Annotated in this window: 47 protein-coding genes and 1 pseudogene (2 of these 48 only partly in view); 21 read left to right on the forward strand and 27 right to left on the reverse strand. The window is 71.5% G+C overall.

Features of this window, described 5'->3' with window-relative positions:
• Positions 1-907 carry the 5' portion of an alpha/beta hydrolase family protein gene (locus SSP29_RS43195; protein WP_245883523.1) on the reverse strand. Its footprint begins 362 nt before the window's first position, so the window shows 907 of its 1,269 coding nt (coding positions 1-907); it begins with the start codon at positions 905-907; its stop codon lies off the left edge, out of view.
• Between the two features lie 315 nt (positions 908-1,222).
• Between SSP29_RS43195 and SSP29_RS43200 the strand changes: the two genes are divergently transcribed.
• Positions 1,223-1,405 (forward strand): tail-anchor membrane protein, encoded by a 183-nt coding sequence (locus tag SSP29_RS43200; RefSeq protein ID WP_089106542.1) that lies wholly within the window; start codon positions 1,223-1,225, stop codon positions 1,403-1,405.
• A 60-nt stretch (positions 1,406-1,465) separates the two neighbouring features.
• Here the strand turns inward: SSP29_RS43200 and SSP29_RS43205 are convergent, their stop codons facing one another.
• From SSP29_RS43205 to SSP29_RS43220, 4 genes and pseudogenes are all read right to left on the reverse strand, one after another.
• Positions 1,466-2,305: a hypothetical protein gene (locus tag SSP29_RS43205; protein WP_089106435.1), complete on the reverse strand. Its 840-nt coding sequence runs from the start codon at positions 2,303-2,305 to the stop codon at positions 1,466-1,468.
• A gap of 160 nt (positions 2,306-2,465) precedes the next feature.
• Positions 2,466-2,771, reverse strand: a complete 306-nt coding sequence (locus SSP29_RS43210) for a hypothetical protein (RefSeq protein WP_089106436.1) — start codon at positions 2,769-2,771, stop codon at positions 2,466-2,468.
• Positions 2,772-2,875: 104 nt separating this feature from the next.
• Positions 2,876-2,998 (reverse strand): annotated as a pseudogene (locus tag SSP29_RS57570) (PadR family transcriptional regulator); the annotation flags it as partial.
• 69 nt (positions 2,999-3,067) lie between these two features.
• Positions 3,068-3,676 carry a class I SAM-dependent methyltransferase gene (locus SSP29_RS43220; RefSeq protein ID WP_150136056.1) on the reverse strand — a complete coding sequence of 203 codons (609 nt, stop codon included), beginning with the start codon at positions 3,674-3,676 and terminating at the stop codon, positions 3,068-3,070.
• 141 nt (positions 3,677-3,817) lie between these two features.
• Between SSP29_RS43220 and SSP29_RS43225 the strand changes: the two genes are divergently transcribed.
• From SSP29_RS43225 to SSP29_RS43245, 5 genes are all read left to right on the forward strand, one after another.
• Complete coding sequence (locus SSP29_RS43225; RefSeq protein WP_089106438.1) at positions 3,818-4,591, forward strand: MHYT domain-containing protein; 774 nt, start codon at positions 3,818-3,820, stop codon at positions 4,589-4,591.
• A gap of 36 nt (positions 4,592-4,627) precedes the next feature.
• Positions 4,628-7,132, forward strand: a complete 2,505-nt coding sequence (locus tag SSP29_RS43230; RefSeq protein WP_089106439.1) for a sensor histidine kinase — start codon at positions 4,628-4,630, stop codon at positions 7,130-7,132.
• Complete coding sequence (locus SSP29_RS43235) at positions 7,129-7,566, forward strand: roadblock/LC7 domain-containing protein (RefSeq protein ID WP_089106440.1); 438 nt, start codon at positions 7,129-7,131, stop codon at positions 7,564-7,566. Before SSP29_RS43230 ends, SSP29_RS43235 begins: the two co-directional genes overlap by 4 nt.
• An 18-nt stretch (positions 7,567-7,584) precedes the next feature.
• The gene (locus SSP29_RS43240; protein WP_089106441.1) at positions 7,585-7,998 is read left to right on the forward strand and encodes a DUF742 domain-containing protein; all 414 of its coding nucleotides are present in this window, start codon (positions 7,585-7,587) and stop codon (positions 7,996-7,998) included.
• Between the two features lie 188 nt (positions 7,999-8,186).
• Positions 8,187-8,792, forward strand: coding sequence for a GTP-binding protein (locus SSP29_RS43245; RefSeq protein WP_089106543.1), 606 nt, complete (start codon positions 8,187-8,189; stop codon positions 8,790-8,792).
• A 3-nt stretch (positions 8,793-8,795) separates the two neighbouring features.
• Here the strand turns inward: SSP29_RS43245 and SSP29_RS43250 are convergent, their stop codons facing one another.
• Positions 8,796-9,224, reverse strand: a complete 429-nt coding sequence (locus SSP29_RS43250; RefSeq protein WP_089106442.1) for a PPOX class F420-dependent oxidoreductase — start codon at positions 9,222-9,224, stop codon at positions 8,796-8,798.
• A 95-nt stretch (positions 9,225-9,319) separates the two neighbouring features.
• Here SSP29_RS43250 and SSP29_RS43255 point away from each other — a divergent pair, with 95 nt between their 5' ends.
• Entirely contained in the window at positions 9,320-9,733 is a 414-nt protein-coding gene (locus SSP29_RS43255; protein ID WP_089106443.1) for a roadblock/LC7 domain-containing protein, read from the forward strand.
• A 127-nt stretch (positions 9,734-9,860) separates the two neighbouring features.
• Positions 9,861-10,730 carry a DUF6397 family protein gene (locus SSP29_RS43260; RefSeq protein ID WP_089106444.1) on the forward strand — a complete coding sequence of 290 codons (870 nt, stop codon included), beginning with the start codon at positions 9,861-9,863 and terminating at the stop codon, positions 10,728-10,730.
• Positions 10,731-10,769: 39 nt separating this feature from the next.
• Here SSP29_RS43260 and SSP29_RS43265 read toward each other — a convergent pair whose 3' ends face one another.
• Positions 10,770-11,636 carry an acyl-CoA thioesterase gene (locus tag SSP29_RS43265; RefSeq protein WP_089106445.1) on the reverse strand — a complete coding sequence of 289 codons (867 nt, stop codon included), beginning with the start codon at positions 11,634-11,636 and terminating at the stop codon, positions 10,770-10,772.
• 55 nt (positions 11,637-11,691) lie between these two features.
• Positions 11,692-14,205, reverse strand: a complete 2,514-nt coding sequence (locus SSP29_RS43270; RefSeq protein ID WP_089106446.1) for a DEAD/DEAH box helicase — start codon at positions 14,203-14,205, stop codon at positions 11,692-11,694.
• Positions 14,206-14,350: 145 nt separating this feature from the next.
• Between SSP29_RS43270 and SSP29_RS43275 the strand changes: the two genes are divergently transcribed.
• Complete coding sequence (locus SSP29_RS43275; protein ID WP_089106447.1) at positions 14,351-15,145, forward strand: metal-dependent hydrolase; 795 nt, start codon at positions 14,351-14,353, stop codon at positions 15,143-15,145.
• 41 nt (positions 15,146-15,186) lie between these two features.
• On the opposite strand, the gene SSP29_RS43280 is transcribed toward SSP29_RS43275, so the two are convergent.
• The 4 genes from SSP29_RS43280 to SSP29_RS43295 all read right to left on the reverse strand — a co-directional run bounded on the left by SSP29_RS43280 (position 15,187) and on the right by SSP29_RS43295 (position 19,799).
• Entirely contained in the window at positions 15,187-15,447 is a 261-nt protein-coding gene (locus tag SSP29_RS43280) for a type B 50S ribosomal protein L31 (RefSeq protein WP_089106448.1), read from the reverse strand.
• A 45-nt stretch (positions 15,448-15,492) separates the two neighbouring features.
• Positions 15,493-15,963, reverse strand: a complete 471-nt coding sequence (locus tag SSP29_RS43285) for a DUF5709 domain-containing protein (protein ID WP_089106449.1) — start codon at positions 15,961-15,963, stop codon at positions 15,493-15,495.
• A 204-nt stretch (positions 15,964-16,167) separates the two neighbouring features.
• Entirely contained in the window at positions 16,168-17,949 is a 1,782-nt protein-coding gene (locus SSP29_RS43290) for an ABC transporter ATP-binding protein (RefSeq protein WP_089106450.1), read from the reverse strand.
• Positions 17,946-19,799: an ABC transporter ATP-binding protein gene (locus SSP29_RS43295; protein ID WP_089106451.1), complete on the reverse strand. Its 1,854-nt coding sequence runs from the start codon at positions 19,797-19,799 to the stop codon at positions 17,946-17,948. The genes SSP29_RS43290 and SSP29_RS43295 overlap by 4 nt, the downstream gene beginning before the upstream one ends.
• Positions 19,800-19,994: 195 nt before the next feature.
• Here SSP29_RS43295 and SSP29_RS43300 point away from each other — a divergent pair, with 195 nt between their 5' ends.
• A complete protein-coding gene (locus SSP29_RS43300; RefSeq protein WP_089106452.1) occupies positions 19,995-20,783 on the forward strand; it encodes a L,D-transpeptidase family protein in 789 nt (262 codons plus the stop codon).
• Positions 20,784-20,807: 24 nt separating this feature from the next.
• Here the strand turns inward: SSP29_RS43300 and SSP29_RS43305 are convergent, their stop codons facing one another.
• Together SSP29_RS43305 and SSP29_RS43310 are read right to left on the reverse strand one after the other, a co-directional pair.
• Positions 20,808-22,799: an N-acetylmuramoyl-L-alanine amidase gene (locus SSP29_RS43305; protein WP_150136060.1), complete on the reverse strand. Its 1,992-nt coding sequence runs from the start codon at positions 22,797-22,799 to the stop codon at positions 20,808-20,810.
• A 214-nt stretch (positions 22,800-23,013) separates the two neighbouring features.
• Complete coding sequence (locus SSP29_RS43310; RefSeq protein WP_245883524.1) at positions 23,014-24,528, reverse strand: M1 family metallopeptidase; 1,515 nt, start codon at positions 24,526-24,528, stop codon at positions 23,014-23,016.
• 141 nt (positions 24,529-24,669) lie between these two features.
• Here SSP29_RS43310 and SSP29_RS43315 point away from each other — a divergent pair, with 141 nt between their 5' ends.
• Both SSP29_RS43315 and SSP29_RS43320 read left to right on the forward strand, forming a co-directional pair.
• Complete coding sequence (locus tag SSP29_RS43315) at positions 24,670-26,280, forward strand: peptide-N4-asparagine amidase (protein WP_150136062.1); 1,611 nt, start codon at positions 24,670-24,672, stop codon at positions 26,278-26,280.
• Positions 26,281-26,461: 181 nt separating this feature from the next.
• The gene (locus SSP29_RS43320) at positions 26,462-27,820 is read left to right on the forward strand and encodes a cation:dicarboxylate symporter family transporter (protein WP_089106454.1); all 1,359 of its coding nucleotides are present in this window, start codon (positions 26,462-26,464) and stop codon (positions 27,818-27,820) included.
• A 61-nt stretch (positions 27,821-27,881) separates the two neighbouring features.
• Here SSP29_RS43320 and SSP29_RS43325 read toward each other — a convergent pair whose 3' ends face one another.
• Entirely contained in the window at positions 27,882-28,334 is a 453-nt protein-coding gene (locus tag SSP29_RS43325; RefSeq protein WP_089106455.1) for a MarR family winged helix-turn-helix transcriptional regulator, read from the reverse strand.
• Between the two features lie 94 nt (positions 28,335-28,428).
• On the opposite strand from SSP29_RS43325, the gene SSP29_RS43330 reads away from it, so the two are divergent.
• Both SSP29_RS43330 and mltG read left to right on the forward strand, forming a co-directional pair.
• The gene (locus tag SSP29_RS43330) at positions 28,429-30,357 is read left to right on the forward strand and encodes an ABC transporter ATP-binding protein (protein WP_245883525.1); all 1,929 of its coding nucleotides are present in this window, start codon (positions 28,429-28,431) and stop codon (positions 30,355-30,357) included.
• A gap of 361 nt (positions 30,358-30,718) precedes the next feature.
• Positions 30,719-31,642, forward strand: coding sequence for an endolytic transglycosylase MltG (mltG, locus tag SSP29_RS43335; RefSeq protein ID WP_150136065.1), 924 nt, complete (start codon positions 30,719-30,721; stop codon positions 31,640-31,642).
• 12 nt (positions 31,643-31,654) lie between these two features.
• Here mltG and SSP29_RS43340 read toward each other — a convergent pair whose 3' ends face one another.
• A complete protein-coding gene (locus tag SSP29_RS43340) occupies positions 31,655-32,731 on the reverse strand; it encodes an NAD(P)-binding domain-containing protein (RefSeq protein ID WP_089106456.1) in 1,077 nt (358 codons plus the stop codon).
• Between the two features lie 85 nt (positions 32,732-32,816).
• On the opposite strand from SSP29_RS43340, the gene SSP29_RS43345 reads away from it, so the two are divergent.
• Positions 32,817-33,245, forward strand: a complete 429-nt coding sequence (locus SSP29_RS43345; protein ID WP_089106457.1) for a secondary thiamine-phosphate synthase enzyme YjbQ — start codon at positions 32,817-32,819, stop codon at positions 33,243-33,245.
• Between the two features lie 47 nt (positions 33,246-33,292).
• Here the strand turns inward: SSP29_RS43345 and SSP29_RS43350 are convergent, their stop codons facing one another.
• Genes SSP29_RS43350 through SSP29_RS43360 form a run of 3 tightly spaced genes read right to left on the reverse strand, consistent with a single transcriptional unit; the run spans position 33,293 to position 39,195 of the window.
• A complete protein-coding gene (locus SSP29_RS43350; protein ID WP_089106458.1) occupies positions 33,293-34,504 on the reverse strand; it encodes a hypothetical protein in 1,212 nt (403 codons plus the stop codon).
• The gene (locus SSP29_RS43355) at positions 34,501-37,509 is read right to left on the reverse strand and encodes a DEAD/DEAH box helicase (RefSeq protein WP_089106459.1); all 3,009 of its coding nucleotides are present in this window, start codon (positions 37,507-37,509) and stop codon (positions 34,501-34,503) included. The genes SSP29_RS43350 and SSP29_RS43355 overlap by 4 nt, the downstream gene beginning before the upstream one ends.
• Positions 37,510-37,521: 12 nt before the next feature.
• Entirely contained in the window at positions 37,522-39,195 is a 1,674-nt protein-coding gene (locus tag SSP29_RS43360; protein WP_167450144.1) for a phosphorylase family protein, read from the reverse strand.
• Between the two features lie 1,115 nt (positions 39,196-40,310).
• Between SSP29_RS43360 and SSP29_RS43365 the strand changes: the two genes are divergently transcribed.
• Positions 40,311-41,306 (forward strand): hypothetical protein, encoded by a 996-nt coding sequence (locus SSP29_RS43365; protein WP_089106461.1) that lies wholly within the window; start codon positions 40,311-40,313, stop codon positions 41,304-41,306.
• Positions 41,307-41,577: 271 nt separating this feature from the next.
• On the opposite strand, the gene SSP29_RS43370 is transcribed toward SSP29_RS43365, so the two are convergent.
• The 5 genes from SSP29_RS43370 to SSP29_RS43390 all read right to left on the reverse strand — a co-directional run bounded on the left by SSP29_RS43370 (position 41,578) and on the right by SSP29_RS43390 (position 47,836).
• Complete coding sequence (locus SSP29_RS43370) at positions 41,578-43,359, reverse strand: ABC transporter permease (RefSeq protein ID WP_089106462.1); 1,782 nt, start codon at positions 43,357-43,359, stop codon at positions 41,578-41,580.
• A 5-nt stretch (positions 43,360-43,364) separates the two neighbouring features.
• Positions 43,365-44,102, reverse strand: a complete 738-nt coding sequence (locus SSP29_RS43375) for an ABC transporter ATP-binding protein (RefSeq protein ID WP_089106463.1) — start codon at positions 44,100-44,102, stop codon at positions 43,365-43,367.
• The gene (locus SSP29_RS43380) at positions 44,099-44,623 is read right to left on the reverse strand and encodes a PadR family transcriptional regulator (protein ID WP_089106464.1); all 525 of its coding nucleotides are present in this window, start codon (positions 44,621-44,623) and stop codon (positions 44,099-44,101) included. The genes SSP29_RS43375 and SSP29_RS43380 overlap by 4 nt, the downstream gene beginning before the upstream one ends.
• A gap of 103 nt (positions 44,624-44,726) precedes the next feature.
• Positions 44,727-46,214 carry a glycoside hydrolase family 76 protein gene (locus SSP29_RS43385; protein WP_089106465.1) on the reverse strand — a complete coding sequence of 496 codons (1,488 nt, stop codon included), beginning with the start codon at positions 46,212-46,214 and terminating at the stop codon, positions 44,727-44,729.
• Between the two features lie 110 nt (positions 46,215-46,324).
• Entirely contained in the window at positions 46,325-47,836 is a 1,512-nt protein-coding gene (locus SSP29_RS43390) for a glycoside hydrolase family 3 protein (protein ID WP_089106466.1), read from the reverse strand.
• Positions 47,837-48,116: 280 nt separating this feature from the next.
• On the opposite strand from SSP29_RS43390, the gene SSP29_RS43395 reads away from it, so the two are divergent.
• From SSP29_RS43395 to SSP29_RS43415, 5 genes are read left to right on the forward strand one after another with little or no spacing between them, the layout of a single operon-like run.
• The gene (locus SSP29_RS43395) at positions 48,117-49,190 is read left to right on the forward strand and encodes a phytanoyl-CoA dioxygenase family protein (RefSeq protein WP_089106467.1); all 1,074 of its coding nucleotides are present in this window, start codon (positions 48,117-48,119) and stop codon (positions 49,188-49,190) included.
• Complete coding sequence (locus SSP29_RS43400) at positions 49,172-50,491, forward strand: DUF6271 family protein (protein WP_089106468.1); 1,320 nt, start codon at positions 49,172-49,174, stop codon at positions 50,489-50,491. The genes SSP29_RS43395 and SSP29_RS43400 overlap by 19 nt, the downstream gene beginning before the upstream one ends.
• A gap of 17 nt (positions 50,492-50,508) precedes the next feature.
• Positions 50,509-51,687 (forward strand): type III PLP-dependent enzyme, encoded by a 1,179-nt coding sequence (locus SSP29_RS43405; protein WP_150136067.1) that lies wholly within the window; start codon positions 50,509-50,511, stop codon positions 51,685-51,687.
• 59 nt (positions 51,688-51,746) lie between these two features.
• On the forward strand, positions 51,747-52,229 hold the full coding sequence (locus SSP29_RS43410) for a GNAT family N-acetyltransferase (RefSeq protein WP_089106548.1): 483 nt from the start codon (positions 51,747-51,749) through the stop codon (positions 52,227-52,229).
• Complete coding sequence (locus SSP29_RS43415) at positions 52,207-53,370, forward strand: MFS transporter (protein ID WP_150136069.1); 1,164 nt, start codon at positions 52,207-52,209, stop codon at positions 53,368-53,370. Before SSP29_RS43410 ends, SSP29_RS43415 begins: the two co-directional genes overlap by 23 nt.
• A 58-nt stretch (positions 53,371-53,428) precedes the next feature.
• On the opposite strand, the gene SSP29_RS43420 is transcribed toward SSP29_RS43415, so the two are convergent.
• From SSP29_RS43420 to SSP29_RS43430, 3 genes are all read right to left on the reverse strand, one after another.
• Positions 53,429-54,169 (reverse strand): class I SAM-dependent DNA methyltransferase, encoded by a 741-nt coding sequence (locus tag SSP29_RS43420; protein WP_089106549.1) that lies wholly within the window; start codon positions 54,167-54,169, stop codon positions 53,429-53,431.
• Positions 54,156-55,034, reverse strand: coding sequence for a helix-turn-helix transcriptional regulator (locus tag SSP29_RS43425; RefSeq protein ID WP_089106470.1), 879 nt, complete (start codon positions 55,032-55,034; stop codon positions 54,156-54,158). Before SSP29_RS43425 ends, SSP29_RS43420 begins: the two co-directional genes overlap by 14 nt.
• A gap of 155 nt (positions 55,035-55,189) precedes the next feature.
• Positions 55,190-56,854: the 3' portion of a hypothetical protein gene (locus SSP29_RS43430; protein ID WP_089106471.1), read on the reverse strand. It continues 234 nt past the right edge of the window; the window shows 1,665 of its 1,899 coding nt (coding positions 235-1,899); the start codon falls outside the window, past its right edge; it ends in the stop codon at positions 55,190-55,192.

A 56,854-nucleotide genomic window follows, 5' to 3' on the forward strand; every position in this document is an offset into this window, starting at 1 on the left:
CCAGCAGGCCTTCGATCGTCCGGTCGTACGGCGCCCGGAACACCTGGGCCGGTGTGTCGTACAGGTGGTGCAGGCGGTTGAAGGCGACCAGGAACAGCGCCGTGTAGATCACACTCGCCTTCGGGTCCGCCCGTCCGGCCAGCAGCGCCGGCAGCGCCGCGTCCCGGAACGCGTAGGCGCCGCTGACGGGTGCCACCGCGCGGAGCCGGAACCAGCCGTCGGCCCCCTCCTGCAGCGACCGGGCCAGCCCCAGGGCCGCCGAGGCACCCTGGGAGAAGCCGGTGGCCAGCACCCCACGGCGCAACTCCCGGCCCTTCCGCGCCGCGACGGTGCGGGACGCGCGCAGCATGTCCAGAGCGGCCGTCGTCTCCGAGGGCACGTCCATCCAGGGGTGGGGGCCGGGGCCCAGGCCCAGTCCGAGGTAGTCGGGGAGCACCGCGGCGAACCCGGCGGACGCATAGGTCAGGGCGGGTGCCTGGTCCCAGACCTCGGCAGAGACGGAGGCGACGTCGCCCTTGAACAGTTCGGTGCCGTGCGTGAACGACACCGCCTGCAACCGCCGTTCACCATCGCGCGGCAGGGCCAGCAGCCCGCTGGCCGTGGTGGGCCGGCCGTACGGATCCACCGTGCGGTACACGATCCGGAAGGTGTCCAGGCCGTAGCGCACGGCGCCGGTGTCCCAGGAGCCCTCCTCGTCCCCCGTCAGCTCGGCCGCGACCTGCCGGGCGGTCAGCGTCCGCAGGCGCTCCACGGACACCACCGTGCCCCGCGACACCTGTGTCCCCGCCGGGGCGACGACGGCAGCCGCCGGTGCGTCCGATCCCTGCGCGACCACGGCCGTCGCGCTGCTCGCCGTCAGTGCCGCCGACACCGCCGAGATCACCAGTATCCTGCTCATTCGCTTCATGCCGTGACCGTACGAATCCCCGCAGTCATCGGCCATCCGGCCAACCGGCCTGTGCGGGTGGGGTTTTCCGCAAGGCTCTTCGAAGGGTTTGCCGGAGGGCCGAGTCGCCCCGGAACGTCCGGCGCTGCAACCGGCCCGGAGTGGTTACGCTGAGAGCGGGACTGCTTCACAATCTGTTCGACTCGGCACTCGTCGCTCAGGGCCCAGTAGGGGTCGCTCGTCAGGGATGTCTCAGGGTCGCGGTCCGGAACCGCGGGCAGCGCGGGCCCGTTTTCAGATCAGAGAGCGGCAATGGCCGCGAAGGAGGCGACGCTGATGTCGAAGAACGCGAAGATCGCCGCAGGGGGTGTGGCGGTCGGGCTCATCCTGCTGATATGGCTGCCCTGGTGGGTGACGTTCCTGATCGTGGTGGGCGTCCCGGTGGCCGCGTACCTCGCCCTCGACCCCTCGCAGCGGCGCAGGCTGCGCCGGGTCACGCGCAAGGAGATCGGCCGCTGAGCCGCCCGCCCGGGGCCGCATGACCCGCCGTACCTGCGGCGGGATGCGGACCGGGAGGGCTCACAGGGGTCGTACGGCCATCTTGTCGAGGGCTTCCAGGAGGCCGGGGAGCTCGGGGCCCCGGCCGACCGGCAGGACCTCGCCGGGTTCCTCGTCGAGGAGCACGAAGGCGATGTCGTCGGTGCGGGCCACCAGCGACCAGCCGGGCCCGTCGGCGCGCAGCGTCCGGGCGTCGCCCGGGGCGAACGACGAGCGGACCCGACCCAGCGGCGGAGGCGTGTCCACGTAGGCCCACGCCTCGGCCAGGACACGCCGGATCCCGAGGTGGCCCTTCGGGGCCTCCTCGGCGTCCTCAGCGGCCTCCTCGGAGGCGTCTGAGGGACCGGCCGCCGGTGCCGGGAAGTGGTCGTCGCTGATCTGCTCCCGCCAGATCGCCCACTGGAGGGCGATCTCGTCCGCGCCCAGCCGCCGCTGTGCCGGACCCCAGATGCTGGTGTCCGGCGGGGTCAGCGGGGCCTGGTCCGCCACCTCCGGGCCGGGGTCGTGCGGCGAGGGCACGTTGGGAGCCGCCACGGCGACCGCCAGCGGCCAGCCGGGCAGGGCGGCGACCACCGTGCGTTCGTCCGGCGACAGGTCGTACTCCATGCCGCAGTCCCAGGACGCGATGGCGACAGCGACCAGCGAGACGTCGTCGATGACGACCGTCCAGCGCGCCCCTTCGCCGTCCTGGCCGAGTACCAGGCCGTACCCGTCGGCGCGCGGTGCCAGCGCCAGCGCCGCGCATGCCTCCGGATAGTCGTCGCCCAGCACACTCGGAAACTTCGCCGGCGTCAGCAGCACCGCCGTGAGCACGTACAGTGCCTCGTCCGCGGCGACGGCCTCCTCGTCGGTCCCGGCCATCCCTGCCTCCCCAGTGGTTCGTCCAACGGCGCGCACCCTAGTGCGACGGGAAGGCCGTTGTCACGACCGGTCTCCACACGCGAGCTGCAGTTTTCCACCGGGATCGGACGAAACCACCTCGGCGCCACAGAAGAGCGATGATCCAAGCGGTACCGAAGGGTCAGGCCACGGGCAGCCCGAGAAGATCGCGAGCCACCGTCGCCGGCGACTCGTCGCGCTCCCGGGCCAGAGCGACCACGGCCCGGCACGCCAGCTCGCTCACCCCGAAGGACAGCGCCTCCGGCGGCACCCAGCCCGCCGCCTCCTCCATCCGCTCCTGGTCGTCCACCGCCCGGGCCGCGACATAGACGGCCGCGGCCTCGAACAAGTTGTGCGCCCGCCGCTCACGGCTCGCCCGCCGCTCCGGCACCTCCGTGCCCTCGGCGCCTCGAAATCTGCCTGCGTACCTGCGGATCCGGTCGAACACGCGGGCTCCTTCCCCCTGTCGGCTGTCGCCTCCGAACATGTGCCTTCCCCTGTCGAAACTAGAGATGAAGCTCCGGCGACAGAAGAGGGCGCCGCCCCGGTGACTCAGCCGGCCTCGGCTTCGAGCGAGGCGCTGGTGGCGCGCAGCCAGGCGAGTTCGGCGCGGCTCGTGGCGCGCGCGACGGTCAGGACGCCGCGGCGGAACGGGTCGTCCACCTCCCACCGGCGACCGGACCCGGTCTCGCGGCCGGTGCTCACCGAGGCGAACCTCGACGCCTTCGCCGCGGCGGTCACCGGCTAGCGTCCGCGGACCGCCAGCGCCAGGAACCGGGCGTCCTCGTCCACGTACGACGTCAGGCGCCAGCCCGAACCGGTCAGCAGCGGGCCGAGGTTGCCCTCCGCACGCAGGTCCTCCGGCGTGATCTGCCGGCCCTGCCGGGCCGCCAGGGCGGACCGGCCGATGGGGTGGAACAGGGCCAGGGAGCCACCGGGGCGGACCACGCGCGCCAACTCCCGCAGGTTCTCCGCCGGACGGGGCAGATGGGCGATCAGGCCCGCGGCGAACACGGCGTCGAGGGACTCCGACCGCATCGGCAGCGCGGCGACGTCGGCGAGCAGCAACCGCCCGGCACGGTCCCGGCCGGCCCGTCTGGCGGCCTGGAGCATCGCCGGGGTGAGATCCATCCCGAGGACCGCTCCGGTGGGTCCCACGGCCCGGCGGAGCGGCGGCAGGGCGCGCCCGGTGCCGCACCCCGCGTCGAGCACCCGGTCGCCCGCGCGCAGCCTCAGATCGGCGACCGCGGCCGCGTACGCGGGACCGTCGTCGGGGAACCTGCTGTCCCAGTCGGCCGCCCGCGCGGTGAAGAACTCCCGGACATGTGTGTGGTCATCGCTCATGGTCCGCATGATCCCTCACCGTCACGGAGGACGACCCAGCGCGCACGTTCGAGCTGGACGCGATCGTTCCGGCACATCTCTGAGTCATATTGCAACACCTTTCGAAATGCGCCCCCTTTGTGCGCCCGTGCCCCCTAGCGTCCCTGAGCCATGGGACATCTGGACCACGCCACCTTCGGCTGGCTGACCCCCGTGCTGTCGTACGCCATGGCCTGCATAGGCGCCGCACTGGGGCTGCGCTGCACCGTCCGCGCGCTCGGCAGCACCGGCCGCTCGCGCCGCAACTGGCTGCTCACCGCGGCCTCCGCGATCGGCACCGGCATCTGGACCATGCACTTCGTGGCCATGCTCGGTTTCAGCGTCAGCGGCACCGACATCCGCTACGACGTACCGCTGACCATCCTCAGCCTGCTCGTCGCCGTGGTCGTCGTCAGCGCCGGCGTCTTCGCCGTCGGCTACAGCCGGGACCACAACCGGGCGCTCCTGCTGGGCGGACTCACCACCGGGCTGGGCGTCGCCAGCATGCACTACCTCGGCATGGCGGCCGTCCGGCTGCACGGCGCCGTGCGCTACGACCCGATGCTCGTCGCGCTCTCCGTCCTCATCGCCGTGGTCGCCGCGACCGCGGCCCTGTGGGCGGCCCTCAACATCAGGTCGCCCGTCGCGGTCACCGCCGCCTCCCTGGTCATGGGAGCGGCCGTCAGCAGCATGCACTACACCGGGATGTTCGCGGTCAGCGTGCGCGTCACGCCCTCCGGCAGCCCCCTGCCCGGGGCCACGGCGATGCAGTTCATCTTCCCCCTCGCCGTCGGCCTCGGGTCCTACCTGTTCCTCACCTCGGCCTTCGTCGCGCTCTCGCCCACGGCCGGGGAGCGCGAGGCGTCCGCCTCGGCCCAGCGGCCCGTCACGGGCGCCGCACGCTGACCCGGCGCCGACCCACCTTTCCTGAGCGAGGAGGCCATGCGTACATCCCGTAGGACCCCCACAGCAGGCCCGGAGACACCGTCAGCGCGGCCGCCGCGCGGCCGCCGCGCGCACGCCGGACCACCCGCCGAAGAACCGGTCGACGACCTCGTCGGCATCGCGGCGGACAACGCGCCCACGCGACCCGCAGGCTGGCGGCTGCGCCCACGGACCGTGCGGGCCAAGGTGGTCTGCCTGCTCATGGTGCCGGTCATGTCCCTGCTCGCCCTGTGGGCGTACGCCACGGTCACCACGGCACAGGACGTCTCCCGGCTGCGCCAGTCCCAGCGCGTCGACGCCGCGCTGCGCACCCCGGTCGCCGCCGCCGTCGCCGCGCTCCAGGCCGAGCGGGCCGCCGCGGTCCGGTACGCGACCGACCCCGCCGCAGAACAGACCGCCGACCTCAGGAGGCTCGGCGCCCTCACCGATCAGGCCGTGGCCGCGCTACGGCTCGGCAAGGACAGCACCGTCGCCGACAGCGAGGAACTGCCCTCCGGTGTCGCCCAGCGCCTGAAGGCCTTCGTCACCGGCGCCGAACAACTGCGCACCCTGCGGCGGGCGGTGCAGAACCGCGGCACCGGCTGGGACGCGGCCTACGGGCAGTACACGCAGGCCATTGACTCGGCCTTCGCCGTGGACGGCGCCCTCACCGGCATCCAGGCCGACGACATGGGCTCCGACGCGCGCGTGCTGCTCGAACTCTCCCGCGCGGGAGAGGCGCTGGCCCAAGAGGACGCGGTCCTCGGCGGTGCCCGGCTGGCCGGTGGCCTCGACGGCGAGCGACTGAGGCTGTTCACCGGTTCCGTCGACACCCGCCGCGTCCTCACCGACGCGGCCGTCCCCGATCTGCCCGGGGCCCAGCGCACCGCGTGGCACCGGCTCGCCGACGGCGACGACTACACCGCGCTGAGCGCCGCCGAGGACAGGATCCTCGCGAGCTCACCCGGAGCCAAGGCGGCCGACGCGGTCCCGGAAGCCACCTGGAACACCGCGCACACGGGCGTGCAGGACGGCATGCGGAACGTCCAGGCCGGCACGGCACACGCGGTGGCGGGCCGGGCCGATCCGTTCGCCCGCGGGCTGCTCACCCCGGCAGGCGCCGCCGTCCTGTTCGGTCTGCTCGCCGTGGTCGCCTCGCTCGTGATCTCCGTTCGCATCGGTCGCGGCCTCGTCGTCGAGCTGGTGAGCCTGCGCAACAGCGCCCTGGAGATCGCCCGCCGCAAACTCCCCGAGGCGATGCGCAGACTGCGGGCCGGCGAGGAGATCGACGTGCGCGCGGAGGCGCCCCCGGGACCGCCCGCGGAGGACGAGACCGGACAGGTCGCCGAGGCCCTCGGCACCGTGCACCGTGCCGCCCTGCGCGCCGCCGTGGAGCGCGCCGAACTCGCCAGCGGCATCTCGGGAGTCTTCGTCAACCTCGCCCGCCGCAGCCAGATCCTGGTCCACCGCCAGCTGAGCCTGCTGGACAGCATGGAACGCCGCTCCGACGACCCCGGCGAACTGAGCGACCTCTTCCGCCTCGACCACCTCACCACACGGATGCGCCGCCACGCGGAGAGCCTGATCATCCTGTCCGGAGCCGCCCCCGGCCGGGCCTGGCGGATGCCCGTGTCCCTCACCAACGTCGTACGGGCGGCCGTGTCCGAAGTCGAGGACTACGCGCGCGTGGAGGTACGACAGCTCCCCGAGGCGGCCGTCATCGGCGCGGCCGTCGCCGACCTCACACACCTGCTCGCCGAGGTCGTGGAGAACGCCGCCCAGTTCTCGCCGCCGCACACACGCGTGCGCATCATCGGAGAGCCTGTCGGCAACGGCTACGCCCTGGAGGTCGAGGACCGCGGGCTCGGCATGGGCCCGGAGACCCTCGCCGAGGCCAACCGGCGCATCGAGCAGTCCGAGGCACTCGACCTGTTCGACAGCGACCGGCTCGGCCTCTTCGTGGTCAGCAGGCTCGCGGCCCGCCACGGCATCAAGGTGCATCTGCGCACGTCCCCGTACGGCGGCACCACCGCGGTGGTCCTCTTGCCGAAGGCCCTGCTGCACGGCGGCTCGGCGGAACGTCCGATCCGCCCGGCGGCCGACACCGAACAGGCACCGGCACGCGCCTACGCGCGCGTGCCCGGCGCCGCTCTCCCGGAGCCCGCCCCCGCCGGCCGGCCCGCCCTCGCCGCCACCCACACCTCACCGCGCCCCGCGCCCGAACCCCCGCCCCCCGGAGTCACCACCTTGAGGCCGCACCGCCCACCGCACGACTCCGAGCCCTCCGACGACGACCTGCCACGCCGGGTACGGCAGGCGAGCCTCGCCCCCCAACTGCGCGACCCCCGCACCGAGGAGCCGGCGCCCGCCCGCGGCGGGGACGAGCGCACCCCCGAACTCGTCCGCGACCGGATGGCCGCCTACCGCGACGGCTGGGTGCGCGGCGGGGGCAGACAACCCGGCCGCGGAGCCGCCCCGCGAGCCGAAGACGGCACCGACAGCACCGAAGGAGACCGCCCATGATCCAGGACCCGAGCACGAGGGCAGACCGGCGCTCCGGCGAACTCGACTGGCTGCTGGACGACCTGGTACTGCGCGTCACCGAGGTACGGCACGCCGTGGTGCTGTCCAACGACGGCCTCGCCGTCGGTGCCTCGACCGGCCTCAAACGCGAGGACGCCGAGCACCTCGCCGCCGTGGCCTCCGGCTTCAACAGCCTCGCCAAGGGCGCCGGGCGGCACTTCGGGGCGGGCGGGGTGCGCCAGACCATGGTCGAGATGGACGACGCCTTCCTCTTCGTGGCCGCCGCGGGCGACGGCTCCTGCCTCGCCCTGCTCACCGACGTGACCGCCGACATCGGCCTGGTCGCCTACGAGATGGCCCGCCTGGTCAAACGCGTGGGCGAGCACCTCTACACCGCGCCGCGCGTATCCGCCCGGCCGCCCGCCGCCGGCTGAGCCGGAAGACCGCCACCGATGACCGAGTACACGACCGACGCCCCGCGCGAGCCGGGCAGCCAGTGGTACGACAGCGAGGCCGGGCCTCTGGTCCGCCCCTACGCCATGACCGGGGGCCGCACCAAACCCGGCCCCACCGGCGTCAAGTTCGACCTGATCGCCCTGGTCACGCTCGACCCGGGCGCGGTCGGCACCGACGACGACGCCGCGCTCGGCCCCGAACACCGGGCGCTGGTCGACCTGTGCCGGCTGGAGACGCAGTCCGTCGCCGAACTCGCCGCCGGCGCCGACCTCCCCGTGGGCGTGGTCCGGGTGCTCCTGGGCGACCTGCTGGAACTGGGCCGGGTCACGGTGAGCCGCCCGGTGCCCCCGGCCCAGCTGCCTGACGAACGGATTCTGCGCGAGGTCATCGAGGGATTGCGGGCACTGTAGATGAGCATCCGGAACCAACCGGGCGCGAGCCGGTCAGAACAGACGCGTTCCGGTCCAACCGTCCGCGACGGGGCGGCAGTTGTCATGATGCTGGCTTCGCACCATCCCGTGCCGCTTCGCGGCTGTCCCGACGTCTGCCGCAGCAGGTTCTCCAAGCCCTCCCGAGAGCCCTCCCGAGAGAAGTGATCATGGTCTCCGAGCACTCCGAGTCCACCGCCGACGACGCATCGGCCATGGCGCTCAAGATATTGGTCGCCGGCGGCTTCGGCGTCGGGAAGACGACCCTGGTCGGCGCCGTCAGCGAGATCCGGCCGCTGCGCACCGAGGAAATGCTCAGCGAAGCGGGCCAGCTGGTGGACGACACGGACGGCGTGGACCAGAAGGTCACCACCACCGTCGCCATGGACTTCGGCCGCATCACCATCCGCTCCGGCCTCTCCCTGTACCTCTTCGGCACCCCGGGCCAGGACCGCTTCTGGTTCCTCTGGGACGAGCTCTCGCAAGGAGCACTCGGCGCCGTCGTCCTCGCCGACACCCGGCGCCTCGAGGACTGCTTCCCGGCGGTCGACTACTTCGAGCACCGGCACATCCCGTTCGTCGTCGCCGTCAACTGCTTCACCGGCGCCCGCACTTACGGCGCCGCTGACGTCTGCCGCGCCCTCGACCTGGACCAGGGCACGCCCGTGGTCCTGTGCGACGCCCGGGACCGGGACTCCGGCAAGGAGGTGCTGATCCGGCTCGTCGAGTACGCCGGACGGATGCACACCGCCCGGCTCCTCGACTCGGTGGGCTGAGCCTCAGCCCGTGAGGTCCTTGAGCGCCACCACCTTCTCCACGGTGACCCGGACCAGCAGCTCGCCGGGGACGCCGTTGCGGGCGCCGAACTCCTCCGCACGCTCCGCCCCCATGTAGCGAGCAGAGATCCGGGTGGCCGAATCACGGAGTTCGCCCAGGTCCTCCGACAGCCGGGCGCGCCCGTTCAGCACCACGAAGTGGAAGGGGGGCCGGTCGTCGTCCACACAGAGGGCGACACGCCCGTCACGGGCGAGATTGCGCCCTTTCACGGTGTCCTTGCCGGTGTTGAAGACCAGCTCGTCCCCGTCCAGCAGAAACCAGATGGGGGCCACATGCGGGCTGCCATCGGCGTTGACGGTGGACAGTTTGCCGGTGCGGGTGCCGTGCGAGACGAACGCCCGCCATTCCTCGTCGGTCATCTTCTCTGCCATGTCCCCATCCTCCTTGCCCGGACGCCGGTGGTGGGGAAGGCTGGCGGAGAGATCCTCCAGCCAGGGGGAGACGCTACACGGGGAGACGCTACGACATGGCGCAGAACCAGGGACTCGGCTGGCTGCTCGACGACCTGACCGAGCGCGTGGAGCACGTACGGCACGCGCTGGTCCTGTCGAACGACGGACTGGTCACAGGAGCGAGCACAGGACTACGCAGGGAGGACGCGGAGCATCTGGCGGCCGTCGCCTCCGGGCTGCACAGCCTCGCCAAGGGCTCCGGACGCCACTTCGGCGCGGGCCAGGTCCGCCAGACGATGATCGAGTACGACGAGGCGGTCCTGTTCGTCACCGCGGCCGGAGCCGGCAGCTGCCTGTGCGTGCTCAGCGGCGCGGAGGCCGACATCGGCCAGATCGCCTATGAGATGACCCTGCTGGTCAACCGCGTCGGAGAACACCTCGGAGTGGACGCCCGGCAACCGGAGCGTTCCTCCGTCGTAGACCTCTGACCTGCTGATTCATCCCCGGCGGTGGAGTTATCCACAGGCCCGCCACGAGTCTCGCCGAAACGGCTACGGTCTTTTCCACGGCGAGCGCACCGGGCGCGAGCCACCCACTCCACGGGGGAGTACGACCATGTCCGGCACCACCCTCACCCAGTCCCGCCCGCTCACCTGCCCGCCGAGCCGCGCCGCCCGAGAACTGGGCCTCAAGCGGGGCGAGTTCGATCTCGCGGTACACCTCGGACGGATCCGCACCGTACCCGACGAGGGAGGCGGCGGAGGCCGCCGCGTCCCACGGACCGAGATCGACCGGCTCCAGGGCCGGGCCGAAGCCCTCCGCGAGAGCGTGCAGGCCGTGGGGACGACCGAGGGAGCGGCCCTGATGGGGATCCCTGCGGGCAGGTTCACCCGCGTGGCGAAACTCGGCCTGGTGACTCCGGTGAAGTGGTACCCGAACCGCTACCGGGCCGTGGTCTGGCTCTACCTGGCGGAGGAGCTACGGCTGTTCGCGGCCGACGAGAAGAACACGCGGCTGCTCACCGGCCGTACGCCCGCGGAGCTGAGCGACCGGCTGAGGGCGGGCGCGGACCAGCGGGCCCGCAACTGGCGCGGACGCCACTGCGGTTTCCTGCTGAGGCAGGCGGACGGGCCGTGGGAGCGGGCCGGGGTGGTGGCCGGCTTCCTGGACGCCGGTGAGATCGACGACGTGCTCACGGACCCTTACGAACGCGCCCATGTCACGGCCTCGCGGCCGGCACCGCCCGCCCACGGCGCACCGGGCTCGCCGGCCGCGCAGCTCGCCGAGGAGCTCATGACGGCGGCCGATCCGGACGAGATCGACTGGTTCAGGCACGACCTGGCCAGGGAAGTGGCGCAAGCCCGCACGCACCGGTTGGCGCCCCGCCCCGCCGCACCGTCCCGGCACCCCGCGCCCGGCAGGCCGAAACCCTTCCCGGGCCTGCGCGGCTGGCTGCTGCGCAGAAACCCGCGGCCCGCCCACTGACCGGCGGCCCGGACTGACCGGCGGCCCCGACCGAGTCCGCTACAGCGCGCGGAACAGCCCCTCCTGGACGACCGACACCAGCAGCCGCCCGTCGAGGTCGTAGACCCGCCCGCGGGCCAGGCCCAGCCCGCCCGTGGCGATGGGGGACTCCTGCTCGTACAGGAACCACTCGTCCGCGCGGAACGGCCGGTGGAACCACATGGCGTGGTCGAGTGAGGCGATGTCGAAGTTCCGCTGCCCCCACAGCGGCTCGACGGGGACACGGACCGCGTCCAGGAGGGTCATGTCGCTGGCGTAGGTCAGCGCGCAGGTGTGCACCAGAGGATCGTCGCCCAGCGGGCCGACCGCGCGCATCCACACCGCGCTGCGCGGCTCGGCGCCCGCTATCTCCTCGGGGTGCCAGCGCAGCCGGTCGACGTAGCGGATGTCGAAGGGCTGGCGGCGCGCCATCCGCTCCAGCTGCTCGGGCAGCTCGCCCAGATGCTTGCGGATCTCCTCGGCGAGCGTCGGCAGCGTCTCCGGGTGCGGCACATCGCGGAAGGGCGGCAGCTGGTGCTCGAAAGCTCCCACCTCAGGCTTGTGGAAGGAGGCGGTCAGATTGAAGATCGTGCGGCCCTGCTGCACGGCGGTGACCCGGCGTGTCGTGAACGACCGCCCGTCCCGGACCCGTTCGACCTGGTACACGATCGGCACGCCCGGCCGGCCCGGGCGCAGGAAGTACGCGTGCAGCGAGTGCACCGGCCGGTCGCCCTCCGTGGTGCGGCTGGCGGCGACCAGCGCCTGGCCTGCCACCTGGCCGCCGAAGACCCGCTGGAGGGATTCCTGGGGGCTGCGGCCACGGAAGATGTTGACCTCGATCTGCTCCAGGTCGAGCAGGTCGACCAGTCTCTCGGCCGGGTTGGTCATGGGTTGGATTCTCCTGTGCCGGTGCCTGTACTCGAACCTGTTCCGGGGCCTGTGCTCAGAGCTGGCCGACATCGGTGACGCGCACGACCGCGCGGCCCTCTGCGTCGGAGGCCGTCAGGTCGATCTCCGCGCTGATGCCCCAGTCGTGGTCGTCGTTCGGGTCGTCGAAGATCTGGCGGACGCGCCACAGCGCGTTCTGCGGCTCCTCCTGGATCACGAGCAGCTTGGGGCCGCGCGCGTCGGGGCCGGTGCCCAGGTCCTCGTACTCGTCCCAGTACTTGTCCATCGCCTCGCCCCAGGCCTCGGCGTCCCAGCCGGACTCCGCGTCCATATCGCCCAGTTCGTCGACCTGGTCGAGGGCGGCGAGCTCCACGCGGCGGAACATCGCGTTGCGGACCAGGACCCGGAAGGCGCGCGCGTTGGCGGTGACGGGCTTGACCTCGTCGGCCTTCTCCTGGGCCTCCTCGGCGGTCATCTCCTCCGGGTTGGCGAGCTGCTCCCACTCGTCCAGCAGGCTGGAGTCGACCTGGCGGACCGTCTCGCCCAGCCACTCGATCAGGTCCTGCAGGTCCTCGGACTTCAGGTCGTCCGGGATGTTGTGGTCGAGGGCCTTGTAGGCGCTCGCGAGGTAGCGCAGCACGATCCCCTCGGTGCGGGCCAGCTCGTAGAGCGACACCAACTCGGTGAAGGTCAGCGCCCGTTCGTACATGTCCCGGATGACCGACTTCGGCGACAGCGGATGGTCGCCGACCCAGGGGTGGCTCTTGCGGTAGGTGTTGTACGCATGGAAGAGCAGCTCTTCCAGGGGCTTCGGGTAGGTGATGTCCTGGAGGCGCTCCATGCGCTCCTCGTACTCGACGCCGTCCGCCTTCATCGCGGCCACGGCCTCGCCCTTCGCCTTGTTCATCTGGGCGGCCAGGATCTGGCGCGGGTCGTCCAGGGTGGACTCCACGACGGACACCATGTCGAGGGCGTACGAGGGCGATTCGGGGTCGAGGAGTTCGAACGCGGCGAGGGCGAACGTGGACAGCGGCTGGTTGAGCGCGAAGTCCTGCTGGAGGTCGACCGTGAGACGGACGATGCGGCCGGTGGCGTCGGGCTCGTCGAGCTTCTCGACGATGCCGCCGTCGAGCAGCGAACGATAGATCGCGATCGCCCGGCGGATGTGCCGCAGCTGCTGCTTGCGCGGCTCGTGGTTGTCCTCCAGCAGGTGGCGCATCGCGTCGAAGGCGTTGCCCGGGCGGGCGATCACCGACAGCAGCATCGTGTGCGTCACCCGGAAACGCGAGGTCAGCGGCTCCGGCTCGGACGCGATCAGCTTCTCGAAGGTGTTCTCCGTCCAGCCGACGAAGCCCTCCGGCGCCTTCTTGCGCACCACCTTGCGCCGCTTCTTCGGGTCGTCGCCCGCCTTCGCCAGCGCCTTCTCGTTCTCGATGACGTGCTCGGGGGCCTGCGCGACCACCAGACCGGCGGTGTCGAAGCCGGCCCGGCCCGCGCGGCCGGCGATCTGGTGGAACTCCCGGGCGCGCAGGGTGCGCACCCGGTTGCCGTCGTACTTGGTGAGGGCGGTGAACAGCACCGTACGGATGGGCACGTTGACGCCCACGCCCAGGGTGTCGGTGCCGCAGATGACCTTCAGCAGACCGGCCTGCGCGAGCTTCTCCACCAGGCGCCGGTACTTGGGCAGCATGCCGGCGTGGTGCACGCCGATGCCGTGCCGGACGTACCGGGAGAGGTTCTGGCCGAACTTGGTGGTGAAGCGGAAGTTGCCGATCAGCTCGGCGATCTGCTCCTTCTCCTCCTTCGAGCACATGTTGATGCTCATCAGCGCCTGCGCCCGCTCCACCGCCTGTGCCTGCGTGAAGTGCACGATGTACACCGGCGCCTGCCGGCTCTCCAGGAGCTCCGTGAGCGTCTCGGTCATCGGGGTCAGCTGGTACTCGTAGGAGAGCGGCACCGGGCGGGTCGCCGAGCGGACCACCGCGGTGGGGCGGCCGGTGCGGCGGGCCAGGTCCTTCTCGAAGAAGGAGACGTCGCCGAGGGTGGCCGACATGAGGATGAACTGCGCCTGGGGCAGTTCGAGGAGCGGGATCTGCCACGCCCAGCCGCGGTCGCCCTCCGCGTAGAAGTGGAACTCGTCCATGACGACCTGGCCGACGTCCGCCTGCTTGCCGTCGCGCAGCGCGATGGAGGCGAGCACCTCGGCGGTGCAGCAGATGACGGGCGCGTCCGAGTTCACGGAGGCGTCGCCGGTGAGCATGCCGACGTTCTCGGTGCCGAAGAGCTTGCACAGCTCGAAGAACTTCTCCGACACCAGCGCCTTGATCGGGGCCGTGTAGAAGGTGACCTCGTCCCGGGCCAGCGCGGCGAAGTGCGCACCCGCGGCGATCATGCTCTTGCCCGAGCCGGTCGGCGTCGACACGATCACGTTCGCCCCGGAGACCGCCTCGATCAGCGCCTCCTCCTGGTGGGGGTAGAGCGTGAGACCGCGCTCCTGGGCCCATGCCTCGAAGGCTTCGTACAGGGCGTCGGGGTCGGCGGTCGGCGGCAGCTGATCGATGAGGGTCACGCCCCCATCTTGCCTGGCCCACCCGCCGAGGGGGGAATCGGCTTCGAGCACGAAGATCACGGCCGCTACGCTGTGTCGCCGACGGAGCGTCAACGCACCCGGTCAACTGGACAGCGGGATACGAGGAATGGGGCGGGGAACGGCCATGATGGGACCAGCACACTCACTGTCGGGAGCTGCCGCCTGGCTCGGCGTAGGAGCCGCGGCGGCCGCGACCGGGCATACGATGCCCTGGCCGGTGCTCCTGGTAGGGGCGCTGATCTGCGCCGGGGCCGCGCTCGCCCCGGACCTCGACCACAAGGCGGCGACCATCTCGCGGGCCTTCGGACCGCTCTCGCGCTGGGTCTGCGAGATCGTGGACAAGCTCTCCTACGCCGTCTACAAGGCGACCCGGATGGCGGGCGACCCGCGCCGCAACGGCGGGCACCGGACGCTGACGCACACCTGGGTGTGGGCGGCGCTGATCGGCGGGAGCTGCTCGGCCGCGGCGATCCTCGGCGGCCGCTGGGCGGTGCTGGCGATCCTCTTCGCGCACATGGTGCTGGCGATCGAGGGCCTGCTGTGGCGGGCGGCGCGCGGCTCCAGCAGCGACATCCTGGTGTGGCTGCTGGCGGCGACCAGCGCCTGGATCCTGGCCGGCACCCTGGACAAGCCGGGCAACGGCTCGGACTGGCTGTTCACCCAGCCCGGCCAGGAGTACCTGTGGCTGGGGCTGCCGGTGGTGCTGGGGGCGCTGGTGCACGACATCGGGGACGCGCTGACCGTCTCCGGCTGCCCGGTCCTGTGGCCCATCCCGATCGGCCGCAGGCGCTGGTACCCGATCGGCCCGCCGAAGGCGATGCGTTTCCGCGCCGGCAGCTGGGTCGAGCTGAAGGTGCTCATGCCGGTGTTCATGGTGCTCGGCGGCATAGGCTGCGCGGCCGCTCTGAACGTGATCTGACCCGAGGCCCGGCAGGCCACCGGACCGGTGTGCCCCGAGGGTCAGCCCGCCTGTCCCGAGCCACTCCCGTAGCGGCGCTCGAACGCGGCGACGCGGCCCTCGGAGTCCACCGTGCGGGCCTTCCCGGTGTAGAAGGGGTGGCTCTCGGACGAGATCTCCACATCGACCACCGGGTAGGTCTGGCCGTCGTCCCACTCGATCGTCTGGTCGCTGGTGGCGGTGGACCGGGTGAGGAAGGCGTATCCGGCGGCGCGGTCGCGGAAGACCACGGCGTGGTAGTCGGGGTGCTTGTCCTGCTGCATGGCGGCTCCTCGAAGGACGGGGCGGGCGGGCAGGGGCGGGCGGGCTCAGCCGTAGGCGGTGTCCTCGTCGACGATGTGCATCGCGGCCTCCTCGGCGGAGGCCCCGGCGCCGTCGATGCCGATGTCGGTCGCGACCAGGCCGTTCTCGTCGTCCTCGTGCGCCCCCTCGTTCGGGGCCACGAGCCGGCCGGAGCGCAGGTCGCCGACCTCGTTGTCCAGGAGCTCGCCGTCGCTGCCCTGGCAGTCGCCGATGCCGTCGCCGCCGGGGGCGGCCAGATCGGGCAGTTCCTCGGAGAGCCGCTGGTCCAGGGTCTCGCCCTGGTGGCGCTCCGCCGCGGTCACCCCGGTGTGCTCCACCGCCCACGGCCGCTCGGGCGGGGACCAGCCGCGGTCCAGGGGATCGCTGACGCCGTCGGACTCCAGCGTGTCCTCCACGTCGAGCAGCCCCGTGTCCTCACGGATCTCGGATCCGTCGGGCTGGTAGACGTCGTCCCCCCATCCGTCGGCGGTGGTCACGGCTACCTCCAGGGGGTGAGGACGCGGTCCGCGGGGCGGGCCGCCGGCACGCTCGGCACAGGCGCACGGTGCGAACCGTACGGTTCGCGCCCGGCCCCCGAACCGGTGCCGCTCTCCAGCCTTCCACCCCTGCTCGCACCTGCGCAACGGCACGGGGTGCGACCTGCGGCGTACGCCCCGTGCCGCACCCCGTGCCACGGCCCGTCACCCGTGCCACGACCGCCACAGCGCGGCGTAGGCGCCGTCGGCCGCCACCAGCGCGTCGTGGCTGCCGAGCTCGCTGATCCGGCCGTTCTCGACCACGGCGATGACGTCCGCGTCATGGGCGGTGTGCAGCCGGTGGGCGATGGCGACCACGGTCCGGCCGTCCAGGACCCGGGCCAGGGACCGTTCCAGATGGCGGGCGGCACGCGGGTCCAGGAGCGAGGTCGCCTCGTCCAGGACCAGTGTGTGCGGGTCGGCCAGCACCAGCCGGGCCAGCGCGATCTGCTGCGCCTGCGCCGGCGTCAGGGCGAGCCCGCCGGAGCCGACCTCGGTGTCCAGCTCCTCCTCCAGGGCCCGTGCCCAGCCGTCCGCGTCGACCGCGCCGAGGGCCGCCCACAGCTCGGCGTCCTCCGCGTCGGTCCGGGCGAGCAGCAGGTTGTCGCGCAGGGAGCCCACGAAGACGTGGTGCTCCTGGTTGACGAGGGCGACATGGGAACGGACCCGCTCGGCGGTCATCCGGGACAGTTCCGCGCCGCCCAGGGTGATCCGGCCGTCGCGGGGCGCATAGATCCCGGCGAGCAGCCGGCCGAGGGTGGACTTGCCCGCGCCCGAGGGGCCGACCAGAGCCAGCCGGGTGCCGGGCGCGACCTCCAGGGAGACCTCGCGCAGCACGTCGACGCCCTGCAGGTAGCCGAAGCGGACCTCGTCCGCGTGCACCTCCCGGCCGGCGGGGGCCAGCGCGGCGTCCCCGGCGTCCGGCTCGATGTCCCGGACGCCGACCAGCCGAGCCAGCGACACCTGGGCGACCTGGACCTCGTCGTACCAGCGCAGGATCAGGTTCACCGGGTCGACGAGCATCTGGGCGATGAGCGCGCCCGTCGTCAGCTGGCCGACGTCGATCCAGCCCTTGAGGACGAAGACGCCGCCGATCATCAGCACCGAGCCGAGGACCGTGGTGTGGGTGGCGTTGATCGCCGGGAACAGCACCGACCGCAGCCACAGGGTGTAGCGCTCCCACGCCGTCCACTCCTTGATCCGGCGCTCGGACAGGGCGATGCGGCGGGCGCCGAGCCGGTGCGCCTCGATGGTGTGCCCGGCGTCCACGGACTCCGCGAGGGCGGCGGCCACGGACGCGTACCCGGCGGCCTCGGAGCGGTAGCCGGAGGGCGCCCGCCGGAAGTACCAGCGGCAGACGACCACCAGGACCGGCAGGGCCAGCAGCACGGTGGCGGCCAGCGGCGGAGCCGTGACGGCGAGTCCGCCGATCAGCAGCACGACCCACACCACGCCGATCGACAGCTGCGGCACGGCCTCCCGCATGGCGTTGGCGAGCCGGTCGATGTCCGTGGTGATCCGGGACAGCAGGTCGCCCGTGCCCGCCCGCTCCAGGACGCCCGGCGGCAGCCCGACCGACCGGACGAGGAAGTCCTCGCGCAGATCGGCCAGCATCCGCTCGCCGAGCACGGCACCCCGCAGCCGTACCTCGCGCACGAAGACGGACTGGACGGCGAGCGCGGCCGCGAACAGGCCGATGGTCAGGCCCAGATGGAGGTCGCGGGCGCCGTCGGAGACCCGCTCGACGAGCCCGCCCAGCAGGTACGGGCCGGCCATGGAGGCGACGACGGCCACCGTGTTGACCGCGATGAGGAGGGAGAAGGCCCGGCGGTGCCGGTGGAACAGTTCGGCCACGTAGGCACGCACGGTCGCGGTGGCGCCGACGGGCAGGGTGGTGGCCGTCGTCGGGGCCGCCGGGTCGTATGCCGGTGGCGCGACGCCGATCATGCGCTCTCCTCGATCTCTTCCAGCGCCCTGCTGTGCAGCGCGGCTTCGTTCTCTTCCAGCGCCCTGCCTCGCGGCGCGGCTTCGTGCTCTTCGAGTGCCGCGCCCTGCAGGGCGGCTTCGTCGTCCGTCTCACGTGTCACGACCGACCGGTACCGGCGCTCGGTGCGCACCAGTTCGCGGTGCACGCCGACCGCGACGACCTCGCCGTCGAGGACCAGGACCACCCGGTCGGCCCGGTCGAGCAGCAGCGGCGAGGAGGTGAACACGACGGTCGTACGGCCGGACCGCAGCGCGCGGACTCCCTCCGCGATCCGGGCCTCGGTGTGCGAGTCGACGGCGGAGGTGGGTTCGTCCAGGACGAGCACCCCGGGGTCGGTGATCAGCGACCGGGCCAGCGCGAGCCGCTGGCGCTGCCCGCCCGACAGGGACCGGCCCCGCTCGGTGATCCGGGCGTCCAGCGGGTCGGTGACGTCCAGCGAGCCCTGGAGCAGGGCGTCCAGGACGTCCGCGCACTGGGCGGCGGCCAGCGCGTCCTCGGCCCGCACGGCCCCGGAGGCCGGCACGTCGAGCAATTCCCGCAGTGAACCGGAGAGCAGCACCGGGTCCTTGTCCTGGACGAGCACCGCGGTGCGGGCGGCGTCCAGGGGGAGTTCGTCGAGCGGTACGCCGCCGAGCAGGACGGAGGTGCCGGCCTCGGCGGGGTGGCCGCCCAGCCGTTCGGCGAGGAGTCCGGCCGCGTCGGGGTCGCCGCAGACCACGGCGGTCAGCCGGCCCGCGGGAGCGAGCAGTCCGGTGGCGGGGTCGTACAGGTCGCCGGCCGGCACGGTGTCCGCGCGCGAGCCGCCGGTGTCCGTGGCCCGGTCCAGGGAGAGCACCCGCGCCGCCCGTTTCGCCGACGGGCGTGAGAAGGAGTAGGCCATCGCGATCTCGGTGAAGTGCTGCAACGGATAGTTGAGGATCATGACCGCGCTGTAGACGGTGACGAGTTCACCGACGGTGACACGGCCCTGCCGGGCCAGGTTGACCCCGTGCCAGACGACCGCGATCAGCAGCAGCCCGGGCAGCAGCACCTGGATCGCGGAGATCAGCGACCACATCCGGGCGCTGCGCACGGCGGCGTGCCGTACCTCCTGGGAGGCGCGGCGGTAGCGGTCGAGGAAGAGGTCCTCGCCGCCGATGCCGCGCAGCACGCGCAGTCCCGCGACGGTGTCCGAGGCCAGCTCCGTGGCCCGGCCGGCCTTGGCGCGCTGGAAGTCCGCGCGCCGGGTGGCCCGGGGCAGCAGCGGCAGCACGGACAGGGCGACCAGGGGCAGACCGGCGGCGACGACCCAGCCGAGGGCCGGCTGGTAGAAGAGCAGGGCGACGCCGACCACGACGACCGTCAGCGCGGCGGCGGTGAAGCGGGAGACCGCCTCCACGAACCAGCCGATCTTCTCGACGTCGCCGGTGGAGACGGCCACCACCTCGCCGGCCGCCACCCGCCGGGTCAGCGCGGAGCCCAGCTGGGTGGCCTTGCGGGCGAGCAGCTGCTGGACCCGGGCGGCCGCGGTGATCCAGTTGGTGACGGCGGCCCGGTGCAGGAAGGTGTCGCCGACGGCGATCGCCGTGCCGCACAGCACCAGCAGACCGCCCGTCAGGGCCAGCCGGGTGCCGGAGCGGTCGACGACGGCCTGGACGGCGAGACCCACACAGAACGGGAGCGCGGCGACGGACACGAAGTGCAGCAGTCCCCAGGCCAGTGCCTTGAGCTGCCCGCCCAGCTGATTCCGCCCCAGCCACCACAGGAACCGGGGACCCGAACGCGCGTCCGGCACGCCCGGATCGGAATACGGAAGATCTTGAATCTGCATGGTGTCCCAGCGGCTCGGGTCGGGGGAGGTGGCGACAAGCCGTGAAAGGTTCGCGTCGGAGCGTCGTCGAAATCAAACGGTTTTTCCTGCCGGCCGTCGAAATCCCCCCTCTTCCGGCCAGGGCCTCCCGCCCAACACGCGCCGAATGTCAGAAGATTTAGCTAATTGACCGGTATGTGATGTCAGGATGGGCGGGTGCAGATCAAGAGTGTCCGGCGGGCGACCGCCACGGCGGCGGTCCTCGGAGCCGTGCTGGTGACCCTGAGCGCCTGCGAGGCGTCACCGAGCGGTGGCGCGAAGAACGGCCTGCCGGGGCCGCACACCAGACCCCCGAAAGCTGCCCGCGCCGCCGGAGCGGGCCCGGCCGGGCAGTCGGACCGGCCCGCTCCGGTCGGGGATCCGGGCCGGCTGCCCGGTGTGGGCGAGCAGTGGCAGGCGCTGATCCCCGACCACTCCGGCCAGGTCGTCGCCGTGTACGGCGAGGGCAGGGACTCGGCCGACGCGACCGTCGTGCTGTACACCCGGCAGGCCGGCGGCTGGCAGCCGGTGGGCAGTTGGCTCGCCCACAACGGGCGGGCCGGCTGGACCACCGACCACTACGCCGGTGACGGACGCAGCCCGGTCGGCGTGTTCACCGTCACCGACGCCGGCGGTGTGCTCCCCGATCCGGGCACCCGGCTCTCCTACGCCCAGGGCCGCGACCTCTACACACCCCCGCACTACTGGAGCCCGGCGTACCGGCACGACTTCGACTACGTCATCGCCGTCGACTACAACCGCCTGCGGGGCACACCGCCGCACGACACCACCCACCCCTGGGGCGACGGCAGGGGCGGCGGCATCTGGCTGCACCTCGACCACGGCAGCGGCACCTCGGCGTGCATCGGCCTTCCCAGGGAGGCCATGGTGTACCTGCTCCGCACCCTCGATCCGGCCCTTGAACCCGTCGTGGTGATGGGGGACAGGCCGAGCCTGCGGTCCTAGCGCGGCCCCGGGCCCCGTGCTGTGTCACTGTCCGCCCGGACTTGCCTCCCCGCCGGACGGGCCCGCCGTGGTGCCGCCCGCGTCCACCAGGTCCACGTCGTCCGCCCGTACGTAGGCGAGCCGGTGGCCGAACTGGATCTCGTAGTACCGCTGCCGGCCCAGCACCACGGGCTGGGGCGTGTCGGAGAAGGTGGACCGGTCGACGTAGGAGCCGCCGACGCCTGACTGCGTCACGTACCGCTGGCCGGCCCGCAGGCTGTACGGCAGCGGCGACTCCTCTTCCTCCTCCACTCCCTCCGGGTAGGCCTCCTCCTCCGGGAGAGCCCGCCCGAACACCGGGATCTCGTCCAGGCCCTCCTTGGGCGTCACCATGCGGCCGCGCGCACCGACGGCCGTCGGGTGCACCGCGGGGTTCTTGAACCACGCCTTGTTGCCCTGGTACCAGATCGCCGTCCACTCGCCGCTGCGGTCGGCCACGGCGAAGATCTGGCCGGTGGAGACGCGCGAACCCAGGTCGCTGACGTCTTCTGTGGACTCGTCGCCGTCCGGCCGGCGGCCCGGGTCCTGGATCAGCGGAGCGTTCTCGTCCGGCCGGGTGTACAGGCGGACCGCGCTGGAGCCGTGCGGCCGGCACGGTACCCCGGCGCCGTCGCACCCCGTGTACCGCGGCTTGTGGGTGGCGTAGTCCGGCAGGATCATCACCACGGGGCTGTCCGGTCCGGCCGTGGCCTTCAGCGGTGCGCCGAGCAGGTCGAAGTAGTGCCGCCAGTCCCAGAACGGTCCGGGGTCCTCGTGCATCTCGGGAATGCTGTCGCCGGTCGGGGACGGCACGTTGTCATGGCCGAAGATGTGCTGCCGGTCCATCGGGACGCCGTACTTCTTCGCGAGGTAGCGCACCAGCCGGGCCGAGGACCGGTACATCTGCTCCGTGTACCAGGTTCCGGGGTGGGTGAGGAAACCCTCGTGCTCGATGCCGATCGAGCGGGCGTTCACGAACTTGCTGCCGGAGTGCCAGGCCTCGTCCTTCGTCCTGACGTGCTGGGTGATGTGGCCGTCGCTGGAGCGGACCGAGTAGTGCCAGGACGCCTCGGTGGGGTCCTGCACGGTCTTGAACATGTTCGGCAGCGTCGACTCGGTGTCGTGGATGACGATGTACTCGATCCGCTGGTCCCGGGGCCGGTCGGCGAGGTCGTGGTTGCCGTAGTCGCCGTCGTCGTCGATCTCCTCGTAGGGCGCGGCGAGCCAGTCGCAGGCCAGTTCGGGCGGGCACTCGACGTTCTTGGGCCGTTTGGGGGTCTGCGGGCCGGGGTGCGGACGGACGCCGGGGGTGGCGGGGAGGGTGACCTCCTGCCCCTCCGCGGTGGTCCGGTGCGCGCCCTTGCGGATCAGGCCGAAGACGTCGTCGGCGTATGTCGTCGCCGATGTGACGTCACGCGTACCGGGGAAACGTTCCACCGCCTGCCACCAGGCCTCCGGGTCGGCGCTGAGCGGCTTGCCGAGATGCCGTTGGGTGGCGGCCAACAGCGCCGCGCCGCCGCGTACGTTGGCCTCGGCGTCGGTCCGCAGCTGTCCGGCGGGAACCTTGATCAGCCGTGCGGCGTGTTCCAGGTCCGCCGGCTGCACGGCGTGACCGCCCGCGGCGAACGCCGTTCCCGCCAGCGGGTCGGCCCTCCCGCCGTCCGGTTCCGGCGGGCCGGGTGCCGGTGCCGGGGCGTGGGCGCGGTCGGTGTCCACCAGGTGCATCGGGCCGTAGCCCCCCGCGACGCTGGGGGTGCCGGGGTGGGTGTCCCAGCGAGACTGCATGTAGGACACACTCATGAGCACGCTGCGCGGCACGTGGAACTCGCGCGCGGCGTCCGTGAAGGCGTTCTGCAGACGTTGGTCCTCGGCCTCGTCGGCGCCGGACGTCGGGAGGATCAGCAGGGGTGGCAGCAGTGCGGCCGTCGCGATCAGGCAGGCCGTCAGGCGGCAGGTCCGGGGGGCACCGGGCACACGTGGAGCGACAGTTCTTCTCATACCAGAGGGTCTCCAACCGCTTGCTGAGGGTCACCGGGCACGCTCGTCGCAATCAGGGCAAGGGGGTTGCCCTTCGCATCACCCCTCGTACGTTTCCGTGCCCGGCGCGGCACGGCGCGCCGAACGTCGACCGGGTGGCCCAGCGTTCCGGCAGAGGCCACCCGGTCGGCGGGCAAGGGCTCGGCATCCGGCGGCGGCCGCACACCGCGCGGGCTCAGTCCTCGACCGGGTCCACGTGCCAGTCGGGGTGGCCCGGCATCGGCGGCGTGTCGGGTCCGTACAGCCACGGCGTCAGAAAGGGCGTCAGATCCTCGCCCGCGACCTCGGAGGCGAGCGCGACGAAGTCCCGGGTACCGGCCGCGCGCCCCCGGTACCGGGTCACCCAGGTGCGTTCGATCCGGTCGAACGTGTCGTCACCGACCTTCTCCCGCAGGGCATACAGCACCAGCGCCGAGCCGTCGTAGCGCATCACCTTGAACAGCGTCGGCTCCGTGGGCTCGGCCGGGGCTCCGTCGTCGTGGCGCCACTGGTCGTGCTGCTCGTAGGCCGCCCGCATGGCGTCCTCCATGCTCACGCCGCCGTGCTCGGCGGAGTACAGCCGTTCGTAGAAACGGGCGTGACCCTCGCTCAGCCACAGGTCGGACCAGCGCCTGATGGCGACGCTGTCACCCGTCCAATGGTGGGTCAGCTCGTGCACGAGGTTGCGTTCGGCATCGACCTGGTCGCCCAGCAGGTCGTCCTTCGGCACGACGGACAGCGACTGCGTCTCCAGCGCCACCGGCAGGTCGGTGTCGCCGACCAGTACGCCGTAGCGGCGGAACGGATACGGGCCCAGGCGCTGTTCCAGCCAGGCCAGGTGCTGCGGGGTCAGCGAGCGGTCGGCCTCGGTGTCCGTGACCAGGTCGTCGGGGACCACGTCGCGCACGGGCAGGCCGTGCGGCCCCTTGCTGTCGACGAAGGCGAACCTCCCGATCGCCATCTGGACCAGCTGCGCCGCGATGGGCTCCTCGGAGTCGTACGTCCACCGGACCCGCCCGTCGGGTCGCCGGACGCGGTCGACGAGCCGGCCGTTGGCCACCGCGCCCAGACCCGGCGGGGTGGTGATGCGGAAGGTGACGGGGGCCCGCAGGCTGGGGTGGTCGTCCACCGGGAAGACCATCTTGGCGCCGTCGGGCTGAGCACAGATCAGCGTGCCGTCGGGGGTGGGCACCCAGCCGTACTCCCGGATCGCGTCGCTCCGCCGCCGTCGCTGGGTGGGGTCGGCGGTGTAGGCGACGTGGACGGTGAACGTGCTGCCGCGCCGGATCGGCCGTGCCGGCGTGACGACGAGTTCGTCGCCGTCGCGTACGGCGGCGGCCGGCGTGCCGTCGACGGTGACCCGGTGCAGCGTGTTGCCGGCGAAGTCCAGGTCGAAGCGGGACAGGGCCTGCGTGGCGGTGGCGCTGATGGTGGTACCGGCCGGGAAGGGCGTCTCGGGGGCCCGCCAGTCGAGGTCGAGCGTGTAACGGCGGACCGTGTAGCCGCCGTTGCCGTCCAGCGGCATGAGCGGGTCGCCGATGCCGGGGGCGCCGGGGGACGGGGCGGGGCCGGCCGCGGCCGCCGAGGCGCCGAGGGCGGCGCCCTGGCCCCGGTGCGGGACACCGGCGGAACAGCCGGTGCCGGTGAGCGCGACGGCGCCCGTGAGCGCGAGGGCGGCGCGCAGGGCGTGACGAGCGGTCATGATCTCCATGACAGCACTGTGACGGCTTGATCCGCTTATAGCACCATATGTACCCATGGTGCGCGATCGCTCGGTCGGGTGGCCGACCGGGCGGCCGTCGACCGGTCCGGCCATTGCGGTCGGTGGTCAACTCCCCGTAGAACACCGGCCATGAGAAAACGGATCGTCATGTCCATGCTCGCCGGAGCGACCCTCCTGGCGAGCGCGCTCCTCGGTACGGGTGCTCCCGCCGCCCGTGCCGCCGACGTCCCGGCCGAGTTCGGCACCGACTGGCACGACCCGGTCACCGCGGCCCCGCCGGTGTCCGTGCCCAAGGGCGCCAGATCCTGCCAAGTCACCCTGGCAGAGGCCCAGTTCCGCGACTTCACCCCGTACCGGGGAACGTACACGCCCCCGCAGGGCTGCGGCGACCGCTGGAGCAAGGTCGTCCTGCGGCTGGACGGCAAGGTGAAGGGCCGTCAGTACGACCGACTGGGCTATCTGCACGTCGGCGGCGTCGAGGTGCTGCGCACCTCCACCCCCGAGCCCTCGCCGGACGGCATCGAGTGGCACGTGGAGAAGGACGTCACCCGCTACAGCGACACCTTCCGTTCCACGCAGGACGTCGAGATGCTCATCGGCAACGTTGTCGACGACACCTACACCGGCGTCATCGACGTCAAGGCCACCCTCACCTTCTACGCGGGACGCCCCGAGGCCTCGGTCCCCGACAAGGTGCTCACCCTGGCCGGCGACGGCACCACCCTCACCACCCCGCGCAACAGCGAACGCATCGTCGCCGAGGTGTACGCCACCGGATCCGGCGGCGGCTGCGAGGAGTTCTGGTACCTGACCGTGGCCGACCCGGCGTCGTACTCCTGCAAGGCGGACAAGGGGCCCTACCGGGAGGTGCAGATCAAGGTCGACGGCCAACTGGCCGGAATCGCCGCGCCGTTCCCGAACGTGTGGACCGGCGGCTGGTCCAACCCGTTCCTCTGGTACGTCGTTCCGGGCCCGCGCGCCTTCGACGTCAAGCCGATCGAATACGACCTGACGCCGTTCACCGGGCTCCTGAACGACGGCCGCCCGCACAGCGTCGAGGTCTCGGTCGCCGGCGTGCCCGCGGGGCAGTCCGGCTGGAGCGCCCCCGTGAACGTCCTGGTGTGGCAGGACGCCCACCGGGCCCACGTGACGGGGAAGGTCACCGAGGTCAAGGCGTCCGAACCGGCCAACTCCTCCGTCTACACTCCCGGTTCCGGCGAGTACCGGGTCGACACCGACGCCGGGCACCGGCTCACCGTCGCCGGATACGTCGACACCTCGCACGGCCGGGTGACCACCACCGTCAGCCGCACGCTGGCCAACACCTCCGTGCACCGCTGGAACGACGGCGAGACGACGGACGCGCTCGACGCCACCTGGACGGACGACCAGAGCGTCACCGTCGGGGCGGGCGGGGCGCCCCGGACTACCCGCACCGACCGCACGTACACCATGAGCGGTGCCATCACCGTCGGCACGGACGACCGGCTGCGTACCGTCCTCACGCTCGGGGACCGGGCGGCGGTGACCGAGGCGCGAGGCGGCCGGCGCACCGGCTGGTCACGGCTCGACGACACCTACAGCGGCGACGCGACGTACACCCTGAACGTGCCGCGCGACCAGCGGCACGCGGTCGGCACGTCGAGCGAGCGCTACCGGCTGTACGGCTCGGACGGCTGCTACGACCGCTCGCTGGCCACCGAACAGGGGGTGCTGACGGTGGATCGCAGCGGCTGCTGAGCGGCGGCCGCTGAGCCGAGTTGTGTGCGATGCGTCACTCGGTCCGTGATTTACACGGCCGTGACACGGCGGTCTCGGACGGGATCAAGAACACCTCCAGAGTGAACGGCACGGAAGCAGCTTTCCGTATCGCAGAAGTCCCGCTCGGCTTCCGCGAGTCGAACCCCCACTAGGAGTGCCCGTGCCGCCGTCCGTCCCGTCCCTGCCGCGACGCGTCGCACGCATACTGCGTACCTCTCTCTTCGCGCAGGTCGCCTGCGCGCTCGTGCTCGGAATCGTCGTCGGGCGGCTGTGGCCCGGCTTCGCCTCGGACCTCCAGCCGCTCGGCGACGGTTTCACCCGGCTCATCAAGACGATCATCTCCCCGCTCGTCTTCTGCGTGGTCGTCGTCGGCATCGCCAAGGCCGGTGACCTCAAGGCCTTCGGGCGGATCGGGCTCAAGGCGCTGATCTGGTTCGAGGTGGCGAGCACGCTCGCGCTGGTCATCGGACTCGTCGCCGCCAACGTGGTCCAGCCCGGTTCCGGGATGCACGTCGATCCGGCCACGCTGAGCGCCAAGGCGGTCGACGCGAAGACGGGCGGCGGCTCGCTGCCCTCGACGACCGAGTTCGTGCTCAACGCCCTGCCCACCAGTTTCATCGGCGCCTTCGCCGAGAACTCCCTGCTCCAGGTGCTCGTCCTGGCTTGCCTGGTGGGCGCGGCCCTGCTCCACCTCGGCCACACCAAGGTGCCGCAGGTGCTGCCGGCCATCGAGCAGGCCCAGGAGATCATCTTCGCGATTGTCGGCTTCGTGATGCGCCTCGCCCCGATCGCCGTCTTCGGCGCGATGGCCGTCCTGATCGGCCAGTACGGACTCGGTGTCATCGAGACCTACGCCAAGCTGATCGTCCTGTGCTACGCGGCCGCCGCGCTCTTCATCGCCCTGCTGGCGGTCGCCCTGAAGGCGGTCACCGGGCTCAGCCTCTGGAAGTTCGTCCGCTACATCCGCGAGGAGCTGCTGCTCGCCCTGGGCACCGCCTCCACGGAGTCCGTGCTGCCGCGCGTCATGCAGAAGCTGCGCAAGGCGGGCGCCCGGGACGACGCGGTCGGCCTGGTGCTGCCCACCGGCTACTCCTTCAACCTCGACGGCGCCTCGCTCTACCTCTCCATCGGCACCCTGTTCATCGCCCAGGCCGTGGGCGTCGACCTGAGCCTCGGTCAGCAGATCACCGTCGTCCTGGTGCTGATGCTCACCAGCAAGGGCATGGCCGGCATCCCCGGTTCGGCGTTCCTCGCGCTGTCCGCCACCGCCTCCTCGCTCGGCGCCATCCCGGCCGGCGCCGTCGCCCTGCTGCTCGGCGTCGACCGCATCATGGACTCGATGCGCGTCGTCACCAACCTGCTCGGCAACTGCGTCGCCGTCTTCGCGGTCTCCCGCTGGGAGGGCGCGCTGGACGTGGAGCGGGCCCAGCAGGTGCTGGGCGGTGCGGCCCGGGCGGTGCAGTCGGTGCAGGAGGAGGTCGCGGAGGAGCCGGCCAAGGAGCCGGTGCCCGAAAGCTGACGCCGACCGCGAGGCGAGAAGCGGCTCCCCCTTGCAGCAGGGGGAGCCGCTTCGGCATGGCTCAGCAGTGCTTCGCCGCCACCGGCCCGTCGACCAGGGTGTCCAGCAGCCCGCCCAGCACCACCCGCTGCTCCTCCGAGAGCGGGGCCAGGATCTCCTCGACCGCCGCCCGCCGCGCCGCCCGCAGTTCGCGCAGGGTCTCGTACCCCTCGTCCGTGATCTCGATCCGGGTCACCCGGCGATTCGTCGGATCCGGCACCCGGCACACCTTGCCGCTCGCCTCCAGGCCGTCGACCAGCGTCGTCACCGCGCGCGGCACCACCTCTAGGCGTGCGGCGAGGTCGGCCATGCGCGGGGGTGCGTCGTAGTGCGCGAGGGTGCGCAGCAGCCGAGACTGGGCAGGGGTGACGCCCAGATCGCGCGCCTCCAGATGGCGCTTCTGGATACGCCACACCCGGCGCGTGAGGCGTAGCAACTGCTCGGCGAGCGGGCCGTCGGGGTCGGGGGTGCTCATACGGGAACAATATCAGGACTATGTTCATTGTGAGTATAGGTAACAGTGAGCTATGCTCCGTGAGTCCGTACACACCACACCCTCCGTAGGAGCCATGCCCCGAGACGAGATCAACTGGACCCCTGACGGCACCTCGGCCGGTCAACCCCGCCAGGTGCGCCGCATCCTCAAGCTCTTCCGTCCCTACCGCGGCCGGCTCGCGATCGTCGGCCTGCTGGTCGGCGCCGCCTCGCTGGTCTCGGTCGCCACCCCGTTCCTGCTCAAGGCGACCCTCGACACCGCGATCCCGCAGGGCCGCACCGGACTGCTCAGCCTGCTCGCGCTGGGCATGATCGCCAGTGCCGTCCTCACCAGCGTCTTCGGCGTCCTGCAGACGCTGATATCCACCACCGTCGGCCAGCGCGTCATGCACGACCTGCGCACCGCCGTCTACGGCCGGCTGCAGCGCATGTCGCTCGCCTTCTTCACCCGCACCCGCACCGGCGAGGTGCAGTCCCGCATCGCCAACGACATCGGCGGCATGCAGGCCACCGTCACCTCGACGGCCACCTCCCTGGTCTCCAACCTGACCGGCGTCGTCGCCACGATCGTCGCGATGATCGCCCTCGACTGGCGGCTCACCATCGTCTCGATGGTCCTCCTTCCGCTCTTCGTGTGGATCAGCCGCCGGGTCGGCAACGAGCGCAAGAAGATCACCACGCAGCGCCAGAAGCAGATGGCCGCGATGGCCGCCACGGTCACCGAGTCGCTCTCGGTCAGCGGCATCCTGCTCGGCCGCACCATGGGCCGCGCCGACTCGCTGACCGCCTCCTTCGCGGAGGAGTCCGAGCAGCTGGTCGACCTGGAAGTGCGGTCGAACATGGCCGGCCGCTGGCGGATGGCCGTGATCACGATCGTGATGGCCGCGATGCCCGCCGTCATCTACTGGACCGCCGGCATGGCCCTCCAGGCGGGCGGCCCGCAGATCTCGCTGGGCACCATCGTCGCCTTCGTCTCCCTCCAGCAGGGCCTGTTCCGCCCGGCCGTGAGCCTGCTGGCGACCGGCGTCCAGATCCAGACCTCGCTCGCTCTCTTCCAGCGCATCTTCGAGTACCTCGACCTGCCCATCGACATCACCGAGCGGGACGAGCCGGTCCACCTCGACCGGGTGAAGGGCGAGGTCCGCTTCGAGGGCGTCGAGTTCCGGTACGACAGGCACAACGACAAGGTGGGCCCCGTCCTCGACGGCATCGACATCACCGTCCCGGCCGGCACCGGCCTGGCCGTCGTCGGCCCGACCGGCGCCGGCAAGTCCACGCTCGGCTACCTGGTTCCCCGGCTCTACGACGTCACCGGCGGCCGGGTCACCCTGGACGGCGTCGACGTCCGTGACCTCGACTTCGACACCCTCGCCCGCGCGGTGGGCGTCGTCTCCCAGGAGACGTACCTCTTCCACGCCTCGGTCGCCGACAACCTGCGTTTCGCCAAGCCGGACGCCACCGACGAGGAGCTGCACGCGGCCGCCCGCGCGGCCCAGATCCACGACCACATCGCCTCGCTGCCCGACGGCTACGACACCGTCGTCGGCGAACGCGGACACCGCTTCTCGGGCGGTGAGAAGCAGCGGCTGGCCATCGCGCGCACCATCCTGCGCGACCCGCCGGTCCTCATCCTCGACGAGGCGACCAGTGCCCTGGACACCCGCACCGAACACGCGGTCCAGGACGCGATCGACGCCCTGTCGGCCAACCGGACGACCGTCACCATCGCCCACCGGCTCTCCACGATCCAGGGCGCCGACCAGATCGTCGTCCTCGACTCCGGACACGTGGCCGAACGGGGCACGCACGAGGAACTGCTGGAGCTCGACGGCCGGTACGCGGCACTGGTGCGCCGGGACGCCCGGCTGGAGACGGCGGTCGAGCCGGCAGTGGAGCCGGCCGGTTCCGGCGGCGACGAGGCGACCCAGTGGGAGACGGCCCTGCGGCCGGTGCGCAGGCGGGGCGACCGGGGACGCAGGCACGCGACACCGCCGACGAACTGAGGCCGGCGGCTGAAGCCGACCGGCGGCGGCCGACCGGTGGCGGCCGACCGGTGGCGGCCGACCGGTGGCGGCCGACCGGTGGCGGCCGACCGACCGTGGCCGGCCCGACCGTGGCCGGCCAACCGAGGCCGGCCGGTGAGCTCGGCCTACCGCAGTCGGCCCACCGCAGCCGCTCCGCCCCGGCCCGCCGAGGCCGTCCTGCCCCGCCCCCACCGCAGCCGTTCCGCCCCGCCTCCGCTGCCCACCTCGGCCGTCTTACCGCAGTCGCTGCACCCCGTTCGACCCATCGAAGCCGACAAATCGAGGGCGACAAGCTGAAGATATGTCGGGTTTGTGGAGTTATAAGGGCTAACGTGCCCGCATGCAGATGAACACTCCGCCAGGGGACCCGGGCCGACGGACGGCCGTGAGCCGAGGCGCCGCGAGCCGCGGAACGACGACGCGAAGGAAGTCGATCCGGCTGACCCGCCGCGGCAGGATCGTCCTCGGCGTGACCGGCGCCGTCGTCGCCGGTGCCGCGGTGGCGGTGCCCCTGCTGTCCCTGGCCGGCCGCGCGGCCGCGTCCACCACCCTGGTCATCCCGGAGGGCTGGCGGGCGTCCCAGATCTATGACGCCGTCGACAAGGCCCTCGCCCTCCCCGCGGGCAGTACCAGGAGTTCCGTCGGCACCGCGGACCTGAAGCTTCCCGGCGACGCCGGGGGCAACCCGGAGGGCTATCTCTTCCCGGCCACCTATCCCCTGGAGAAGGACGCGACCCCGCAGTCGGTGCTGCGGTTCATGGTCGACACCGCCAACAAGAGGTTCGGCGGGGCACCCGTCGCGGCCGGCGCCCAGCGCGACGCGATGAACGGCTACCAGGCGGTCACCATCGCCAGCATCGTCCAGGCCGAGGCCGCCGGCAGGGCCGACATGGGCAAGGTGGCGCGCGTCGTCCTCAACCGGCTGCAGCGCGGCATGCCGCTCCAGATGGACTCCACCCTCAACTACGCCCTCAACCGCAGCACCCTCAACACCACGCTGAGCGACACCCGCATCGAGAACCCGTACAACTCCTACCAGCGCATGGGACTGCCGCCCTCGCCGATCGACAACCCGGGCGTGGACGCGATGCATGCCGCGCTGAACCCGACACCGGGCAACTGGCTGTACTTCGTCACGGTCAAGCCGGGGGACACGCGGTTCACCGCCGACTACGCCGAACACCAGCGCAACGTCGCCGACTTCAACGCCGCACAGAGCAGCAAGGCCCAGCGGTCGCCGCAGGTCTCGCGGCCGCCGCGCTGAGCCGCCGGTGCGTCACGCGGCGACCGGTTCCCCGGCCAGCAGCCGCCTGATGTCCCGTACGGCCTCGCGCCCCGCGCGGTTGGCGCCGATGGTGCTGGCCGACGGGCCGTAGCCGACGAGGTGGACGCGCGGATCGGCGACCGCGCGGGTCCCCTCGACCCTGATCCCGCCGCCCGGCTCGCGCAGCCGCAGCGGCACCAGGTGGTCCAGGGCGGCACGGAATCCGGTGGCCCAGAGGATGACATCGGCGTCGACGCGCCGCCCGTCGTTCCACTCCACCCCGTCGGGGGTGATCCGGTCGAATATCGGCCGCCGGTCCAGGACTCCGTCCTCCAGGCCCTGCCGGATCGCGTCGTTCAGGGGCAGCCCGGTGACCGAGACCACGCTCCGCGGCGGCAGCCCCTGCCGTACCCGCTCCTCCACCAGCGCCACCGCGGCCCGGCCCGCGCCCTCGTCGAAGGGGCCCTCGCGGAATACCGGCGGCCGCCGGGTGACCCAGGTGGTGGCGGCCGCGTACGGGGCGAGCTCCAGCAGATGCTGGGTGCCGGAGGCCCCGCCGCCGACGACCACGACCCGCTTGCCGGCGAACTCCTCGGGCCCGGCGTACTGCGCGGTGTGCAACTGCCGCCCGCGGAAGGTCTCCTGGCCCGGGTAGCGCGGCCAGAACGGCCGGTCCCAGGTACCGGTGGCGTTGATCAGCGCCCGCGTCGACCAGTCGCCCTGGTCGGTCTCCACGAGCAGCCGCCCGCCCTCGCCCTCGCGCACCGCGCGGACGTCGACGGGCCGGTGCACCCGCAGGTCGAAGGTGCGCTCGTAGTCCGCGAAGTACTCGCCGATGACCTCGGCGGACGGCCGCGCCGGGTCGGCCCCGGTCAGCTCCATGCCCGGGAGCGCGTGCATCCCGTGCACCTTGCCGTACGTCAGGGACGGCCACCGGAACTGCCAGGCGCCGCCCGGCGCGGGGGAGTGGTCGAGCACCACGAAGTCGCGGTCCGGCTCGAAGCCGGTGCGCCGCAGATGATAGGCGCTGGACAGACCTGCCTGACCAGCGCCGATGACGACTACCTCGACCTCACGCGCATTGTTCACGCTTCTACCAACAGCGGGGACGGCCGTGGATCTTCCCGGCCCGGCCGCTCGCAGACCTGCCCGGCGCATGGGCCACGATGGAGGCATGTCGGATGCCTTCACCACACGAGAACTCGATGTCGCCACCGGGAGCCGGGAGCGGGTCGTCGACCTGACCGGCGACTGCGAGGCCTTCCTCCGCGAGGCCGCGGCCGGCCGCGACGGCCTGCTCAACATCTTCACGCCGCACGCGACGGCCGGCATCGCGGTCATCGAGACCGGCGCCGGCAGCGACGACGACCTGCTGGCCGCCCTGCACACTCTGCTTCCCGCCGACGACCGCTGGCAGCACCGGCACGGCAGCCCCGGCCACGGCCGCGACCACGTCCTCCCGGCGATCGTCCCCCCGCACGCCACCCTCCCGGTGATCAACGGCCGCTTGGCGCTGGGCACCTGGCAGTCGGTGTGCTTGGTCGATACAAACCGGGATAATCCGCAACGAAAGGTGCGCGTTACCTTTCTTGCGGGGGCGTGACCTTGTCCCTGATCGGCTCGCATCCGGCAAGCAGGAGCTGGCCGGTTTCATTCGCCTACCAGCCGGGCCAATTGAGCCTCGAGGCCGCTGAGCCCCGTCTTCTCTGCGCCGGCGCGGAGCCGGGACAGTTCGGGGACCTCCAGGCGCAATTGACGGGCCAGGCGAGCGACAAGTTCCTCCGCTTCGTGCCGAGTGACCTTCCGACGTGAGCCCATACGTTGGTCCAGGCGGACAAGGAGAGCGAGCTTGCGTGGTGTCTCCTCCGGGCACCACAAGCGGAAGAATCGGCTGCCCGCCATGCGGTAGCTGCCGATACGGGATACCGGGATCCACTCCTCACCGAAGGCGCTGGCGGGCAGCGAGACCGACCATGTGCCGTCGTCGTCCTGTTCCGGGGCGACAGAGTCGAGGCCCTGCTCGCGGAGCCACCTCCGGGCGGACCGCAGGACGCGCTCGTCCGCCTCCTCTCCCGTCTCCTCGTTGTCGAGAACGTTGATCAGCTCTGGAGCACGGGTGCACAGCTCGCTGAGCTCCGGGTCGGGCGCGGTCCCCGCCTCGGCCTGGCCGTAGACCAGGAGCCCCTTCCGGCCGCGCACCACGTAGACGGGCAGGTGGACGACTGTCTCCTCCAGGCTCTCCAGCGCGTCCAGAGCGACGGGCAGATTGAACCGGGCCCGGTCCTTTCGGTCTTTCAGGCGATCCAGGGCTGAGCGGTCGAAGCCGGATGCCACGGTGATGGGGGTGAAGCGCGGGTAGTGGTCGCTTCGTGTCACCCTGGCCAGTTCGTGGGCGGGCAGCAGGGTCACGACCTCTTCGTCGTAGTGGACTCGCGTCAGCGGCGTGCAGTTCAGTGCCTCGAAGTACAGTTTGCGGCGGTCCTGGCGGGTGACCACGTAGCGGATGTCGTCGTCCACGGATCGCTGCCCGAGCGGCGTCAGGGACAGCCGCCCTCCGGTCTCCTCCCGCAGGTGCCCGATCGCGGCCAGGAAGCGCACGGCCTGCGCTACCAAGGCCTGGTCCAGGGCGAAGAACACGGCGAGTTCGTCCACGGTGTGCAGGGCGCCGTGGCGCAGCCCGCGCTCCAGGAAGCGGTCGATGAGGAAGAAGTCCTCGCCCTCGGTGACATCGGCGCGGATCTCCACCTGCCAGATGGGCAACAGCAGAGCGTAGAGCCGGGTGGGTTCGATGCCCTGGCCGAATGCGGCGTCCTCCAGGACTCGCTCTTCGGGGAAGTTCATCAGGCGGGGAGCGGTCGTCACGGGCGGTGTCCTTCCGCGTGTGGGTCGGCGGCTTCGCCTGTGTCCGGGACGGCTTTGGCGAGGGTCGCCATGACATCCCGGTAGTCCCTCAGGTCGCCGCGGTCGAGCAGATGCTGGTGCAGGTCTTCGATGAGTGTGCGGAAGCCTGGATCGTTGGCACGGATCAGAGTGCTCAGGTCGCCCGTGAGGACCAGTTGGCTCTTGGCGCGAGTGAAGGCGACGTTGGCTCGGCGCAGCTCCTTGAGAAAGCCGATCCGTCCTTCGGGGTTGCTGCGCGTGAAGCCGTACAGGACGACGTCGCGCTCCCCGCCCTGGTAGGAGTCGACGCTGCCGACCGAGGCGTCCGCAAGCTGGGAATCACCGATCAGCGGGGTCAGGTGGCGAACGACCTCCAGGCGCTGGGCGAGGTAGGGGACGATCACCACCCATTCGGAACCCCGGCGGTGGTAGAAGGCGGCGAGCCGGGCCAGGAGACGTGCTTCACAGGTGTTGAAGGGGCCCTTGCGGCCGCGGCCCTCGGCGCGATGGCCCCCCGATTCACGACGTACGCGGTCAGGCAACGCGGCGGTGTCCACGAAGGCCATCGGGCTCGCGAACAAGGGGTCGGTGTGCCGGTGGTCCTTCTCGGTGAGCAGTTCACCCCGGTAGAAGGCAGCCGAGATGAAGTCGGCGATCTCGGCGGGCATCCGGCGCTGGCGGGTCAGCTGTACGACATGCGAGGAGGGCAGTCCGGCGCGCAAGCGTTCCAAGGCGCTCTGGGACATCAACCGGACAAGTTCGGGGTCGTCGACGGCTTGGGCCCACTCATCCACCTCGGGGTCGCGGAAGGGAGGCAGCTGCCGGTCGTCACCGACCAGAACACCACGGCGAACCAGGCTCAGCGGGACCAGTGTGTCCGCGACGCCGATTTGGCCGGCCTCGTCGACGATTCCCAAATCGAACTCGACACCGGACAGTTCAGCGCGGGATGCGGCGCCTATGCAGGTGGCCCCGACCACCTGGGCGTAGCGGACGAGTTCGGGCACCAGCTGGCCCGGGTCCTGGCCGATCGCGGCCTGCCACTGCCGGGTGAGTTCCTCGCGTTGCGAGAGGACCGGTAGCCACGCCTCCAACTGCCGGTGCAGGGTGTGCAGCGCGGCTGTCGCATCGGCCGGATCCCGCAGCCGAGCCGGCGCGGGTACGCCCGGTACGCCTGCGCCCAGCGCCTGGACAGCCATGTCGGCGGCTTCATAGGCAGATTGAAGGCTCTCGCCGATCCGAAGTTCCGTCACCTGATGTGTGGTACGGGCCGCGCTGACAGTGGCGTCCTCGCGGACTGCACGCTCCGCCTCGGTGACCGCCGCTTCTGCCTGCTGGCGCAGGTCGGGTCCGAGTGCATTGAGCCGCTGAATCTCGGCTACCACCGTGGTGAGCTCCTCGCCCCGGCGGCGAGCCCGGGAGCGGTGCAGCCGACCGGTGAAGAAGGCGTCGGAGCGCAACTGCTCGGACCCTACTTTTTCCTGGAGCCACGCGGCACGGTCGACCAGAGACTGCAGGGCCGACTCCCGTTCACCCTCCTTGTGCTGGAGTGCCGCCAACCGTGCCTGGGCCGGTGCGACGGCCGTTTGGATCGCATCCTGCAGACGCAGGGCCGCGATCTTCGCTTCCTGGACCAGGTCGTCGACCTGGTGAACTCGAGTGGCAAGTTCGGCTGTCCACGGCTCGGCAGCCGTTGCCTCTCGGTAGGCCTGTGCGCGCCGGGTCATGGCGTGTCGGATGCCTTCGGAGAGGTTCTCCGACTGTTCCTCCAGGAGCAACGGTTTCACGTCGGCGTGGACCTTGCTCTCGTCTCCTACCCGTATCACCACGAGATCCCGTGGCAGGCGTGCCAGAACGTTGTCCACGGCGCGATTGGTGTGGGAGGTGACGAGGACCCGGCCACTGCCGACGGTGGCCGTCGTCGCGGCGGTATGGGCGATCTCGGTGATGGTGCGGGTCTTGCCGGTGCCGGGAGGGCCGAGCACCACCAGCAGGTCCTCGGTGGTCAACGCCTTCCGGAACGCGTCGAGTTGCTCGGGATCAAGTTCCTCATGCGGCTGTGCGGTGCTGGTTGGGATTGTGCGCACGCGGTGCTCGACCACTGCCGGGAGGAGGCCCGCGTTCCTGGTGCCCCACGTGCGGAGGCTCGCCACGGCCTGTCGCTGTTTGTTGAAGATCACGCTGCTCGGGATGAGTTCCAGAGCGCCGCGTGCCGGCAGCCGCTCCCACGACACGGGTTGATCGAAGCGGACGGTGACGGAACGCTCCGCCGCCCGGTTGACCTTCCCACGGGTCTCTGTGTCGCCCTGTACGCGGACGAAGGCGCCGACCGGCGGTGACTCCGGGCCGATGAGGTGGAATTCGTAGACCGACTGCGGAGTGCTGCCGCGCTTGCCGCCTGTGGCTGTGAGGCGCTGATAAGGGAATGGGGCGGCCTCGCGCTCTTCCCGGGTGGTGATCTCCTCGGTCGCGTCGATCAGCCGCTCCAACGTGTCGAGGAACTCCGACTCGGCTTCGCTGACGACGGAAGGGGCTTCTCGCGTCTGAGCCTGCATCTCGCCGAGACCCTGCCAGGCCTTTTCAAGGTCCTGCCACTGGGCATCCGAGCCCTCGGGCACGGCCCTCAGTTCGAACACCATCTTCCAGGCAGGCGGGCGCACCAGGAGACAGGATCGGGCAAGACGTGCGTGGTCGGCGAGGCGCAGCGGATCGATGTGCTTGACGAAGTAGCCGGTACCTCGGTTCGTGGCCTCGAGGCGCAAGCGATACGTACGCGTGTGAACCAGCAAGGATGGTTTGTACTTGCCGTTTGCCGGGCTGACGCTCACGGCGGCGCCGCCGTCGAGCTGGTTCAGATCGTGGACGATCTGCGAGACGTCGGGCGGCAGACCGGCGCTGGACTCAGCCTTTGCACGGAGCTGTTCGTCAAGGCCCAGCCCCGGGACGAGCACCAGCGGAGCGCGTAAGGTGATGGTGGCGACGGACATCGGTAACGCTCCTCAGCGCTGGGGCGGGACTGACGTCAGCTCGCGTGCAGTGGCAAGCAGAGCGCGACGGAGCGTACGGACATCGGGACGGGCCGCAGGGTCCTCCCGCAGAGCGCCGGCAACGGTATGGATGAGACTGTCCGGTACGGAGGCCGACCCACGGTAGGGAGGCAGTCCGGGCTCGGGGATGCGGCCGCTCAGCGCGCGGTACAGCAGTGCGCCCAGCTGGTAGACATCGGTGGCGGGCCCGGGGCGGGCGCCGGAGCCGTACCGCTGCTCGGGGGCCTGATAGGGCCCGGGGTTCTCGCCCGGGCGGGGTGGCACGGTGGCGAGACCGAAGTCGCGCAGCACCATGCGTGGCCGTTCCATCACGACCGCGGTCGGCTGGAGCGCTCGATGGGAGAACTGCTCGCCGCTCAGCCGTTCGAGGGTCTCGGCAACCCTGGCGAGCCCCTTCACGATCGACCACAGGCGCAGCGGGTCCGCCGGAACCGGCGGTTCGGGGAGCAGCTCGTGGAGGGTTTCCCGGGGGCGGCCGAGCTTCGGGTCACCCGGCCAGGCCAGGGCGAGAGTGGCGGTGTTTCCGCTGCGGGTCAGCTGGACGACGTCGGGGCCGCGGAGGGCACGGCACAACCGGGCTTCCTGTTCGAGCGCGGCCAGGGGGTCGAAGCCTCCCGGGCCCGGCAGAGGCCGTGTCCACTCGACTTGGCGCAGCCAGGCGTAGGTGCCGCGAGCAGTGTCCCCGTCGGACACCACACGCGCCACTGCCTGACGTCGTAGCACGTCGCCGTCCCGCGACTCGTGAAGGAGGTCTCCGGGGCCTTCGTAGAGCAGGTACTCCTGTCCCTCGACCTTGACGACAGGCCGACTGTCCCAGGCCGCTGGGCCGGCGGCGCGGTCGGGGCCGGACACCACGACGACGGGCCCCGGCGGTTGCTCCTGGGCAGGTCGCCCAGCGGGGTACAGGTCGCGCAGTACCCGCAGTGCGAAGGCGGCGGCGTGCCGTGCCGCGGTCTCTTGGGAGCCGGCTGCGTCGCGTGTGGCCTTGTCCGGGTCGGCGGAGTCGCTGATGCCGCGGATGGAGAGGGCCCGTACCGCGCGGTTCATCTTGGCCGCGTGAGTGACGCCGTGGCTCTCCATATCGATGGCCACGGCGTCGTTGTAGTGCCGGCGGATCCGACGGGCCGTCTCGGAGTCACGGAAGCCGAGCAGTACATCGCCCGAGGCGATCGGCTCGAAGTGAACCCGAGGCGGTGTACGGGGCCGCGTATCCGGAGGGAGGAAGACCCATGGCTCGTTGCGTCGAGCGGAGCGCACCAACTGGTCCACGTCGTACGCCGGTTCCCAGGCGTCAGGTCGAGCGGCGAACCCGTCCACGCTCTCGCGTCCGCCGTGATAGCCGTAGACCTTCCTGGCGACGACGACGTCGCCGAGGCGGACATCGTCCTTGAGCGCACCGGCGACGCCGACGAAGAGCACAGCCTCGGCGCCGAAGTACTCGATCGTGGACTGCGTGACGAGGGCGGCACGGGTGTTGGTCGGGCCCGTCTCGGCCAGCGCCACATCCCAGTTGAGGCCCGGTGTGCGGCCGACGTCGATGAGGGTGCCCTGTGGCAGTTCGACCTCGTGGACGTCCTGCAGGTGCCGACGTACCGCCTCGTACTCCACCTGTAAGGCAGTGAGCACGACCACGATGGGCCGTCGCCTTCTCATTCCCCCCAATGGAACCCCTCCACCTTCACGGAATCTGAGACCGGACCTCACGACTCCCAGCGGTCCTCCCGCTCGGAACATGAAGCGGCAGAAAGGGTCACTCTAGCCAGGGTGCCTGGGAGAGCATTCGCCAACGGGTCAGCTCTCAACGCACATGAAGATGGCAGTACGGACAGCCCGGTGCCGGTGCGAGCCTGGCCGTCTGATGCGGTCCGCTCCATCGGCAGCGAGGACTGAGACGGCGTGATCACCGCATCGCGCCCTCGTACCGGCCGTGTGTCCGCGGTCGAGCGGCCACTGGGGGGACCGGGCCCACCTCGCATGGCGAGGCGGGGTGACTGAGAGCAATCAACACAAAGCGCAACACTTGGCCTGGCTGTCACTTTTGGCCTTCTGATGTGGCCAAATGGCAGTTACCGGTGGCCCGAAGGGCTCGGCCTGATGATAAGACCGACGACCTGTCACCGGTGGGGAGCTGTTCCTGGGTCAGGACACCCCGTTGCCGGGATTTGTCGAGAACTGCCTCGACGGTGTTGGCGCCGGCTGACCGTGCGTGCGCCGCTGCCAGAACGGCCGCTCATTACCGACATTCTCGTCGCGAACGGCCGAGCCTGGTTGCCCAGCATCGGAAAGGCTGCCGGGAGCCCCAGGTATCGACGTTGGCTTTCCAGTGGCTTCCAGAACGGTCCTTAAACCGCCCCGTTCACCATGTCTCGACCGGCAGGGCGAACCAATGCGAAGGTCGACGGACCATCCGCTCGGACGGGATCCGCCCGGCCTACGATGCATAAAAGCAGGCGTGGAGTTACTCGCTGGTTGGCTCGGGCCGCCGGACAGATCCCGCGTGTCATGGGTGAACTTGGCACTCTGATCGCGGATCGCGATGGAGGGGACCAGGAAGAGCTTGTGGCGCGCCGTCCATGCGGTTAGCCTGCGGGTAGGAATGGAGCCTGGGACGGTACCCGGGCCACCCCCGTTCATCTTGAGGTACGGAGCGTCGGAAAGCGCCTTCGCCACCACCTCCTTCCACGCTCCCTACGCACCTTCCTGTCCAGCTGTCGTACGCCGGACAGGTGAAAGGCGTTTCCGTGACCGTCTACTCTCAGCATGCCAACCGTGGAAAGACTCAAATCCTGGCGACCTATCAAGGTTCGGATGGCGTGGTGTCCAAGACCGTGACCAGTCTTTCCGATGCTCGCCTAGCGGCCCCGATCGTCGACGTACTCAATCGGATCTCCGCCTTCGCTACAGTCCCGGTCAGCATCCACGACAGCCGGGAACGGCCTGGGGGCTACTACCCGAGCAAGCACGTTGCGGCGCTGACCGACGATGCGGCTCGTGCCGATCTTCTGAATGGCGCCCACAGCCTTTGGTACGAGTACGTCTGCTTGAGGCTTCACCAGGCGCTCGCCGACCTGGAAAGCCATTTGGTGGCTTTGCCCGACACCGTCAGCAGGGCGATCCGTTCCGAACTGGAGCTGGAGGAACGTGATTTGCGCGCCGGACTCGCCGATTTCACAGGCACTTCCTCGGGGGATGAGCCGGAGGTCGAGCGTCACTGGGAGTTCGGTCATCCCTTCGTGAAGCACGACGACGGACTGCGGACGCTGAGCAACGAGACACGGGAGCAGCTCGATCGTCGTGAGGGAGGACTCGCTGCGAAGGAGCAGGCGGAAGCCGTCTCCCACCTCCGGGTTCTGGTCACGGCGCACTCCCACACTGACGCCATGTGGGCTTCACTGGACGATCCCAGCTGCCAACTCTTTGCGGAGCCGTTCGACTCCGACGGCTTCTACCTGACGGTGCAAGCGCCGGAACTTGGCGGCAACAACAGCTCGTGGGAGGTCGAGATCGGGCGCTGGGAGCCGGATGACCCGGACGAAGAGTACGGAGAACACACCAGCGCGACGGGCAACTCTGTGGTCCTCTGCACTCTTCCAGCTGCACCGGAGACTCACGAGATCGTGCACTTGCTGAAGGTCGTGGATGAGAAGCCGTTGCTGTTGGCTCAGTGGGCTGCGACGCCAGTGGGAACGTCCCTTGAAGGGACAACGTTGGCGGTGACCAAGCGCTTCGACTCCTGATCAGCCGGCGACGACGCCGTAGTGCCGACGCGGTGGACGAGTCATGATCGGCTTCTTTTCGCCGCGCTGGCGCTCCACCTGTCGCGGTCGGTCCCGCAGAGATCGACCACGGCGGTGGCCTGGTGCACGCCGAGAAACGGCTAGCCTGGGCTTGCCTTGAGGGAGTTTCGCGGATACAAGCAGGGATAATCCGCGGCGAAAGGTGCGGGTAGCGTTCCTTGAGGGCTCCTGATCTGCCGGGGTCCGTCCGACGCCCCTGGTGACCGTTGGTTCAGGCGGATTCGGCGCTGAGGGTCTGTGCGACGGATCGGTGGGCCGCGATGCGGGCGGGCAGGGCGGTGAGTGCCGCTGTGATCGCTACCGTGGCGAACGCGGCGCCGAACAGCCACCACACCGGTGGGTAGACCGTCCCTGCGGCACTGAAGGGCCACACGAACGCGATCCCCAGGGGGACGCCGGCGAGGGCGCCGGGCACGGTGGGCAGGAGTTGTGCGGCGGACAGCCCGGCGGTGACCTGTCCGGGGGTGGCGCCGAGCGTGCGTGCGACGGCCATGGTGTGCCGGGCCTCCAGCGCCGTCGTCCAGGTGGTCGTGAGGGTGTTCACGGCGGCGAGGACGACCAGTGCGGCGGCGACGACGACCATCGTGTGCCGGCTCTGGGCGTCCTTCAGGTTGCCCAGGTGGGGCGAGTCGATCCCGTAGCCCACCTGGCGCTGGACGAAGACGATCAGCAGTGCGGTGATCGTGATGACCGTGGCCGTGATGCTGCACGCCTGCAGGAAGGCGCGGCCGGGCCGGCGGGCGATCAGGCGCAGCCCGAGCAGGACCGGGACCGGGAGCATCGCGGACAGTCGTGTCAGGCGGGCCCGGTGGTCGGGCCGGCGTGCGGTGTCGGCCAGCGCGGCGACGGTTTCGGTGCGCAGAGCGCGCATGGTCGGGCCGAAGGTGGTGAGGACGGCCACGGCCAGGGCGACCACGGTGGTGAGGACGACGGTGCCGCCGCTCGGTCCGGCGGAGATGCTCAGCAGACTGGCGGTGGGGTTGACGACGGCGGGTTGGGCGAGCCGCGCGGCCAGCAGGCCGAGGGCGTCGGCGAGGAGCGCCAGGGTCACGTATTCGGTGAACAGGACGGCGGCGACGAGGGCGGGAGTGGCGCCGACCGCCTTGAGCAGTCCCACGCGGCGGGTCTGCTTGGCGGCGCGTCCCGCGGCGAGGGTGGCCACGCCGGCGATGGCGAGGAAGCTCAGCAGCCAGCTGCCGATGACCAGGATGGGCCGGCTGCCCTCGATGATCGTGGCGTCCTGGCCGATCATGAACTGCCAGCTCTGGAAGTTCGCGTGGACCGAGGGGCCGCGGTGCGCGTTCACGAACGCCTGGGTCGCGTCCGGGTCGCGCAGCTTCAGGTAGAGGAGCGAGGACACCGAAAGGTGCCTGGCGGCCAGTGGCCCGGTGTCCTGCTCGGTCATCCAGACCAGGCCGCTGTAGTCGCTCGGCCCGCCGTCGGGACCGGTCAGCTGCGCGAACGGATAGACGGTGGTGGCCGCGCTCACGGCGGTCCCGACGACCGGCAGGGAGCGGCCGGCGACGGTGACGTGGTCGCCGACGCGGACGCCCAGCGCGTCGGCGAAGCCGCGTTCGACCACGACGCCTCCGGAGCGTACCCAGGTGCCGGAGGTCACCAGCGGGTGGTCCACCGGGCCCGGTTCGGCGTCGGCGGCCGTCACCACCACGTGTGAGGCGGAGCCCTTCGCGGTCAGCCTCGCGTAGTACTGGAGGTACGGACCGCTGTGGGCGGCGACCGCGGGGTCGCTGGTCAACGCGGCCTGGGTGCGGGCCGCGGCGGCGGAGTCGTCGGGGGAGACCGCCACCACGTCCGGTCCCGCCGTGACGGCGCGGGTGTGGCGGTAGAGCGTCTCGGTCGCCCCGCCCAGTGACCCGCCCAGGGCCAGCATGCCGGTGGCGACCGTGAGGGAGAGGAGAAGCATCGCGGCCTGGCCGGGATGGCGGCGCACGTCGGACCGGACGAGGCGGAACACAAGCAGGATGCGGCCCATGACGGTCAGCCCTCCCAGCCGTGGATGCCGTCCACCGGCTCCCCGAGGTCCGCCATCCAGGTGTCGTCGACGAGTCTGCCGTCGCGCATCGACACGAGCCGGTCCGCGGTGGCCGCGACCCGCTCGTCGTGCGTGACGATCACCAGGGTCTGCCCGGCGGCCCGCAACTCCTCGAAGAGCCGCAGCACGTCGAGGGTGGCCGCGGTGTCCAGGTTGCCGGTCGGCTCGTCGGCCAGCAGCACCAGCGGCTCGTTGGCCAGGGCGCGGGCGATGGCCACCCGCTGGCGCTGTCCGCCCGACAGCTGCCAGGGCAGATGCCGGGCACGGTCGTCCAGCCCGACCTGCTCCAGCAACTGGTCCGCGCGGCACCGGGCCGCGCGCGGCGACCGTCCGGCGAGCAGCGCGGGCAGCTCCACGTTCTCCGCCGCCGACAGCTCCTCGACCAGGTGGAAGGCCTGGAAGACGAAACCCACCGAGTGGCGGCGCAGTTGGGCCAGGGCACGTTCGCCGAGGGTGTCGATGCGGCCGCCGTCCAGCCACACCTCTCCGCCGGTGGGCCGCTCCAGGCCGCCCAACAGGTGCAGCAGGGTGGACTTCCCGCAGCCGCTCGGGCCCATGACGGCCAGCATCCGACCGGCCTCGACGTCCAGGTCGACACCGTCCACCGCGTGGACCAGGCTCTCCCCCCGGCCATGGGTCCGCGACAGGTCGCGGGCCCGCAGCACCGCGTCAATCTGGTTCATCCGTCCCCAGCCTCGTTCTCGACCTTCGACCAGAACTGCTCGCAGGCCTGCAACCAGCGCAGGTCGGCCTGCAGCCGCAGGGCGACACCCTCCAGCAGCAGGCCGGCGGCCGAGCCCTCCGGCTCGGCCAGCAGCGCGCGCTGCGCCTGCCGCAGGCGTCCCATCAACTCGCGGCGGTACGCGGCCACCAGCTCCACCGGATCGGCGAGCCGGGCGGCTCGCGCCACCGCGAGCTTGAGGTGCAGCTCAGCCAGGTCCTGCTTCGGCCAGTTCACCTCGGCCAGCCACGCGGCCACCCGCTGCTGTCCGGACGGGGTCAGCGCGTACACCTTCCGGTCCGGCGGCCCTTCCGCACGTTCGCGGACGACCAGCCCCGCCCGCTCCAGCCGGGCGAGGGTCACGTAGATCTGGCCCGCGTTCATCGACTCACCCAGCGGACCGAGCGCCTGCCGCAGCCACTCACGCAGGTGGTAGCCGTGCGATGGCTCCTTCGCGAGCATCGCCAGCACCACGTCTTGCATGCGACCCCCTAACGGCTAGCCTATGGATAGCGGTTAGTCGCCACAGGAGTCAACCAACCCCAAAACGGAGGGAGTTGGCGAACCGGGCAAAGGCATCGGAAGGTCAGGGCGCCGCGTCCAGCAGGTCGACGGCACTCTGCTGGCGGGCGGCGTCCACCTGGTCGAGCGGCCCGTACCAGCGCAGCCCGTACTGGTCGAGGGCGTTGCGGTCGCTCGCGTAGGCGCGGTCCGCCTGGCGCTTGAGGTAGGCGGTGTAAGGGTGGTCGGGCAGCACCGAGTTGAGCGTGCCGAGGCCGCGCACGTCGGCGCCCTTGAAGGACGGCCCGTCGGCTCCGCAGTCGCCGCTCTCGCACGGATCGCGCAGGATGCCGTCCGAGGTGTGGAGCAGGGAGGTCGTGGTGGCGGCGTCGGCGATCTGCCGGGCGCTGGTGAGCAGTCCGCCGTCACCGGTGGCCCGGTACAGCTCGGCCAGCGCGCCGAGGAGGACGCCCTGGTTGTACGACCAGACGGCCTGCCCGTTGTTGCCGCAGGTGGACAGGTCGATGCCGTCGTTGACCAGGTGCGAGCCGTTGACCATGCCGGTGCCCTGGAACCAGGACCAGCCGGCCCGGGCGCGGTCGAGGTACGTCGTGTCGCCCTGGACGCGGTTGTGGAGAGCCGCGTTGAGCTGGATGTAGAGGGAGTTGGCGATCGCGTTCTTGTACGTCTTCGCCGTGCTCCACCACACCCCGCCGCCGCAGGTGCCGTCCCAGTAGGCGGCCATGTGGTCGGCGTCCGCACGGGCCGTGTTCAGGTAACGGCTGTCGCCGGTCAGGTCGTAGGCGGCGACCCAGGCGAGGCCCCACCAGCCGGTGTCGTCGATGTAGTCGTTGCGGAACTGCCCGCCCTGGGCGTTGATGTTGAGGTCGTAGGTGCGGGCGATCGCGTACCGGTAACTGCCCATGCCCGTCACGCGGATGTTGTCGATGACGGCGGTCAGGGCGTTCGCGGAGTTCCACCAGCCGGTGGTGTCGAACAGGCCGGTTCCGTAGTCGTAGAAGGTCATCAGGCCGGTGGCCGCGGCCGTGCGCGGCTCGCCGGCGTTCCAGGTGGTGCGGGCCCAGGGAGTGCACGCGATCTCGGCGCGGTCCCCGGCCTTTCCGCAGGCGCGCAGGGCGCCGACGCCGAGGTTGTTCCAGTCGTCCACGTTGTACATGAGCGTGCGCCAGCCCCGCTGACCGGTGGGCACGGTGGTGTCGCCGAGCCTGCTGCCCGAGCTCCAGGTGCGGCCGCCGTCGAAGGAACGGTCGAGCCACACCTCGTCGCCCGGGCTGCCGTTGTCGATGGAGGCCCAGCCCATGGCGTCCGCGTCGTCGAAGTGCAGGACGATCGACCGGGAGTAGACGCCCGCCGTGACCGGAGTGCGGTCGCCCGGGGAGAGCGCGGGGTCCCGGGCGTCGCAGTACCTGTTGCAGACGGCGGCCGCCGCGGAGGTGTCGGCGGCGGCCGCCGGGGGCGTGAGGGGGACGAGGACGGTGAAGAGAGCCGGAGCGAGTGCCGCCGCCAGTCGGCGAAGAAGGAGGCGGCTTCTCGGTCTGCGCGCGGAGGGCATGGGGCCTCCCTGCTTCGAGGGACGGACGTGAGAGCGCTCTCGGAACGTAGGGAAGGGCGAGCCGGGCGTCAACCTCGCTCACGGGTACGGAAGTTGCCCCCAGGTCTGCACTAAAGGGCACCCGCCAGCACCTCGGCGGCGGCCACCCCGGAGGCGGCCGTGGCACCGTGCGTGAAGATCTGGGCGGCCGACGGGACGACGGTGCCCGGCAGGCCCATCTCCACGACGATCGCGTCGGGGCGGGCTGCCACGAGCTCCGCGAGGGCCTGCGCCATCCACGCGTGCCGGGCGGCGTCGCGCACCACCACGACCAGAGGCCGTCCCGAGGCGGGTGCGAGCGCCCGCGTCTCCAGCGTGCCGGCGCCCGACAGCAGTTCCTCGCGGCCCACCCGGACGGAGGTCGTCCCGGGCAGCCGCTCGCCCAGCGGGGCGGCCACACCCCACGGGGTCTCCTTCCCGATGGCCAGGTTGGTGGTGGGCGCCAGTTCCACCACGTGCGGTGCGTTGACCAGGGGCAGGGCGTGCCGTACGGCTCCGGTCAGCCGGATGGCGCGGCGGGCCGCCGCGAAGCCGATGCCGTCGGCGTCCCAGGCGGCGGTGCCGGCCGGGGTGAGCCCCGCCGACCAGGCCGCGAACTCCCGGACGCGAAGGCTCGCTTCGGCGAGCCGTTCCTCCGGCAGGCCGCCCGCCAGGACGGCGTCCACGAGGGCGTTCACGAGCAGGCCGGCGGTGGCCTCCTCGGCGTTCTCGCCGCCGACACAGACGGCGTCGGCACCGGCGACGACGGCCCTGACCGTGGCCCCGCCGATCCCGTAACGGCCGGTCACGGCGCCCATCTCGATGGCGTCGGTGACGATGATGCCGTCGAACCCCAGCTCCTGGCGCAGGAGTCCGTCCAGGATGCGCCGGCTCAGCGTGGCGGGCAGCTCGGGATCGTAGGCGGGGACCAGCAGGTGGCCGCTCATCACCGCACGGACGCCCGCGTCGAGGGCGGCCCGGAACGGCGGCAGGGCCTGCTCGGCGATCCGGTCGCGGTCGGCGTCGTAGACGGGCAGCCCGTGGTGGGAGTCGACGGCCACGTCGCCGTGGCCGGGGAAGTGCTTGGCGCAGGCGGCGACACCGGCCGACTGGAGTCCCCGGATCCAGGCGCCGGTGTGCCGCGCCACCACCTTGGCGTCGACGCCGAAGGACCTGACCCCGATGATCGGGTTGTCGGGGTTGGAGTTCACGTCCGCGCTCGGCGCGTAGTCGAGGCTCACACCGGCCGCACGCAGCTGGCGGCCCAGGTCGGCGGCGACGGCCTCGGTGAGCTCGGTGTCGTCGACGGTTCCGAGTGCGAAGTTGCCCGGGCGGGTGGAGCCGGTCGCCGACTCGATCCGGGTGACGTCGCCGGCCTCCTCGTCGATCGCGATGATCAACTCCGGGTTCTCCGCGCGTAGTTGCCCGGTCAGACGGGCGACCTGTTCGGGCGTGACGATGTTGCGGGAGAAGAGCACGACCGAGGCCAGCCCGTCCCCGATCTCGCGCAGCACCCACTCGGGGGCCTCGGTACCGACGAATCCCGGCTGCAGGACGGAGCGCGCCAGTCGTCGCAACTCCTTGCTGTGCTTGCTGGAGACCATAGCGTGCGCCCTCCTGTTGGTACAGACCAATGCGTCTCCGTCAGGCTAACGGCTCGTGTCAAGTGGGCCCGGATCGTGTCCTGTTGGTGAAACGCGCCCTCAACTGCGGTGTTTGACAGGATGAGTTGGTCTAGTCCAAGTTGGAGGTACGCGAGTTCGAACAGGGGCTGGTGTGGCCCGTGGTGCAGTGACCCTGCCGGAACGGTCCCCGTCCCTCACTCCGCGCAGTTGGCGACCCGGTCGGGCCGCCGGTACCTGAGATCGAGGTGTGGAGCACCGAATGCCCACGACTGACCGTTATCTCCATCGAGCCCCCTCGGACATCCCCTACTTCAGCTCGGACGGCGAGACCTACCTCGCCCAGACCCCCCTGCGGGACCTGACGAAGAGCCGCCCGCTGCGAGTCCTCTCCGAGGAGGACTTCGCCCACTGGCAGACGTACGGCCATGTGGTGGTGAAGCAGGCCATCCCCGCCGCCTCGGCCCGCGAACTGCTCGACTTCGCCTGGGAGTTCGAGGGCCTTGACCCCGAGCGCCCGGAGACCTGGTACGAGGAGCGCGAGTACCGCTCCGACCTGGACCGGGATCTGCACATCTACGGCTTCGTCGAGGCCTACCACCACCAGCTCATCTGGGACAGCCGCCAGACCCGCCGGGTCTACGACGCGTTCGTCGACGTCTGGGACTGCGAAGAGCTCTGGGTGACGCTCGACCGGCTCAACCTGAACCCGCCCAACATCAAGAACCGTGACCGGGCCCTGATCCCGGGCACGGCAGAGGGCTTCGACATCGAACTGCACTGGGACGTCGACACCACGCTCGGCGTACTGCCGCAGCGGGTCCAGGGGATCATCGCCCTGACCGACACCAGGCCGGAACTGGGCGGCTTCCAGTGCTGCCCCGAGCTGTTCAAGCGCTTCGACCAGTGGAAGGCGTTCCAGCCGGACGACCGCGACCCGATCCGGCCCAGGATCGACCGCACCGAGTTCCCCGTGGTCCGGCCGCAGCTCGAAGCCGGCGACCTGCTGATCTTCAACGGGCTGCTGGCGCACGGCGTGGCACCGAACACCTCCGACCGGACGGTGCGCGCGGTCCAGTACCTGTCGATGATGCCGGCGCTGGAGTCCCACGAAGCGCTCAGGCGTTCCCGGGTCGAGTCCTGGCGCACCCTCGCCACACCCGACTGGAACGGGACGCTGCTGGGCGACGCCACGCGGCACGAGTCCCTGCGGTACGGGAGGGCCACGCTCGACGAACTCGGCGCCAAGCTGCTGGGCCGCACCTCCTGGAGCGGGGCGGACCTCGACGGTGCAGCGCAGCCGGCCGGAGAAGAGACATGCGCCGAATCTGCCTGACCCTGCCGACCAACAGGCCCTGCACGGCGACGATCACGGCCGTGGCCGAGGAAGCGGCCTACGCCGCCCGGCACTTCGACGTCGAGGTGCACCTCCTGATCCTGGACTCCTGCCCCGCACCGGCCTACGCCGAACACGCCGAGGCCGTGCGCCTGATACCCGACGACCCGCGGATCGTCGTACACCACCTCGACGAGGTACGGCAGCGGGACTTCCTCCGGCGCACCATCGACCGGTCCGCGGCCACGAAGCCCGACCTCCTGCTGGACCTGATGCTCCCGGCCGGCCTCTCCTACGGCGCCTGCACCAACCGCGCCTTCCTGCTCGCCGCCGCGCTCGGCTGCGAGTCCGTGCACCGCCGGGACTCCGACAGCCGGTACCAGACCGCAGGCGGCGAGCCGGTCTTCCCCGTCCATCACGAACTGCCGGCACTCGGCAGGCGCGCGGCCGACGCCGCCCCCCACGTCACCGAGACCGCACTCGCCGCCGACCGCATGGACCGGCGGGTGGCGATGGTCGGCAGCTCCTTCGTCGGCGAACTGTCCGTGGACATCGGCGAGATACTCCGCATCGACCCCGGCGTGTACCACGACATGGTCGGTCTGTGGGCGCCCGTGGACTGGTCGCCGGAGCAGAAGAGGCAACTCGTCGAGGAGTCCTTCCGGGGCGCGGGCACGGACGCCTTCACCGCGGACCACTCCACCCTGACCGTGGTCGATCCCATGCGCGTGGACATGTGCAACATCGCCTTCCACGGCGTGCACGAACGCGTGCCCCTGCCGCCGGCGACCGACACGATCGGCAGCGACTACTTCCTGATCCACCTGGTCCACGACGCCGCGCTGCCGGGCGTCCTGCACAACCGGAACATCGTCAACTTCTACACCGGCGAACGCCGTACCGACTCCGGGTTCACGGCGTACCAGCTGCGCTTCGTCAAGTTCCTGCTGTCGATGCTCTACTTCAACTTCGTCTACGACCGCATGGCCCGGACCGGTACCTCACTGCTCGACGGACAGGGGCAGGTGCGCGCGTCGGCCGTGGCCCGGCTGGCGAGGGAGAGCGCGGGGCTCGACCGGAGCGAGAACGTCCACCGGCTGGACGTCCTCGACGCCGCGTACCGGAAACTCGGCGGCCGCTACGCCGAGTTCGCCGACCTTCTGGACCGGCGCCGCGAACGCCTCCTCGACGAGGCGCGGGGCGACATCGAGGACTTCGCCCTGCTGACCGAGGCGTGGGAGCCGCTGGTCGGCGCGGCCCGCCGCACCTACGTGCCCCGGACGCCCGGACGGCAGCGGTGACGGCGGTGACCGCGGCCATGACCCGTGCCTCCGCGCCCCTGCTCGCCGCGCTGGCGGGCGCCACCGAGGACGGGATCTTCTTCGACCTGGCCGGGATCCGGCGCGGCTACGCCACCCTGCGGCGCGAACTGCCCGGCGTCGACATCCGGTTCGCCATGAAGTCCTGCCCCGTGGACGAGGTCCTCGCCTGCCTCGCGAGCGAGGGCGCGGGGGTCGACGGGGCGAGCCCCCGGGAACTGGAGCAGGCGCTGCGCACGGGCGTGCCGGCCGGCAGGACGCACTACGGCAACACCGTCAAGTCCGACCGGGACATCGCCGACGCCCACCGCCTCGGCGTCCGGGACTTCGCGACCGACAGCGTCGAGGACCTGGCGGCCGTCGCGGCCCATGCCCCGGGAGCCCGCGTGTTCTGCAGGCTGGCGACGAGCGGCGACGGGGCGCTGTGGGGACTGAGCAACAAGTTCGGCTGCTCGCCCGCGGACGCCGTGCGGATCCTGGAGACGGCCCGGGGAATGGGCCTGACACCCTCCGGTCTGTCCGTGCACGTCGGCTCCCAGCAGATGACGGCCGACGCCTGGCACAGCGCCGTCGAGTGTCTGGCGGACGTCCTGACAGCCCTGGGCCGGCGCGGCATCGTCCTGGACCACGTCAACCTCGGCGGCGGTCTGCCGGCCCTCGGATACCTCGACCCGCACGGCCTGCCCCTGGAACCCCCGCTGGACAAGATCTTCGCCGTCATCCGCGAGGGCATGCGCCACCTCAGGAAAGTCCACGGCGAACACCTCGCGTTCGTCATGGAGCCGGGGCGCCACCTCGTCGCCGACCACGGGGCCATCCGCGCCCGTGTCACCCGCCTCGCCGAGCGGCGCGGACCGGACGGCGAGCGGCAGCACTGGCTCTACCTGAGCTGCGGCAAGTTCAACGGCCTCTACGAGATGGACGCGCTGCAGTACCCGCTGGTCTTCCCCACGCACCCCGATGCCGAGTACGTCCCCGCCGTCGTGGCGGGTCCCACCTGCGACAGCGACGACGCCTACCCCCAGGGGCACGCCCTCGTCCACGTCCCGCGGGAGCTGGCGTCCGGCGACCCCGTCTGGGTGCTCGCCGGCGGCGCCTACGCGATCAGCTACACGACCCAGGGTTTCAACGGCTTCGCCCCGCTCCCGTACACCTGCGTCGACGGAGGCCGGCCGTGAGCGGCGACGGCGTCCGCATACGCCACATCACCGACGCCGACTGGGACGCCGTCGCCGCGATGGAATCCCGGGCCTATGCGGAACTCGGCCTCTCGGAGGGCCGCGCGGCCCTGCGGTCCAGGGCGGACGCCTCGCCGGAGACCTGCTTCGTCCTGGACGTCGGCGCGCAGCAGGCCGGGTACGTGCTGGCACTGCCGTATCCGCCCTTCGGATACCCGGACCTCGAACGGGCGGAGCAGCCCGCGGTCGCCGCGCGCCACCCACGCAATCTGCATCTGCACGACATCGTGGTCGCGGAACGGCTGCGCGGCAGGGGACTGGGGCAGCGGCTCCTCGACCACCTCATCCTGACCGCCGGTGCACGCGGATTCGACCGGATCTCGCTGATCGCGGTCGGCCGCAGCGAGCCGTTCTGGTCGGCACGCGGGTTCACCGCGTACCCGGGGATCTCCCCGGACGGATACGGCGCGAACGCCGTCTACATGTCCCGTGGGACGGCCGAGTCGACGAAGCGAGTTGATGCGTGTGTTCCCTGTCCGTGATCCTTTCCGCCGCAGCCAGTTGGCCATCGCCGCGCTGTTCTGCTCCCTCGGCTTCCAGTACGCCACCTGGGCCTCGCGGATCCCCGCCGTCAAGGCGGACCTCGGGCTGACGGCGGCCGAGGTGGGGGTGCTGCTGATGGCGGCCGGTATCGGCGCCGTGGCGTCGTTCCCGCTGGTGCCGGTGCTCATGAAACGGCTGGGCTCCGCACGGCTGGCGCTGCTGTCGGCCCTCTGTCTGACCCTGCTGCTCCTGGCACTCGCACTCGCCCCGGACTATCCGGTCGCCCTGCTGGTCATGGTGGCGGACGGCGTGTTCGTGGGGTGCCTGAACGTGGCCATGAACGCACAGGGAACGGCCCTGGAGACCCGGTTCGCACGCAACACCATGGCCAGACTGCACGCGACGTTCAGCGCCGGTTCGCTGCTCGCCGCGCTGCTCGCCTCCGGCATGAACGCGGCCACCTCCTCCGTCACGGAGCACTTCGGCGTGGCCGCCGTCGTCCTCGTCCTGCTGACGGCGCTGGCGCGCCCAGGTCTTCTGGAGGACGAGGCTCCCGCGGCGGAGAAGCCGAGCAAGAGCCGTACCGGATGGAGCCTGCCGTCCCGGGTGACGCTCTGGATGTGCTGCGCGATGGCGTTCGGCACGGTGACCGAGGGCGCCATGAACGACTGGTCCGCCCTCTACCTGCGAGAAGTCGCCAAGTCGACGGCGGAGTTGGCGCCGATGGGCATCGCCGTGTTCTCCGGCATGATGGTGCTGGCCCGCCTCTTCGCCGACGGCTGGCGCAGCCGCTGGGGCGACGGGCGCGTCGTGCTGCTCGGCAGCGCCCTGGCCGCCGCCGGGCTGGCCTTCGCTCTGCTGAGCGGGGGAGTGGCGGCGGCGCTGATCGGGTTCGCCTGCGTCGGACTGGGCTGTGCGGCCGTGACCCCGTGCGTCTATGTGGCCGCGGCGAAACAGGGCTCGCAGGCGCTGGCGCTGGTGGCGGCCATGGGCACGACCGGCCTGCTGGCGGGGCCGCCGATCATCGGTTTCGTGGCGAGTTCGAGCAGCCTGGTGTGGGGCCTCGGAGTGGTCGCGGCGGCGGCTGTCGTGGTCTCCCTGTGCAGTACGCGGATCCAGTGGACGCCCGCGAGCGGCTGACCAGAGCCAGGTGCTGGTGCTGATGTCGGTGCCGCGCCGGTCACAACGGTCGTGACGGTCACGCGGGTTTGCGCCACACCGAGATGTGCTTCGCGGAGTCCTGGGTGAACGGGGAGCCGTCCCAGTCGGCCACCCGGCGCTCCGGCGCGAGGCCCGCGATCCGGGCCATCAGGTCCAGTTCCGCGGGCCACGCGTAGCGGTGCCGGGAGGCGTCCCGGCGGTAGCGGCCGTCCTCGCCGTCGCGGGTGAGGTGGTGCGAGACGAGGATCTGCTCGACCAGGTCGAAGGTGTCGAAGCCGAGGTGCTCCGCGGAGACGTCGAACGGCACCGCGGCCTGCCCCGGCGGCAGCAACCGCAGCGGCGGCACCCCGAGTTCGATCACGAACCGGCCGCCGGGCCGCAGATGCCGGGCCGCGTTGCGGAAGCACTCGACCTGCTCGTCCTGGGTGAGCAGGTTCGAGATCGTGTTGTAGACGAGATAGACCAGGGCGAACTCGCCGGGCACGGTGGCCGTCGCCATGTCCCCGATCACGACCGGCAGGGTCGCCTCGTCGGTCTTCCGCCGCAGGACCGCCACCATGTGCTCGGAGAACTCGATGCCCGCCACGGGCACCCCGCGCTCCCGGAGCGGGACACCGACCCGCCCCGTACCGATGGCGAACTCCAACGCCCTTCCGTCTCCGGCGAGTTCGGCGAGGAAGCCGACGGTCGGACCGAGTACGGCGGCCGAGGACATCTCGTTCTCCTCACCGTCGTAGCGGTCGGCCTCGGCCTGGCTCCACAGTTCACTGCTCGTCACGATCGGCCACTGTGCAGGGCGGACGAAGACGCTGTCCACGGGTTTTCCCGGCCGTCGGCCCCTTGCCGGGCCGCGCCTGCCCGGGTGTCGGGACCAAGCCCAGCCGCTGGGCGTGCAGGACCGTGCCGAGACGGTCGCGGGTGCCGAGCTTGCGGTAGATGTTCTCGACGTGCTTGTGCACCGTGCGCGCCGAGATGCCCAGCCGGCGGCCGATCGCGTCGGCGGTCAGGGCGTCGGTGAGCAGGAGGAGGACGGTGAGTTCCCTGGGCGTCAGCACACAGTCCGCCACGCTCTCCGCCGGCTCGCCGGCCGTTGCGGACAGCCGGCGCCACTGCTCCAGGAGCCGGCGCTGCTGCTCGACGGCGGCCAGCAGCGGTTGCGCGCGCTCGGCGATCCGCACATGGTCGTCGGTGAAGTCCGTGCCGGAGCGGTAGACCAGACAGCCGGTGATCGGCGCGACCGTACCGGGCAGCGGCAGCGCCAGCACCTGGTCCAGGTCCAGGCCGTCAGCGAGCACCTGCGCGGTCTCGCTCACCGGCCAGGCGCGGCCCGCGAGCCGCCGGGCCGTGACCGGTGCACGGCCGAGGCCGGCCGCGTAGTGGTGGGCGAACGGGTAGCCCGAGCGCAGCACCCCCAGCGACTCGTCGCCGAGCCGGCCCAGCGCGGCGGCGGCAGCGGGCGACATCCCGAGGGTGCCCTTGTCCTCGCTCCAGTCGTCCAGCTTGTAGATCAGGGTCTCCCCGCCGCACAGAGCGGTCACCGCCTCGGCGAGCAGCGGCCAGAGCCGTTCGGGCTCGCGTTCGTTGAGCGCGGCCACGGCCAGTTCGGTGAGGCGTTCATAGGCCCTGTCCAGCCCGTGTAACACGTGTTCCTCTCTGGTCGTGCCCCTACGCAGTTATACGCATACCCACGCAACGGCGGGGTGCCGCATGCTTCAACCAGCCGCCGGACGGGACGACTCCGGTCGCGCGGGCCGCCGGCACGGGGGAGCGGCGGCCCGCATACGGCCGCCCTGCCCGGTCATCCGCCCCAGGCGGCGGCACACAGCACACGGTCGACCTCGTCCGTGTAGCGCGCCGCGGTCAGCCAGGCCCGGGCGAAGCGGCCGGTGTCCGCCGGAAGGAGACGTCCGAAGGCGTCGCGCGAACGTTCCGCCGCCGCGGCGAGCAACTCGTCGAGGATATCGCCGGCCGTGCCCAGACCGTGCCGGTGCAGACGGCGGGCATCGGCCGCGGAGTCACCCGGGAAGGCCAGCACGCGCCGCCCGCCCGAGACCGCCTGCCCGATCCGGCGATGCAGCAGGTGCAGGGGCGCCTCGTCGGGCGCGGGCACCGCGTCGATCGGGGCAGAAGCGGGCGCCGACGCAGACGCCGACATCGGCAGGTCCGCTTGCTGGAGTCGGTCCAGCCCCACGTCGACGCGGTTCCCGGTGCTCGTGGGGTGCTCGATCGCGAGGAGGTGGGCGCGGGCGTGCGGGGCCGCGGCGAGTCGTGCGATCACACGCAGCCGACTGCCGCGCGCGGCGGTCAGCAGCCGCAGGTTGCCGCGGTGCGGGAGCGCCGGATGGTCGTGCGCCGCCGCCAACCGCAACGGCACACCGCCGCAGTCGGCCAGCAGACAGTCGCCCGCCGCCTCGCGCACCGCGCCGACCAGCGTCACCTCCAGGAACAGCAGATCGTGGCCGCCGCCCAGGGCCCGCCCGATCTGCTCGGCCACGGGCACCGCCCACAACCGGTCCAGCGGCGCGGCCCGCCAGTCCGCACCCGACGCGCGCACCGCCCGTACCCCCGCGCCCGCCCCCAGCCGGCCGGTCGGCGACACAGTCGCCCCCGACACAGCGAGGCCCGCCCGCGCCAACTCCCGGTGGGTCAGCGCCGTGTCCCCGACGCGTACGGCACGGTCGGCGGCGCCCACCGCCCGGCCCGCGCCGCCCGGCGCCACGTCCGAGACCGAGTACAGCAGGCCCTCGGCGTCGGCGGTCCAGGTGACCGCGCCGGCGTAGCCGCTAGCGGTGAGCACCGGCTCCGAGAACAGGCCGTACAGCCGGAGCGAACCGTCCGGCGTGTACGGCTGCCGGACCGTGCCGCGCAGTCCGGCCAGTTCGGCACCCGTGGCGGACGGGACGCGGTGGGCCACGAACAGGGTCTCCGACACGGCGCCGACGAGTTCGGTGAGCCGGAACGCCGGGTCGGCCGCACGGGCCGCGCGCAACGCGGTGACCACGGAGACCGCCGCCGCGGCAGCCCGGGGCAGACCCGCGAGGCGCGCGGTGTGCGCGGCACGCAGCAACTCCGCCTGCAGCACGGCACCGGAACCGTCCGTACCGGCGTCGAGCACGGCGGCCACGGCGTCGAAAACGGCGTGGGCCGCGTCGAGTTGCGCGGACATCGCGGACTCTTCGGGGGTGGGTGCCCCAGGGGCGTCGGAGACGGGCGTCGGCTGCTCGGCCGGCTCGGCGGCCTCCGCGGCCGGGGCAGGCCCGGCGCCTTCCGCGGTTGTCGTGGGCCTGGCGGGCCTGGCGGGCCCGGCGGTCTCCGAGTCCTCGGCGGATCTCGCGCTCTCCGCGGTTCCCGCGCCCCCTGTGTTCTCGGTGGACTCCGTGCTCTCGGTGGTCCCCGGCATGTCGGCCACCGGTGCTGCCGAAGCCGCTGCCGCGCGATGCAGGCAGTCCGGGGCCAGCAGACA

Origin of the sequence: Streptomyces hyaluromycini, assembly GCF_002217755.1 — a bacterium.
Lineage (GTDB): Bacteria > Actinomycetota > Actinomycetes > Streptomycetales > Streptomycetaceae > Streptomyces > Streptomyces hyaluromycini.

Excerpts from the sequence above, each read along its gene's own strand:
- SSP29_RS43200 (WP_089106542.1), top strand. The coding sequence starts at position 1,223 with ATGTCGAAGAACGCGAAGATCGCCGCAGGGGGTGTGGCGGTCGGGCTC.
- SSP29_RS43205 (WP_089106435.1), bottom strand. The coding sequence starts at position 2,305 with ATGGCCGGGACCGACGAGGAGGCCGTCGCCGCGGACGAGGCACTGTAC.
- SSP29_RS43220 (WP_150136056.1), bottom strand. The coding sequence starts at position 3,676 with ATGCGGACCATGAGCGATGACCACACACATGTCCGGGAGTTCTTCACC.
- SSP29_RS43225 (WP_089106438.1), top strand. The coding sequence starts at position 3,818 with ATGGGACATCTGGACCACGCCACCTTCGGCTGGCTGACCCCCGTGCTG.
- SSP29_RS43230 (WP_089106439.1), top strand. The coding sequence starts at position 4,628 with ATGCGTACATCCCGTAGGACCCCCACAGCAGGCCCGGAGACACCGTCA.
- SSP29_RS43235 (WP_089106440.1), top strand. The coding sequence starts at position 7,129 with ATGATCCAGGACCCGAGCACGAGGGCAGACCGGCGCTCCGGCGAACTC.
- SSP29_RS43240 (WP_089106441.1), top strand. The coding sequence starts at position 7,585 with ATGACCGAGTACACGACCGACGCCCCGCGCGAGCCGGGCAGCCAGTGG.
- SSP29_RS43245 (WP_089106543.1), top strand. The coding sequence starts at position 8,187 with ATGGTCTCCGAGCACTCCGAGTCCACCGCCGACGACGCATCGGCCATG.
- SSP29_RS43250 (WP_089106442.1), bottom strand. The coding sequence starts at position 9,224 with ATGGCAGAGAAGATGACCGACGAGGAATGGCGGGCGTTCGTCTCGCAC.
- SSP29_RS43255 (WP_089106443.1), top strand. The coding sequence starts at position 9,320 with ATGGCGCAGAACCAGGGACTCGGCTGGCTGCTCGACGACCTGACCGAG.
- SSP29_RS43260 (WP_089106444.1), top strand. The coding sequence starts at position 9,861 with ATGTCCGGCACCACCCTCACCCAGTCCCGCCCGCTCACCTGCCCGCCG.
- SSP29_RS43265 (WP_089106445.1), bottom strand. The coding sequence starts at position 11,636 with ATGACCAACCCGGCCGAGAGACTGGTCGACCTGCTCGACCTGGAGCAG.
- SSP29_RS43275 (WP_089106447.1), top strand. The coding sequence starts at position 14,351 with ATGATGGGACCAGCACACTCACTGTCGGGAGCTGCCGCCTGGCTCGGC.
- SSP29_RS43280 (WP_089106448.1), bottom strand. The coding sequence starts at position 15,447 with ATGCAGCAGGACAAGCACCCCGACTACCACGCCGTGGTCTTCCGCGAC.
- SSP29_RS43290 (WP_089106450.1), bottom strand. The coding sequence starts at position 17,949 with ATGATCGGCGTCGCGCCACCGGCATACGACCCGGCGGCCCCGACGACG.
- SSP29_RS43295 (WP_089106451.1), bottom strand. The coding sequence starts at position 19,799 with ATGCAGATTCAAGATCTTCCGTATTCCGATCCGGGCGTGCCGGACGCG.
- SSP29_RS43305 (WP_150136060.1), bottom strand. The coding sequence starts at position 22,799 with ATGAGAAGAACTGTCGCTCCACGTGTGCCCGGTGCCCCCCGGACCTGC.
- SSP29_RS43310 (WP_245883524.1), bottom strand. The coding sequence starts at position 24,528 with ATGGAGATCATGACCGCTCGTCACGCCCTGCGCGCCGCCCTCGCGCTC.
- SSP29_RS43315 (WP_150136062.1), top strand. The coding sequence starts at position 24,670 with ATGAGAAAACGGATCGTCATGTCCATGCTCGCCGGAGCGACCCTCCTG.
- SSP29_RS43325 (WP_089106455.1), bottom strand. The coding sequence starts at position 28,334 with ATGAGCACCCCCGACCCCGACGGCCCGCTCGCCGAGCAGTTGCTACGC.
- SSP29_RS43330 (WP_245883525.1), top strand. The coding sequence starts at position 28,429 with ATGCCCCGAGACGAGATCAACTGGACCCCTGACGGCACCTCGGCCGGT.
- mltG (WP_150136065.1), top strand. The coding sequence starts at position 30,719 with ATGCAGATGAACACTCCGCCAGGGGACCCGGGCCGACGGACGGCCGTG.
- SSP29_RS43345 (WP_089106457.1), top strand. The coding sequence starts at position 32,817 with ATGTCGGATGCCTTCACCACACGAGAACTCGATGTCGCCACCGGGAGC.
- SSP29_RS43355 (WP_089106459.1), bottom strand. The coding sequence starts at position 37,509 with ATGTCCGTCGCCACCATCACCTTACGCGCTCCGCTGGTGCTCGTCCCG.
- SSP29_RS43370 (WP_089106462.1), bottom strand. The coding sequence starts at position 43,359 with ATGGGCCGCATCCTGCTTGTGTTCCGCCTCGTCCGGTCCGACGTGCGC.
- SSP29_RS43375 (WP_089106463.1), bottom strand. The coding sequence starts at position 44,102 with ATGAACCAGATTGACGCGGTGCTGCGGGCCCGCGACCTGTCGCGGACC.
- SSP29_RS43380 (WP_089106464.1), bottom strand. The coding sequence starts at position 44,623 with ATGCAAGACGTGGTGCTGGCGATGCTCGCGAAGGAGCCATCGCACGGC.
- SSP29_RS43385 (WP_089106465.1), bottom strand. The coding sequence starts at position 46,214 with ATGCCCTCCGCGCGCAGACCGAGAAGCCGCCTCCTTCTTCGCCGACTG.
- SSP29_RS43390 (WP_089106466.1), bottom strand. The coding sequence starts at position 47,836 with ATGGTCTCCAGCAAGCACAGCAAGGAGTTGCGACGACTGGCGCGCTCC.
- SSP29_RS43395 (WP_089106467.1), top strand. The coding sequence starts at position 48,117 with ATGCCCACGACTGACCGTTATCTCCATCGAGCCCCCTCGGACATCCCC.
- SSP29_RS43400 (WP_089106468.1), top strand. The coding sequence starts at position 49,172 with ATGCGCCGAATCTGCCTGACCCTGCCGACCAACAGGCCCTGCACGGCG.
- SSP29_RS43405 (WP_150136067.1), top strand. The coding sequence starts at position 50,509 with ATGACCCGTGCCTCCGCGCCCCTGCTCGCCGCGCTGGCGGGCGCCACC.
- SSP29_RS43410 (WP_089106548.1), top strand. The coding sequence starts at position 51,747 with ATGGAATCCCGGGCCTATGCGGAACTCGGCCTCTCGGAGGGCCGCGCG.
- SSP29_RS43415 (WP_150136069.1), top strand. The coding sequence starts at position 52,207 with ATGCGTGTGTTCCCTGTCCGTGATCCTTTCCGCCGCAGCCAGTTGGCC.